This window comes from Geobacillus sp. LYN3 (genome assembly GCF_003064505.1).
GTDB lineage: Bacteria > Bacillota > Bacilli > Bacillales > Anoxybacillaceae > Parageobacillus_B > Parageobacillus_B toebii.
Genome location: NZ_QCWL01000001.1, coordinates 2,468,231 through 2,524,617 on the forward strand (window position 1 = coordinate 2,468,231; position 56,387 = coordinate 2,524,617).

Consider the following 56,387-nt stretch of genomic DNA (forward strand, 5'->3'; position numbering starts at 1 on the left):
AAAAAGTTATTCTGAAAAACTAAATAAAAAATCCTTTGTTTTGACCTTGTTAGGGTGCGAAATGTGAGATTTAATGAAATTTTCACGATATTTATGATGATAGTGCTAAATATCATTTCTTCTGAAAAAGCCGTTGTATTATAATGAACTTAGTAATTTATCCGTCTAGGAGTGATGGAATATGGAACAAACATTAAAAATTACAAACGTATTGGCAGATCCAACACGCTACCATATTTATGAATACATTACAAAAAAGCATAAGAAGGTATCTGTCCAAGAAATTGCAGAAGCGTTTAACATCCATCCAAATGTCGCCCGCCTTCATTTAACAAAGCTTGAGGATGTAAATATGATCGTTTCGGAAACACAAAAAACAGGAAAAGGAGGACGGCCGAGCCGGCTTTATCGTCTATCTGACAAAGTGATTCAACTTCATTTTCCATTTCGGGATTACCAACTTCTCTCAAAAATCGCCATTCAAACAATGGCAAAGCTTGGTGATGTTGGAAAGCAAGCGCTATATGAAACAGGAAAAAATTTCGGAAAAGAACTCGTTGCCCAGCGAATCCCTCATGACCAATCTGTGCAAGAATTAACGTTTGCGGAAAAAGCGGAAATCGTGAAAGAAGCAGCAGAAGCGGCGGGACTTTATCCAACGTTTGAATATAATGAAAAAGAAGGTAAAATATATTTACAAGTTTTCAATTGTCCATTTAAAGAAATTGCCTTTCAAGAACCAGAAATCATTTGCCAAATGCATTATGCATTTTTGCAAGGAATGTTTGAAGTTCTCTTTCCAAACGTTGAACTAGTCGAAATGGAAAACATGATAAAAGGCTGCGACTGTTGTTCATATCGGGCGAATTTAGTAAAGTAAGCGCTTATGCAGATTGATCATCGCTTTTCTGCCGAAATCGGCAGAAAAGCATTTTTATGACCACAGCGGTCCAGCTTGTTTTCAGTGTATCGACTTATTATTGAAAGCATTATTTACATTCTCATAAATTGTACATTATAATAATTAAAGATAGGGACTTGGTCATAAAAAGGAGGGATACATAATGGATCGAATGTTCCGCGTCTTAGCATTTTGGACCGGCATTTTTGCAGTCATGTTTTATCTTGGACATATGCATACGACCTCATTAATTTTCTTTGGTCAAACAGTGTTTTTCCTATTTCTCGGTTTTTTGAAATTGACGGAAAGAATGTACATTTATATTTTCGGAGCATACTTAACAATTTTCTTCGCTGCATTTACGTATTGGACAACATTTATGATGGTCCCTGGCATGGGAGAATAAGAAAAATGAGCGGGAGGATAATTTCTCCTGCTCATTTTTTGTGACCAATCAGGCAAATGATAAAAACTCTGGCTGTACCCATATATCATCCCAATGAATACGAACTCCTTTTTGTTGGATCATTACATGGAAATCCGTACTCATCCCTCCATCCATGATCAATGAACGAATCGCCCGATTTTGCCGGCTTTTTTCGGAAAATGGATTCGAGTCATTATGTTCTTCTAAATATAGCAATATTCCTGCAGCGAGCAAAAAGCGGTCTTGCCTTAGCATAGAAACATATTGCCATCCTGCTTGTTTGCCATACATTCGTAACGCATCCCACTGAATATGAGCAGTCAAATCCATTTCTCCAGGATACATAAGCGGATTTGTTATTAGATGATGGCGATAATACCCTCGCAAGCTTCCTTGCCGTCTTGCCGGCAATTGCAGCTCTTCATCCGTATAACCATAATCAATAGTAAACATCACGCAATGACGAAAAAATGGGGCTGTCTCCAAAAGAAATGTTTTCAGCGCAAGCGGCACTTCTAAACGTTGCCCGTCCGCTAAAGAAAGCTGTCTTTCGTGCAAATATTGAATAATATGTTCATTTTCTAACGGATATTTTTCCTCTACCAACTTGTGGTCATCAACAGTAACAAACAACTCATACACTGTTCCGTTCTCCTTTGTGATGACATGAACGGGAAAAGCATCAAAAAACTCGTTGCTAAAAACGATTCCCGAAAACGAGGATACATGCTGTTGGAATTCTTTTATATCTTTATATTGCTTCACTTTTTCAGCAACATCGCCAAGTGTTTCCAATTGTTTTACCCGATGGGCAGGACTTGTTTCAATCATCGTATATGTTAGCTGCCTGTATGTATTTGGACTTTTTGCTTTCCACTCGTTTAACACGGCACGAGCGAATCTGCCATCTCCACCCCCAAGTTCACAAATATGCGGCGGCACATTTTGCCTCTCTACTAGACGAAGAAAAAAAGAAGCAAACAGCTTGCCAAACACATCAGAAACATGGCTGTTTGTAAAAAAGTCCCCCTCTTTTCCTATTTTCGTTTTTTTGCGCATATAATAACCGCACCGTTCATCGTATAAAGTAAGTTGCATGTAATCTGCATACGATAATCGCCGCAGCTCCGAAGTTTTGATTGCTTCATAAATCGGGTTCACCACTCGCATATTTCCTTCTCCTATTTTTGTTTTCACTATTGACATAGTAAAAATACTGTTATATTGTTATAGATAGTAGCTTAACTATATCCCCTCCCATTATTATGGATAGAACATCCCCCAAAAACCCTTCTTCTTAAAGAAGGGTTTTTTGTTTTTAAAAAGCAAAACGTGCCGCTTTTGCAGTAGTTAAAGAGAATTCGACACGTTTGCTTTTTCATTCACCATCTTCTCCTCTTTTCCTATTGAAAAGTCAAAAATCTCCTCCCTTCAAAGAAAAGAAGGAGCGTTAAAATCCATGCAAAAATGGATTTGTATCCATTTCTGCTCCAATTGTCGTTTCGCGCCCATGCCCAGACAATACGACTGTTTCTTCCGGCAATGTAAGCAGCTTATTATGAATGCTGCGCAATAGCTGTTCATGATTTCCACCTGGTAAATCAGTGCGTCCAATGCTTCCTAGAAAAAGGACATCTCCCGAAAACACCGCTTCAATCTCTTTACAATAGTAAGAGATGCTTCCTGGAGAATGTCCAGGTGTTTCCAAAAGTTCAAAAGCAAAGTCTCCAATTTGCAATGTTTGTTCTCCTCGCAAACAAGTCGGTTCATGATGAACAACCACTTGACCGATGCCAAAATAAGCAGATCCGTTTAAAGCAGGATCAGTCAGCCACTCTTTTTCATTTTCATGAATATAAATTGGAAGCTCCCATTTCTTTCTCACTTCATTGATGCCGCCGATATGATCGAAATGTGCATGTGTCAGCAAAATCGCAAGTGGTGTTAATCCTTGTTCTTCAATATGGCGTACAATTTTATCCCCTTCGCCTCCCGGATCAAAAATAACACAAGTTCCATCATCATGCGATAAAATGTACGCATTTGCCTGAATCGGCCCGACTGGAATACGTTTCCATTCCATCATGATTCCTCCCTATAATTAGACATGATTACAATTGAAGGAAATCCATTGGAGAAGATAGCGGCAGATAAAGAAGCGGACCGTTTATCCACTTTTCCAGCTTCAACAAAAAAGCGCTTCGTACATTTACAAGTAAATTCCTATCGCATCATCATTTTTATTTTATCTTAACATTTATCGATTTGCCATTGGTTAGTGGATTCGCTTACATATTTTCAAAAGGCATGTTATAATGGTCATGTGATGATTCATATTTTCATCCTCGACAAATAAATAAAAAATGATTACAATGAAAAGGAATTAGTCGGTTTTCTACATAATCTTGTATACGGATTATTTCGAAAAGGAGGGGAAACATAATGGGTACAGTCATTATTTTTGCATTAGTTGCACTGTTAGCGCTTTACGGAGTTGTACGCTCATTGCGTGACAAAAATATACTCGGGGTTCTTTTCGGACTTGGGGCTGTTGCTGTATTTGGCTGGTTTACCATCATGACCGTATTGCACCATGGTATTCCAACAGGCACGCATTAAAACGCAAGAGGCATTTACAAGCCTCTTGCGTTTTTTATATGTTACGATTTTCCTCAAGCCATATACAGCGCTGCTAGAAAAATGCCAAGACTATCTTCATAAATCTCTGTAAACTGTTCAATTGGCAGCGGATTTACTCCTTCGCCTAATTCCACCGTATACCCTCTTCGCTTCCACGTTTGAATAAACCAATCGCGATATCCCGCATGGCTGTCAATATACTTTACTGCTTGATAACCGCTCGTTTTCGCAAATTCCTTTACCGTTTCTTCCGCCTCAGATGGCTCAAATCCTTCATATCCCCAGTATATCTCTTTTCCTTGCGTGTGAAACGCTAAAATCATGTCAAAATCACTTTCTTCCGCTAATGCAGCCATCGCCTTTGCCTCCGGTTCAGTAAGCGGTGCAAATCCCGGAAAATCACGGGGAGCAGGTGCTTTTGGAATTTTACGGGCTCGTTCGACTTCCCATTTCGCCGGAAATTGATTATTTAAATCAACGCCGCGAATGTTCGCTTTCCATTGTGAAAAGTCATCGGAGAATCCTCCATTCATTCGAATCACTTCGCTACGATACGGTTCTTGCTCAGGGGGACCGTGTAAAACGAGGTCGACGCCATCTGGATTCACCATCGGCACAACAGATAATGTCACTTTTTTATAATAATCAAGCATATGATGTCCTCGAAGCGGCTCACTGTTTGTCACTGCTAGCAAGTAATCGTTGAGAAACGTCATGATAATCGCCGTTGTAATCCATTCGTTCGCATGAAACGAACCGTTCAGATGAACGCGAATCGGCCCTTGACCAATTTTTATTTCGATTAATGGCAATCCGAGCACACTATATCCGATCGTTCTTGTTCGCGCGAATGGATAACAGCGGCAAAGTGCTTCAATATCTTGCTGTAGTGCGGAAAAATCATATGTTTTCTGCCCTTGAACAACGCGGGAAATCACTCTCTTTGGCAGCTGCACTGATCCGCTGATAATTTCAGGCGTTCCTTTCATCCGTTGCAATGCTTCTTCATGCACAGGGAAAAAACTAGCCAACTCTTCCCACGTATGAACGGTTTCATATCCTGGAATACGTACAACTTCACCTGGTTCTAGTTCATCCTTTTTTATATGTGGATTAGAGTCTGCCAACAATTCGTAAGGAACGGAAAACCATTTGCTATACATCGCTAGCGTATCACCTAGAGAAGCATATATATTCAAAGCGGTCTCTCCTTCCTAGATGTTCTACCTTCAACATATGAGCATATGGTGTAGAAAATGAAAAATAAAAAACGATTCATCGGCAGATGTCCTTTCGATGAATCGTTTACCTCTTGCATATTCACTTTGTAATCAAACAGACAGTGACATTTTTGCCAACCATGCACCGCCAATTACTCCCGCATCATTGCCAAGCGTCGCCAATACAATCGTGGCTCCCTCCGCGACACGCGGAAACGCAAAACGACGGAAATAAGTACTGACACGTTCTACTAATATATTACCTGCTTTTGACACACCGCCGCCAATAACGATTTTTTCCGGATTTGACACATTCGCTGCATTCGCCAATGCCAGTCCGAGGTAAAACATCACTTCATCCACAACCTCGAGCGCTAGTTCGTCATTCGCTCTCGCCGCGTCAAATACCGCTTTGGCAGTTACGGTTTCATCGCGAAGCAAAGTCGGTTTATCCCAATGTGATAATTTTTCTTTTGCGATTCTTACAATTCCCGTAGCAGAAGCAATCGTTTCCAAACAGCCGGTTTTACCGCAATTACACGGCGCACCGCCTTTTGGAAGCATTGTCATGTGGCCGATTTCTCCACCGGCACCGTTTACGCCGTGCACAATTTGACCATTGGCAATAACCCCACCTCCGACACCGGTACCAAGTGTGACGCAAATAAGGTCGCGCGCGCCACTTCCAGCTCCTTTCCACATTTCCCCGAGGGCGGCAATATTCGCATCATTGTCCACCGCTACAGGAAGGGATGTTTCTCGCTCAAGCCGATCTTTTAATGGGTAATTTTTCCACCCTAAATTCACCGCTTCATAAAGCATCCCTGTTTCCATATGCACCGGTCCCGGCGCGCCGATCCCAATGGCTAAAAGCCGATCTTTGCTTTCTCCAAGGTGATGTAACGTCTCCTCTAGCGATTGTGATATATGCTTTACAATGTTTTCCCCTTTGTTCGAAATATCGGTATCGATCTCCCATTTATGTACGATATCACCATCTGTTGTCACAAACGCCATTTTAGTCGTCGTTCCGCCTAAATCCACTCCAACAAGCCATTTTTCCGTCATGTTTCGTCATTCCTTTTCATTCGTTTTTCTCTTTCGAGTTGCGCCTCATGTCTTAATATAAAAAGCGCCATTTGATAATCTTTCACATCAATCAGCTGCGACTGGTATAGTTCTTTTAATTCTTCCTCCATCAGCTCTAAATCTGCTAAACGATCCCCTACATATATAATCGTTCCAAACTGTTTTAAAAGTTGCTGCACATCGTATACCGTTTTCATTGTTTCACCTGCACATTTTTTACTCAATATAAATGTATAAAGAAACGTCCATTTTCGTCAAGAAAGGAAAAAACTTGAACGCATCATGGACAATGGAAAACAAATTCATACATCTTTTCCCCTTTACGTGCATATATTGGTGACAAACTTGTCCGTGTAGGGGGCTATTATGAGAAAATTAGTTCCAATCACAATGATTATAGCAGCGTTTTTATGCATTATTTCATTGTTTCCATTTTCCTTCCATCGACCAACGAAAGAAACGATCATCTTTTTCCCGATTAATCCGCACGTAAAGTTTCATGATGCAAAAACAAAGCTTCAATTGCAGCCGCGAAAACGGGAAGGAAAGTATTCATTGCTTTGGTCAACATCGTCTTCATTAGACCGGAACGCTTACTTGCGTCAAGATATTTCCTTGCTTTTTGCAGATGGGCGTCTTGTTGATCGTCTGTCAAAATGGAAGAATAATGTCCAAACATTAGTGCAGGAAAAAAAAGTGACAGCAAAAGATAGCCATCTTTTTCAAACGATTTCTTTTCACCATGGAGAACTTCATGAAGGAAATGCAATAACAAGCATCCAAACAATGACAAGCGATTACTTGTACGTGATCGATTCTCCGTACAGCCCGCTTGCTTCCTTTCACCGTGCAACAACAAGGGATGAAAAAGAGTGGCAAAAAGTATTAAACAAAACGACAAACGAATTTCTTCAGCAGAAAGCACAATCGCTCTTATCTCACTTCTCTATAAACAGCCAACAATATTATTCATTCTATTTGCCTGATTTAATTATTTACAATGAACAACCTTTGCCTGACCTTTCTATGGAAAAAACGCAAGAAATACTTGGGAAACTTTGGGAAGGAATATATAAATCTTATTTTCTCGGCATAAAAAAAGAGGATGGATCCATCCTCTCGCCAATCGGCAGTACAATACCGCTTATTTTAATAAGCAAAGATTATTCCCACTTAATTGTTCTCACTGAGACAAAAGATGGAGAAAAAATTCAGCTGATCCAGCAAATTTCCAGTTAGAATCCGATATATAAACCTAAGGCGGCAGCGCTCACCGTCACTAGCAATGTTCGCACTTGCCGCTTCCAATCAAGATGGTTTGGCAAATGGACAATACCCGAAGCGAGAAATCCGCCAATTAATCCGCCAATATGCCCGGCATTATCAATTCCAGGCACCATTATCCCAAATAACAGGTTGATAATAATCAAACCGATAATATTGGTTCCGATCGTTTGGAAAAATAGATGCCGATATACAGTGCCAAAATAAAGAAGCGCTCCGAATAAACCAAAAATGGCGCCTGATGCTCCTGCGGAAAGAGAAGTAGTAAATAAAAAACTGCCCAGCGTCCCAAAAAACCCCGCAATAAGATAGATAAAGAAAAAGCGCCACGATCCGTAAAGACGTTCGACCGTCATACCCAAATAGTAAAGGGCGAACGTATTCATCAATAAATGCAAAAAGCCAATGTGCAAAAAAATCGGTGTAAAAAAGCGCCACCACTCCCCTTCTTGAATAAGGGGATTAAATTTTGCGCCATATTGGATCAAAACCGCCGGATTCGTGCTGCCTCCACTCCATTCCATTAACAGAAAGACGAGCACTTGCAATGCGATAAAAATATATGTAAAAACAGGCTTCCCGTATTCAAACAATCGTCTTTCTCTTTCATGCTGTTCTCTCGCTTCCCGTAAAATATCCTGCTTCAGCCGCTCCGCTTCAAAAAATGGATCAATATCATTCACTACTGTCGGAAGGACAATAGGTGTTTGGACAATTTCCGTTAACTGTTGCAATGACATATTTACGTTTCCGGAATGAATAAGAAATGTTCGAAAAACAGCATTTCGCTTTTGTGAAAGCGGCAGCGGCTTCTCGATAAGAAACTCCCAATCGTCAACAGGAGGGTATGTGGAAACATAAATATTGACAATTTCCCTGAATCTTCTTATCCGCCGTTTTTGAATTTGTTCGGCAATGCGCCAAGCATATTCCATATCCCGCTTCAACCATTGGCTCCAATCGATGTCATAACGCACAACCCGAACAATAGGAACGTGTTTATTTTCAAGCGACTCCAGCCAAATTTCATGTGAATGATTGGACATCTGAATTATACGATAACGCTGTTTTATAAAAAAATAAACAAGCTGCCAAAATAATAATTCCATTTTTCCATTCAAAGTCCCCTCTCCCTTCGTTCCACAAAATCAAACTCCCTATAATTCCTTTTGGCTACAAAACCATTGGAATGCACGAAACTATGACTTCGTTTCGAAAAAATATCGCAAAACAATGGGAAATGCAGCACGAAATGTCCGCACATAGCCAATATGTCTTGAGATTAAAACATCCCACTGTTTCATTGTACCACACTTATCGAAATACTTGAGAATTGATTGTATTGCGGACAAGCGGGATATTCATTGCAAAGCGTACAAGCCATTGTTGTAAAAGGCGAACACGCAATATAGTGTTCACAATCCGGTAGCGGCAGCGATACACCACTATACTACCTATAAACATCAACACGAAATAAACAAATTTGTTCATATTCTCTTTCTCCTTCCTTACCAAAATTCCTCTTTATTGTTTTTTCCCATTCGCTTGTAAATTATGAAATCACTATAAAATAGCAAAAAACGGACCATAAAATGGACCGTTTTTGATCATTTGCCAAGATAAATAACAAAAACATAAATAATCGTAGAACATGCAATCGATAAAACATTTACAACATCATTGTTTACAAAGCGGCTCCCTTTTATGTGCACGGTTTTTTGCCCGCAATGTTCCTTTCGTTCTGTTTTGAGACCGCATACCGGACATCGATAAACAGTCTGCCAAGCCGCGCCGAACAATGTATCAAAAAAACTGCCGAGCCATCCAAAAAACGCTACCGTCATAATGGAAATGTTGTCCCATTGAAAAGCACTTGCAAAGCCGATAAAAGCAGCTCCCAAAAAAGCGGCAATCGTACCTAATAACGTTACCGCGCCCGATGTTCCGACTTCCGCTTTTTTGAAATTCGGCAATAACCTCGGAGCTTGCCGGCTTAAACTGCCGATTTCCGATGCCCACGTATCCGCGTTTGCAGCGGCGATGGAAATAATAAAGAGGTTAAGCCAAAGCGGCGATGGATTCAAAATGGAAAGAAAACTGATCAGTGCGGGAACTCCCCCGTTTGCAAATACTTGTATATAGTCGCGACATTCTCCTTTTTCTACTTTCTCCATCAGTTGCTGTTTTCTCTTTTTGCCAATCTTACTCCAGATGCTAGAACTAACGAAAAATATACCTAATAATATCATTCCTTTCCAGGAAAACCCTTTTCCAACGATTGTTCCAACAAGCACTGCTGCTATTGCTCCGGAAATAGAAAGAGAACGAATAAACCAGCCGCCAATCGCCACAATAGCGGAAGCAAATACGTATAACCATTCATTCATTACATCTTATAACTCCTTCGTTTGTAATAATCAATTGAACAGGGATGTCATGTTCTTCTACAGGGAGAGAGTCCATCACTTGAAATGAATAAGCTAATGAAATCGTTGGAACGGATACATGCCGCAAATAGCGGTCATAATACCCCCCTCCATATCCAATGCGATAGCCATTTTTTGAAAAACATATTCCGGGAACGACCATTATATCCATATCATTTCCTTTGACTTCGTCCGTGATCTTTTCAATCGGCTCCCACAGGCCAAAATAAGCAGACTCTAATTGAGAAAAAGATTGAATTTTCCGAAATACCATCGTTTTGGTTGCCGGATCGCATTTCGGTACGCTCACCGTTTTGCCTTCACGCCATGCTCGTTCAATAATTGGTTTTGTGTCCACTTCTTTTTCCTTGGAAATAGTAATGCCGATTGTTTTTGCGCTTTTCCATAACGGAAGCCTATACAATCTATCCGCGATTTGTTTATCATATGCTTGTTTTTCTTCATCGGTTAATTGTTGCAATTTTGCTTTTATCATCTTGCGAATTTGCTTCTTTTCCTCCATCTCCTTTTCCTCCTTCACCGGCATCCATCCGCCTAGTAAATGAAACAGAAAAAGACAAAAAGCAGCAGGAATCAATTTCCTACTGCTTACTTCGTTTCACGATGAGGTACCGCCTTTTTGCATCTTGGGCAATATTTTTTTAATTCGAGACGGTCAGGATTATTGCGTTTATTTTTCGATGTAATATAGTTACGTTCACCGCATTCTGTGCAAGCTAGTGTAACGTTAACACGCATGTTTCTTCCCTCCAAACTATAATAACTTATAATCAGACTTTTCTATGATAGCATTTTTTTATGTCGATTTCCACATCTAATTTACGCTTTTTACAAATTATCAATTAAGTATTTATCGAAAAAACAAACCTATGATATAGTGAAATGGGGTGATGAGCATAATGGAATACATCATGATAGGCCTTATCGTCTTCTCTATTTTTCTTTTTTTTATTTCTTTTCTCGCAAAAGACAATATAAAACAAATGGAAGAACAGCTTGATCATCTTACACTATCATTCGCACAAGAATCATATCAATTGAAAAAACGATTGCAAGTATTAGAAGAAGAATTGTTAATTCATCATGAAAATCCGACGCACATCGCACCGGCTCATGACAGCGATCGATCCACTTTAACCAAAAATCGTGTATTTACGCTCTATAAGCAAGGTCTTTCTTATGAACAAATCGCCCGCGAAACCGCTCTTACAACAGAAGAAGTGCGCATGATTTTAAGGGGACTGGCACGATGATGACGAAGCAGACAATACGCGCGATTGCTCTTGGAATGTTATTTGCCACTTCCGTAATCGGCGCTGCTTACTACATGGAATTCGACACATTGACAGCGACAAAACTTCATGACGCACTGAAAAAAGAAGGGCTGATTGCAATCAGTGAATCAGAATATAAAAGGTTAAAAGAAGCAGCTAAACAGGATAATCCTGCTTCTGTTTCCGACCATCCACCTTCATCCAAAACCATATATGTTTACTTTCTTACGATTCAAAAAGGCGAAGTGCCAAACGACTTCGCACAAAAGTTAGAAGATGCTCATATTATTTCCGATGCTAACGCATTTGTAACCTATTTAGAAACACATGGGCTGACTCGCTACGTTCGCGCCGGCACTTACAAAGTACATAGCGGTATGAGTTACGAAGAAATAGGCGATCTAATCACGAACAAATCCAAATAAAAATGGGGTTACTCCCTAAAACAAGGGAATAACCCCATTTTCGATTTTTATCCAAATCGTCCTGTAATATAATCTTCTGTTCGTTTATCTCTCGGATTCGAAAACAATTGGTGCGTATCTCCAAATTCGATGACTTCCCCGTTTAGGAAAAATGCCGTTTTATCCGAAATACGCGCCGCTTGCTGCATATTATGTGTAACGATAATAATGCTATAGTTTTCTTTCAGCTGTTGCATCAATTCTTCAATTTTCGCCGTTGACACTGGGTCCAATGCGGAAGTAGGCTCATCCATCAAAATAACATCCGGCTCAACCGCTAAACAGCGAGCGATGCATAGCCGTTGTTGCTGTCCTCCCGAAAGCATATGCGCATGCTCATGAAGGCGATCTTTTACTTCATCCCAAAGCGCTGCGGCACGTAAACTTTTCTCGACAATGTCGTCTAACACGCTTTTATTTCGTATTCCATGAATGCGTGGACCGTAAGCAACATTATCATAAATGGATTTAGGGAACGGGTTTGGTTTTTGGAAAACCATTCCGACGCTCGCGCGCAATTCTTCAACATGGTAAGAACGATCAAAAATATTGCGGCCGCGATAGCTGATTTCCCCAGTAATGCGGACATTTGGCGATAATTCAATCATTCGGTTTAACGTTTTAATGTAAGTGGATTTGCCGCAACCAGATGGACCGATAATTGCCGTAATTTCGTTTTCATAAAAAGATAAGTTAATATTTTTTAAAGCGTGATGCTCTCCGTACCATACGTTTAGTTGGTTTGTATGATATACCATCTCCTTTTTCGCGGTTTCTCTTATATTCATATGAGGCCGTTCCATTATTACTGTTACACCCATAAATGTCTCCCCTTTTATTTTGCTATAAAAAGGTAAAACCCGCCTTTAATTCACTATCGTTTTCACTAAAAACGTTTCTATCGCTCACTTATTTTCACTAAGCCTCTAAACTTAGGATACACCGGAACTATTAACGGCATTTTAATTAAATGTTAAGCTTTTGTTAAGGAAAATTTAAAAAAAAGAAGGCACCATACGAAACAGTGCCTTCTTTTCCTATTCATTGTTGTTATTCATTTTCGTCCGTGTTTGTCTCTATATCTCCGCTTGTCGTATTGTTTGCAACATTTCCTTTTGCTCTCTCAGCCTTTAGCTTAAAATACGTATCTAAGATTCGTCTGCCGATTCTATTGTTAATGCCGTCGCTCTGTCCTTGCGTCGCCCAAGGAACGACAACAGCAAATGCAACTTCCGGATCGTTATAAGGAGCATATCCGACTAATGTCAAATTATATGTTGGATCATTTCGTCTGCTTTGGATCGGTCCGTCATAGAAAGCTTCCGCTGTTCCTGTTTTTCCGGCCGGCTTATATGGTGCATCGGCAAAAAACGCATACGCTGTTCCTTTCGGCTCCTGCATCACCCGGCGGAATCCTTCCTGCACCCGTTTAATATACTCCGTCTTCATATCGATCCGGTTCAATACAACCGGTTCAAAGTGTTGGACAATCGGCCCCAATTCCTTTGCGTTATCCGTCGGCTTGCGAATCTCTTTAACAATTTGCGGCTTCATCCGATAGCCGCCGTTGGCAATCGTTGATACATATTGCGCCATTTGCAGCGGGGTGTACATATCGTATTGGCCAATGGAAAGGTCTAGCAATAACCCGGCTCTCGTTTCTTTTCCCTGAAAACCGCTAAGCTCATTTGGCAAATCAATTCCTGTCTTCATTCCTAGCCCGAATTGGCTAAAATACTTGCGAATGGTCGTGAACGCTTCAGGATTAATGCTTAACGGCCGGTGTGGACGATACTTCCCGCCGCCGATGGCGATCACCGTTTTAAACATATATACGTTCGAGGAACGCTGCAGCGCGGTCAACTCATTGATCGTCCCCATCGTCTGCCACGATTTTTTAACGGGCGTGCCTTTGATATATAATGGTTCGTCATGGATGTAAGTATTTGGACGCAATACTCCTGTTTGAAAGCCCGTCAGCACCGTCGCACCCTTTACTGCCGATCCCATGGCATAAGCCGAGGTGATGTTGCCAATAGCAAAATCAACAAATTGCCTTTTTCCGCTTTCATCCTTTGCAAGCAGCTTTCCAGCCATGGATAAAACTTCTCCCGTTTTCGGGTCCATCATCACCACAAACGCCCGATCAAGCAAAGGGGAATTTCCCTTTCGCTTTGTAGCCATGATTTCTTCTTCAATGATGTTTTCCACTTGCTTCTGAAGTTCGATGTCGATCGTCAGTACAAGATCCTTCCCGCGCTCTCCGTCATATATTTGCTCTATCGAAGTCACATTGCCGGACTTGTCGACGACATTTTTGATTTTTGCCTTTTTGCCGTGCAATACACCTTCAAATTGCGCTTCAAGGTAGCTTTTCCCAACGCGTTCATTGCGGCTGTAGTCACGCGCCAAAAAATAGTCGAGCCGTTCGCGCGGAACTCCCTCATCATCTTTCGTCACATTGCCTAGTACAGAACGAAACGTATTGCCATACACATAATGTCGTTTCCAGTCAACCGTGGTATTTACCCCTGGAAGCTCCTCGAGGTGTTCGCTGACAACAGCGTACTCTCTATTCGTTACGCCCTCATTCTTCACCATTTGCGGAGTTAGCGCATATCCGCTGTCCATCTCATGTTTGATTGCGATAATTTCTAATTCTTTTTTTGTAATCTCGCGCAAATCATCTGGTGTAATTCGTTTTAATGTGAGCTCATATATTTTTTTATCGATTTCTTTTTGTGACAATCCTTGTTTTTCTAATCGTTCTCGTTCTTTTTTACTTACTTTTTTCTCTGCTTTTTCTTTTCGTGTTAAAATCCAATAATCTTTCATATCACGTTCCGTAACTTTGTCAACTGGTTTGTTGATATATTTAGCCAATTTGCGTGCAACTTCGAGCGTATCTTCCGGTTTCGTCGTTTTGGAACGCGTATATGTAATGGCATTTCTCGGAATATTATCCACAATGACGCGATGAAAACGGTCGTAAATTTTTCCGCGTGGCACTGGGGTGCTGACAATTTCATCCTCCGTACGCTCTGCCTCTTTCCGGTAATATTCCCCATAAACGATTTGTACGACACCAAGCCGTAAAATAAGTGCCGAAAACAGCAAAAACACAACAAAAAAAAGTATGTTCAATCGAAACGGCACTTGTGCTCTTTTTTTCTTTTTCAACTAGCCTCCTCCTCTTCTTTTAGCACTTACTTTTTATTGTAAAAGAAAGATGGCAACTTTTCTAGAAAAAAACCATGGGAAAAGAGGGCTGCCTACGCTGGAGAGCCCCCTTCTTCATTCGCCAACTTTGGTGAAATAAACGGATGCCTTTCTTCATTCGTTCCTCTGTCATCTAAATGAATATGTCGTACAAATAAATAAATGATGAAATGCCCTGCGCCAAGTATTAACATTAAAATCGATATTCCTGTTCTTTCGTCAAACAATGTAATCGCAGTTAAAAAAGCGAGAATGGATACGATACGCCCGCCGTTTAAAAACAACTCGCGGACAACGATATACTCAATTCGCATTTCTGCCGATTTCCAGCTTCTCCCTATCACATCAAACGTCAATGACGAATACGGAACGAGCAATAGAGGATAAGCGATGGCAATCGCAATCGCATATAAGATCAAGCGCGGATAGGAGACATGAAAAACGATAAGAAAAACAGCCCCATATAACAATAAGCCGCCACATAAAATCGCTTTTTTTCGATATTTCCGTTTCATCAACCTGGAAACAATATAGTAGGCAATAAATGATGTCAGCGAGTTCACGAAGCCAAATTTTCCTAATGCCATCTCACTTTTCGAAGTGATATACACTAATACGGAAATAACGAACATAAACGTTCCTTCGCGCAACCCTTGGAAAAAATGAGCGTTCGTAATCAACCGCCAATTTTTATTATAACGCCGTTCTTTTAAAATGCGAAGAAATAAATAATTTCCTTTCGCGGGGCGTCGTTTGAGAAAAAAACTGCAAATGACAGCAATAACAAACAATCCAAGTGAAATAGAAAAGATAAACGTATATCCTTTCGTATTTGCCAATGAAGAAATAATATATCCCGCAACGATCGGGCCAATCATTCCAGCCATAGAAGTAAGAATCCCGAAAAACCCGTTAAAAAAATCGCGAGTTTCCGGTTCGGTAATTTCAAATGTCAATACATTAAAAGCAAGCCAATAAAATCCATAGCCGATACCTAAAAGCGCACCCAGCACGATCAAGTAGTTATGGGCGCGACTTCCGGCAAGCAACACGGTAATAAAAAAAATCGCCAAAAACGATACGCCTAAACGCAATACAATAATGCGGTCCACTTTTTTGGCCAATTTTCCAGCGAAAATAAACGTCAGCGGCTGCAATGTAACAACGGACAAATTGTATAGCGCTAAATCACGAAACTCCCCAGACTGTTTCCATAAATACACATTGACAAACGTATTGGAAAGCGCAACACTCAATGCATAAAATCCGCCGATGCACAGCAGCAACACTAAGTCCCGAGTAATTTGTTCTTGACCAGTAATTTTTTTGATGATTGCCATGATAAACTCCCCTTTTTCGTCTAAAGGGTAGTGTTGCAAATTTTCGTTGTTCTATGCATCGGGGACGGAAAAAGCACTTATCCCTTGCAAAAACAAAAAAAACCGGGCTAAAAGCATCCTCTACTTTTAGCCCAGTCCGTACGCTTCAGCAGCTCATTATTTCGCTTTTGCTTCGCTGTAGCGTCTTGCTACTTCGTCCCAGTTGACAATGTTCCAGAATGCGGCAATGTATTCTGGACGACGGTTTTGATATTTTAAGTAATATGCATGCTCCCAAACGTCTAAACCAAGAATTGGCGTTTTTCCTTCCATTAATGGAGAGTCTTGGTTTGGAGTGCTTGTCACTTCAAGCTCACCGTTGTTGACAACAAGCCAAGCCCAACCAGAACCGAAGCGAGTCGCAGCCGCTTTTGTAAATTCTTCTTTAAACGCAGCAAAGCTACCAAATTTTTTGTTAATCGCATCTGCTAGTTCGCCTGTTGGCTCACCGCCGCCGTTTGGCGAAAGAATCGTCCAGAATAGAGAGTGGTTAGCATGTCCGCCGCCATTATTGCGAACTGCTGTGCGAATGCTTTCTGGAAGTGCTTCCAAATTGCTGAGCAGTTCCTCAATCGATTTGTTTTGTAAGTCCGCATGTCCTTCTAAAGCGGCATTTAAGTTTGTGACATAAGTGTTATGGTGTTTTGTGTGGTGAATGTTCATTGTTTCCTTGTCAATGTGTGGCTCTAACGCATCATAAGCATAAGGCAATTGCGGTAATTCGAAAGCCATATTAACTCCTCCTTTTTTGTTTTTATGTATCCGAACGCAAAATATAGTATAACCACTGTGCGTTCGTTTAAAATTAGCTTACCAAAATTGCCACAATGTTTCAATTTATTTGCTTGTAAACTTCAGCCGCTCGCTTAACACACTTTATACATTCCCTTAACAAAATATTAAAAATAATTAGTTACATTGGGGAATGATTAGATTCTATACGAACAAAGGAGCGTATAAAGAATGAAACGACAAAAGCTGACCTGGCCAAAGATATTCTCACTCCCATCTAAGAGAAACACCATACGTTTCACACCGTTTTCTTTAATCAGCAGCTGGAACTTACAGACCATCTTAGTATTTGTCATTGTTTTTATCACGTGCATCTCCTCTTCGATTATCGCTTATATCGGTTATGAAAAAAACAAGCAAGTCGCCATCCAATCCATAGAACAACAAATGCAACTGTCAACCGAGGTAATGATCGAAAAAATTTCTATGTTAAAATCTTCCGCAACCAATGAGGAATTTTATAAAAAACTATCTTATGCACTAACACTGAATCAGCGTAAGTTTAATACTCTTCATTTGCAACCGATGCAATTTATCATTACAAAAGAAAAAGGTGTTGAAAAGTTAGGGAATTTTCCTAGCCCATTACCGTCCTTGCCACGTTCTGTGATCAAGCAAATAGAAAAACAGAAGAAAGGAATTCTCCATTTTCGAGAATTGACTTTATCGTTTGCGCCTTCGATCGATTTAAACGGTCAAATCTATGTTTTAGCCCTTCAAAAAGAAGACTATTTGCAGTCCGTTTTTGAATATAGACGGGTTAGTATTCTCGTTTCATTGCTCACCATATTGTTCACAAGCTTTATTGGTTTTTTTATTATTCGCCGATTTACTCAACCGATTGCTTCGTTAAAGCAGGCGATGCATCAAGTAGGAAAAGGAAATTTACAAACAAGAGTTCAGCTGGCTTATTCTAGCAAAGATATCCGAGCATTGGCAGATGGATTTAACCAAATGGTTGACAGCCTTACTACACTAATTGAACATGTAGACGCAAGCTCGAAACATATCACAGCATCTTCGAAAACGTTGCGGCGCACCTCCTACGAAACGAAAAAAGCGTCAGAACAAATTGCCATCGCTATGCGCGAAGCAGCAATTGGCACAGAAAAACAAGCGAGTTCTTCCATAGCAATTTCGCAGTTTTTCCATGAAATCGCCAACGGAATGGAGCAGGCAGCTGCTTCCATCGCTGATGTAGAATCCTCAACAAGCAAAGCAAACGATCAAGCACACGCGGGAAATGAGCTGCTGGACCAAACAGTAAAGCAGATGAGTGTTGTACAAAAAACAGTAGGAGAAACGGCGGAAGCCATCTATATGTTAGGACAAAAATCAAACCGAATCGATCAAATCGTCTCCTTAATTAGCAATATCGCAGATCAAACCCATCTTCTTTCTCTCAATGCGGCGATCGAAGCAGCGCGTGCTGGGGAACATGGCAAAGGTTTTTCCGTAGTAGCAAATGAAATTAGAAAATTGGCTTCACAAACTAGCCAAGCTTCTAAACAAATTCAAACCATTATTAAAGAAATCCAGCAGGAAGTAGAACGAGCGGTACAATCAATGACCAATGGTTCGCAAGTGCTTGAACACGGAATGGAAATGGTCTATCAAACGGAAACTGCTTTTAAAGGAATCGTCCAAGCAGTAAACAACGTTTCGCAGCAGTCAAAAGAAGTGTCCGCCATTGTTCATGACGTCAGTGCACAAACAAAAAAAATGTCCATAAACATGGAAGAGATCGCTTCCATCGCCCAACAAATCGCTGGAAATATGGAACATGTTGCGGCCGTTACTCAGCGGCAAAGCGCTTCAATGGATGAGGTTTTACATGCTTCCCAATCGTTAACCGAACTCGTTGATCAATTAAATGGGCTTCTACAAATGTTTAAAGTATGACCACATTGGTCCTAGGAACCAAAACGTTCCTAGGAGATTTTTTTATTGCCTGCGTCTTTAGTTGAATTATAAACGCACACAATATACAATGGACAATGGAGAATAGGAAGGATGTGTCAAGGATGAATATGTTTGTGCAGCTATGGAAAAGTTTATACTCGCCGAAAGATATCGCACGTTTTCGCTTTCAAGGAATTGGAAAAACGATTGGATATGTATTTTTGTTAACCTTTCTTTCTATCTTACCGATGGCCTATTACTTAACCACTTCTTTTGTCGAAGGAATTCGCAGTACAAGTGCTCTTTTACAAAATGAACTCCCTTCGTTTACGATTGAAAACGGCCAATTGCATTCTTCTGCCAAAGAGCCCATTCATATTGATCAGCACGGCTTTACCATTATTTTTGACAGCACCGGCCAAGTAACAAAAGAAGATGTAGAGCGCTTTAACAACGCGATCGGGCTTTTAAAACACGAAGCTGTATTAGTTGCCAATCATCAACCACAATATTATAGCTATTCTACGTTTCCAGATATAAAAATAACAGACGAAGATGTCCATTCCTTTATCGAAACCATGCAGTCACTGCTGCCTGTTTTCATTCCGTTGTCGCTTCTTATTATTTATTTATTCGCAAGCGCGAGCAAATTTATTGGCATCTGTATTCTCGCCTTCTTCGGATTAATTTTGCGCAGCACTCTTGATAAAAAACTACAATATCGCCATACTTGGATTATGTCAGCATATGCCGTTACTTTATCAACAGTGTTTTTCACGGTTATGGAGGCGCTGCAAACAGTTGTGCCATATGCTCCATTTATTCATTGGTTCGTCTCGATTGCCGTGCTATTTTTGGCAATGAAAGAAGTTCCTTCCGCAAAACCGCAAAACGAATAGGCCGCTATCGGCAACGATAGTGGCCTTTTTATGCAGCGTTACTCATCTTTTTTTTGGTTCGGCGACTCCCCGAAAAATAGCGTTGCAATGCAGCGGAGGCAAAACGAGCGGTCATATTAAACAAAAGAACCATAATAACAAGTATCGCTGCGGATTTCGCCGCAATTATTTTCGCATCTGGAACAATTCCCTCTGAATTTAATTTCCAAATGTGTACGGTTAACGTTTCTGCCGGCCGAAAAACATTCAATGGGTGTGCTTTGCTCGATAAATCGGCAGCAAAGTTTAATAACGGTGTCGTTAATCCTGCGGTATAAATTAATGCGGCTGCCTCGCCAAAAATTCGCCCCGCTGCTAAAATGACCCCTGTCATGATTTGCGGAAGCGCAGCCGGAAGAATTACTTTCACTAACGTTTGCCACCGCGTCGCTCCTAACCCAAGACTAGCTTCCTTTATGCTCGAGGGAACATCTAAAATCGCATTCTCACATATACGCGTCAATCCTGGCAAGTTTAATATGGTAATCGCCAACGCGCCGCCAATTAACGTGTAGCCCCATCCTGTTAGCGTCACAAACGCCAATAATCCAAACAATCCAACGACAATCGATGGGAGAGATGCCATCGTTTCGATGCACAACCGAATAAAATTAAGCATTCTTCCTTGTTTGGCATATTCCGCCAAATAAATTCCCGCTCCTAATCCTAATGGAACAGAAATCAATAACGTAATAACAAGCATATAAAGCGAGTTAATAAGCTGAGGACCAACTCCTCCACCTGCTTGCGTATTGCTTGGTTTTCCAAACAGAAAATCTGGCTGCCAAAATCCCCAGCCTTTTGACAAAACCGTCACAAAAAAGAAGATAAGCAAACTAATGACGAAAGCAGCAATCACATAAAATATGCCCGTCCAAATTTTATCGACCACTCTCGATCTCATATTATCGTTCCCCTCTTTGTCCGATCATTCGTATAAGCACAATAAAGAAAAAGGAAATAAGCAGCAAAATCATCGCCAATGTCCACAACGCATTGTTCCAAGCAGTACCGTTTATCGTATTAGCCATATCCATCGTTAAAATTCCGGTTAATGTCGCTGTTGGGCTATATAATCCTGAAGGAAGTTTCACCGTGTTTCCGATCACCATTTGCACCGCTAATGCTTCGCCGAACGCTCTTGCCAGCCCAAGGACGATGCCAGTTAAAATTCCTGTTTTTGCTGCTGGAACGATCACCCGGCTAATCGCCTGCCATCTCGTTGACCCAAGTCCGTACGACGCTTCTAAGTAAGAAAACGGAACACTGTTCAGCGCATCTGACGTGATGCTTGTGATCGTCGGTAAAATCATTACACTTAATACGATAATTCCAGCTAACAAACTAAATCCCACGCCGCCAAACCATTCACGAAGAAGCGGAACAAGAATCGTAACACCTAACCAACCGTAAACGACGGACGGAATGCCGACAAGCAGCTCCAATACTGGTTTTAATACGGACGAACCGAATTTTGGAGAAATAAAATGCATGAAAATAGCAAGAGCGATCGCAATCGGCGTGCTTAACAACACCGCTCCAATCGATACAAGCGTTGACCCAACGATAAAAATAACGGCTCCATATTTCGGCTGCGAATCACTTGGCCTCCACTCTGTCGAGAACAGCATTTCCTTCAGAGAAATTCCGCTTTCCGTAAATGACTGGATTCCTTTGCCACAAATAAACGCAATAATAGAAAGAGTAGTAATAACGATCAAGAGACCACAAAAAGTTACTAGGATCCTTCCTATATATTCGTTTTTCCAATAATTGAGCTTTCTTTTCTCTTTCATTCTTCCATCACCTCATGAAGCACAAGACTGGCTAAACGATGTAGCCAGCCTTTAATGGAATTACTCTAATTCAGGCATAGGAATGTAGCCCATTTCTTTTACTTTCGGAGCAAATTCTTTGCTTTTCACGTATTCGATAAATCCGCGCACTGCATCTTTCGGCTCGCCTTTTGTAATCATGTATTCATAAGACCAGAAAGGATACTTTTCCGTTTTGATATTTTCGATCGTTGGTTCTACACCATCGATTTTTAACGTTTTTAAATCTTTCTTTTCACCGATTAAGTAGGACATCGCAATATAACTAATCGATCCCGGCGTTGAGTTAATCGCTTGTTCGACCGCACCATTGGAATCTTGAACAGTTCCAATCGCTTCGTTTATTTTTACGTCTTTCATCACCGTTTTTTCAAAAGTAGCACGTGTTCCAGAGGAAGCAGGACGATTAATGACGTTAATTTTTTCGTCTTTTCCGCCAACATCTTTCCAGTTTGTAATTTTTCCAGAGAAAATATCTTGAATTTGTTGTACTGTTAAAGAATCAACATTGACATCTTTATTCACTACAAGGGCAAAAGCAATTCCTGCTACTTTATGATCGATAAGCTCTCCAGCTTTTGATTTATCTTCCAGCTTTTCTGCAGATGGAACATCCGAGTTTCCGATTTGTACAGCACCAGCAGCAACTTGGTTAACGCCTGTTCCGCTTCCTCCCCCTTGTACAGTAATCGAAACATCAGGGTATTTTTCCATAAATTGATTTGCTGCTTCTTCAGCAAGCGGTTGAAGAGCGGTTGATCCAGCTAACGTAATCGTTCCAGAATACGATTCTTCTTGCTTTGTTTCTGTGTTTCCGGAATTTTCCCCTGTTGTGTTATCCGATTTTCCGCACCCCGCAAGCATCCCCGTTATTAACAATGCAGCAATTCCGAATCTGATTGGTTTTTTCCGCATCATCGATTGACCCTCCCAATTATTTTCTGTTGCCCATGTACATGTTCATTGTAACGAACGAGTTTTATGCCTTTATTAAGCAAATGTTAAGTTTACGTAAAGAAGACAAGCATATTTTACATATTTTTTTCGGGACGAGCATACATAGTTACTAACAACGTTCATTGGAGGAATAATAGGTGAAAAAAGCAATCAGCGCCTTCGTCCTATGTCTCGCCATCTATATCATTTATTACGATGTAACAACAGGGACATTGATCGCTTCAACGAAAGCAACAGCACCCCCGGAACATACTGCAGACGCAAAAACAAACGTTCATATCCCGTATCAAATGGTAGCCGTCAAACCGGGAGATACGCTATTGTCCATTATGGAAAAGCTGCAAAACGGGTCGATTCCCGTTCCTATTGACAAGGCGATCACCGACTTTGAAGCATTAAATCCAGGCGAAAAAGCACAAACATTACAAATTGGAAAAAAATATAAAATACCGGTATACAAACATTAAGCTGCGAATTTCTTGTCAAGTGACGATAAACATTGTTACAATAGTTCAGAAAGCGAAATGAACTTGTTTCTTAAAGGAGCGAATTTCTCGTGGGTGAAATTATTCATCGTTCAAAAACTCGTCCTGTTCGCGTTGGCAATTTAACGATTGGCGGAAATAACGAGGTTATTATCCAAAGCATGACAACAACAAAAACGCATGATGTAGAAGCAACGGTTGCTCAAATAAAGCGGCTTGAGGAAGCGGGATGCCAAATTGTCCGCGTTGCTTGTCCAGACGAGCGCGCGGCCAACGCTATTCCGGAAATCAAAAAGCGCATTAACATTCCGCTGGTGGCGGATATTCATTTTGACTATAAACTAGCCCTTAAAGCGATTGAAGGCGGAGCCGATAAAATTCGCATCAATCCTGGAAATATTGGACGCCGTGAAAAAGTGGAAGCGGTCGTGAAAGCAGCAAAAGAACGCGGCATACCGATCCGCATCGGCGTCAACGCTGGTTCCTTAGAAAAACGGATTTTAGAAAAATACGGCTATCCTACCGCTGACGGCATGGTCGAAAGCGCGTTATACCATATTCGCATTTTAGAAGAACTTGATTTCCACGATATTATCGTTTCGTTAAAAGCGTCCGATGTCCGTTTGGCGATTGAAGCATATGAAAAAGCTGCACGGACATTTGATTATCCGCTCCATCTCGGCATTACTGAATCGGGTACGCTATTTGCCGGAACAGTAAAAAGCGCAGCTGGGCTCGGTGCCATTTTAAGCAAAGGAATCGGCAATACAATTCGCGTATCGCTTAGCGCCGACCCGGTCGAAGAAGTAAAAGTCGCAAAAGAAATATTAAAGGCGTTCGGATTAGCGTCCAATGCGGCTACATTAATTTCCTGTCCAACGTGCGGACGCATTGAAATTGATTTAATCAGCATCGCTAACGAGATTGAAGAATATATTTCAAAAATTAAAGCACCAATTAAAGTCGCGGTGCTCGGGTGCGCCGTCAACGGGCCTGGCGAGGCGCGCGAAGCGGATATTGGCATCGCTGGAGCACGCGGCGAAGGCTTGCTATTCCGTCATGGCAAAATCGTCCGTAAAGTTCCAGAAGAAAAGATGGTTGAAGAATTGAAAAAAGAAGTCGACAAATTAGCGGAAGAATACTTCGCAAAACAAAAAGCTTGACGCTTCATGCGCCAAGCTTTTTACATTAATCATAAAACGGCATGATGAACAGACGGACGATAATCGCTACAACCCCAATACCGATGGCCCATGCACCTAGCGTTTCCGCACCACGCCGGCGTGCGATAAAACCGACAATAATGCCTGTTGCTCCTAATAAGACAGGCCAAATAAATAAGGAAATAATCGAAAGAGCAAGCGCTAACCAGCCTAATCCTGCTCCATTTACTGCTTTTTCGTCCCGTTCATCATAGCGGCGAACTGGTTCTGCTATTTCTGTCGCCGTTTCTTCCATAAAATCACGTTCTGGTTCTTCTTTTCCTATTGATTGCACGTAGCTTTCGTTATACGTGCGGTTGCGATCTTCAACCATGTGCTTCCCTCGCTTTCCTTAATTAAGGAGCATTAATTAGTATGAGACGGTTATGCGAAATTATAAATGTGAATATTTTCTATGGCAAAAAGCGAATAGGAAGCATTGGATTTGTCCCAAATCGCCATCCATATCTTTTATGACAATTACTGTGGGCTTTACTTCTGTACAACGGATCATGAACACAAAATAATGCATACTTGTCCTAATGGTGCTACAATATACATGGATGTTTGGATTAAAGGAGTGCAAAAATAAATATGAAAAAGCGGCTTGGTATTGATATTGATGGGACGGTTACTTGTCCGAGTACTTTTATTCCATATTTGAACCAATCTTTTCAGAAAAATTTAACACTGAATGACATTACCCAATATAATTTAGCTCCACTGTATGATACAACGGAAGAAGAAATGGATCGATGGATGGAAAAATACGAGGCAATGATTTACGAATGTGCTCCGCTGGCGGAACATGCGCTTGAAGTCATCAATAGCTGGAAAAACAAATATGAATTATTTTATATAAGCGCCCGAGGCAGACATTTATATGATCTGACTGAACGATGGTTTCAAATAAACGGCATTCATTATCATCATATTGAATTAATTGGTTCACACGACAAAATTGAAGCGGTAAAAACATATCATATTTCCGCCTTTTTCGAAGACAAATACGACAATGCCTGCGATATTGCCGAAGAATGCAATATTCCCGTCATTTTATTTGATACGCCATATAATCAAGGCCCCCTTCCTAAGCAAGTGATTCGTGTTAAAAACTGGCTCGAAGCAAAGCAACATATTGAACGGCTTCTATAAATGACCAAAGGGATATCTCCTTATGTGGAGATATCCCTTTGGCATTCCGGGCATTTCCCATATATTTCAAATTTATGATCGGATATTTCATATCCATGCAATTGCCCTGTTAAATCGTCCATCGGGCAAACCGAAATTTCTTTTGTTTTTCCACATTCTATACAAATAAAATGATGGTGATGATGAGGCGCGCTGCATGTAAAACGGAAGTGTTTTTCTCCTGATAACTCGGTCATTTCCAAAATACCAAGTCCTACAAATAGCGATAAATTGCGATAAATCGTATCAAAACTTAATCCCGGATAATCGTCCCGTAATGCTTCTAATACATCTTTGGCAGTTAAATATTTATCGGTGTTAGCAAATAGCTGCAGCATATCTTCCCGCTTGCCAGTGTGTTTAAATCCCTTTTTTTTCATTAAGCGAATTGCTTCCTCAACATTCATCGCTCCTCATCCCCTTTTCCAATTTTTCCACATGATTACGATAAGCAAAATGAAAACGGCAAGCATGACGATCGTTCCACCAGGTGCCAAATCAAGCTGATATGACAGCAGCAAACCAGCAATAACAGATAATTCACCAAACAAAATCGAATAACCAATCGCCTGCTTAAATCCTTTTGCAATCCGAATGCTCGCCGCCACAGGAAGCGTCATTAACGAAGAAATAAGCAATACGCCGACAATCCGCATTGATGCAGCAATCACGAGCGCTACTAAAACGATAAATATAAAATGAATAAGCTTCGCACGAATGCCAGAGATCGCCGCATACTCTTCATCAAATGAAAGGAGAAATAATTCTTTATATAACAATAAAATAATGCCAATGACAACACAAGCAATGATAAATACCGTCCATACGTCTTGACGGCTCACTGCACTTACACTGCCAAACAAATAGGAAAATAAATCCGTATTAAATCCATCGGCAAGTGAAATAAAAATTACACTAAGACCAATTCCACCAGAAAGAATGATCGGAATCGCTAATTCTTGATAATGTTTATATATTGCTCGCAATTTTTCAATAAACAGTGAACCTAAAACGGAAAACCCCATTCCCACATAAAGCGGATTCCAGTTTGTAAAATAAGCAAAGCTTTTGCCCAACAGCAAACTTGCCGCAATACCGGCAAGCGTCACATGGCTGAGCGCATCGGCAATTAACGACAGACGACGGACAACAATAAATACACCGAGGAGCGGAGCAGCCAAGCCGATTAATATTCCAGCTATAAACGCGTTGCGTAAAAATTCGTATTGCCATATTGCTTCAATCATCGTGCCATTCCTCCATCAATGTTGATGAGAAAGCACATGAAGTGAATGCCCGTAAAATTGCGACAATGCCTGCTCCTCGAGCTTCTCAAATTCTTCAGCTTTCCCATGAAAATATAAATGTTTATTTAGACATGCAACATGCGTCACTTTTTTGGTAATGGTCCCAATATCATGCGTGACGAGTACAAGCGTAATGCCAAGGCGCCGGTTTAGCACATCAAGCATGTTGTAAAAACTTTGTACGTGATGAATATCAACACCAACAGTCGGCTCATCTAAAATAAGCAATTCAGGTTTGCTGACAATCGCCCGGGCAATAAATACACGCTGCTGTTGCCCGCCGGATAATTCTCCGATGTTTTGGCGGGAAAAATCGCTCATCCCAACCGCTTCAATTGCCTCCAATACCGCCTGTCTATCTTTTTTTGTAAAAAAGCGAAACATTCCGCGTTTAGCCGTTAATCCGCTTGCGACAACTTCGTACACAGTGGCAGGGAATCCGGTATTAAAGCTGTTTGCCTTTTGTGATACAAAGCCGATGCGGTGCCAATCTTTAAACGACTCGATTGGCGTCCCAAACAAATAAATATTGCCTTGCTGCGGTTTTAATACGCCTAATACGCATTTTAAAAGCGTCGATTTCCCTGAACCATTCGGACCGACGATCCCTAAAAACGCACCTTTAGGCACGGCCAAATTGATATCTTCCAACACGTTCTCTCTTTCGTACCGAAATGAGACATGTTCGATTTTCAACACATATTCTGTTTTCATTCTGTTCTCCCCTGCTAATTCAGAATAATTACGATTTAACTACGAACGTAGTATAACCGATCGAACGGCATTTGTAAATGTTAATGAATCGCCGATTTAATCTGGAATTAAATAATCTAAAATAAGCGAACTCCCGATAACCCGACCATCAATAATTCGGTTTGGGATTAAAAGCTGCTCGATCGAAAATGACGCAAGGGAAGCTCCCAAAAAAATAAAGAAAAAATATGGCTGAGAGCCTCCTTTTTATGTTGTTTCTGTGCCAAAAAACACCCTTCCTTTTTTGTTTTTGTTTCATTACAATACACGTTTTGGCTCTTCATTTCATATGATGCCTATGGAAGAGGAGGAGTCGAAAATGAACCTTTATCAACAGCTCATTCAGCAAAAAATAAAAACGATCACCCCCGAGGAGCTTGTTTCATATAGTCATGATTACGACATTCCATTAACGGTGGAACAAGCGAAAAAAATTCTCCATATCGCCCGGACGAATAAAATTAATGTGTTTGATCCACAAGAACGAAAAAAATGGGTGAAAGAACTTGCCAAAATTACATCACCGCAAACCGCTAAAAAAGCAAATGAACTATTTTTAAAATTTATCAATAAAAAGGGCATCTGACTTTTGCCCTTTTTATTCATCATTCATAATTTTTGTCAACAACTCTTCATCAAATATTTGCGCGCGCAACATGGCAATTTCGTGCTTATATGGCGGTTTTTTATTGTTTTTATCCTCTCCGACATACGGTGTTTCTAAAATTTTCGGAATGTCGGCAAGCTGTGGATGATGAACGATATAGTTTAATGCGGCAAAACCGATATGTCCAAAACCGATGTTTTCGTGGCGGTCTTTCCGGCTTCCGCGCGGATTTTTGCTATCGTTAATATGGAGCACTTTAAGCCGGTCTAACCCGATAATTCGATCGAATTCTTCCAATACCCCATCAAAATCATCGACGATGTTATAACCGGCATCATGCGTATGGCACGTATCAAAGCAAACCGACAATTTTTCGTTATGGGTGACACCATCAATAATTTGGGCGAGTTCCTCAAAGCTGCGGCCGCATTCCGAACCTTTTCCCGCCATTGTTTCTAACGCGATTTGCACCGTTTGTTCACGCGTTAATACTTCATTTAACCCCTCAATAATTTTGCGGATTCCTGCTTCCGGGCCTGCCCCAACATGCGCTCCAGGATGAAGAACAATTTGTTTTGCGCCAATCGCCTCGGTCCGTTCGATTTCAGATCGCAAAAATTCTACACCGAGAGCAAACGTGTCCGGATTTTTTGTGTTGCCGATATTAATGATATATGGAGCGTGTACAACAATTTCTTCAATGCCATGCTCTTTCATATGGGCAAGCCCTGCTTCAATATTCAGCTCCTCAATTTTTTTACGCCGTGTATTTTGCGGAGCCCCCGTGTAAATCATAAACGTATTTGCTCCGTAGGAAACAGCTTCCTCACTTGCTGCAAGCAGCATCTTTTTTCCGCTCATTGACACATGTGATCCAATTTTTAACATTTCTCTTCTCCCTTTCCTGTTTAACATGTTATTGTTTCTTTAAACGCCGCAACCGCTTTTTTTGTTTTTCTATTTCGGCAAGCAACTTTTTCTTATAACCTGGCTTGATTTGTTTCGATTTTTTCATTTTCGCAAGAAGCTGCTCTATTTCCCCATCTTGCTTGGCCCGCTTGCTTCGCCGATTCCAAGGCGGCAAATCTACCCATTCTCCACGGATAAGATCGCGATGAAGAAACTCAATTCCCATTTTTTCTAATTTGGTTATTGCATCTTGATCCGATGGTTCATAAATCGTCGTCGCAATTCCTGTGTAACCAGCGCGCGCAGTGCGGCCGACACGATGAATGTAAAACTGTAAATCTTTTGGCAGTTCGTAGTTAATGACATGGCTTACTCCTTCAATATCAATGCCGCGGGCAGCTAGATCGGTAGCAACAATATATTGAAACTCCAAATCGCGAATTTGCCTCATCATTTTTTTACGTTCGCGCGGAGTTAGATCACCGTGTAAAATCCCGACTTTCATCCCTTTTTCGATCAGCCTATCTGCCACTTCATCCGCCATTTTTTTTGTATTGGTAAATACAATTGCTAAATACGGATTATACGCAACTAACATTTCGTGCAGCAGCTTCGCTTTATCACGGCTGCGAAGCGGCACAAGAACGTGCTCAATTTTTTCCGCTGTGACTTGCTTTGGTGCAACATGAACATATTTTGGATTTTCCATATATTTTTTCAAAAATGGTTTTAACTTTTCCGGGATTGTCGCAGAAAAGACGAGCATTTGCAGTTCTTTTGGCATGCGTGCTGCAATTTGATCGACATCGACAATAAATCCCATATCTAACATTAAGTCTGCTTCGTCAACGACAAGTGTAGTTGCTGTCCAAACATTCAGTGCTTGTTCGCGAATGAGGTCGTTAATTCTTCCTGGAGTTCCAACTACGATATGGGGCTGTGTTTTCAATTTTTCGATCGCTTTTTGCTTATCTGTTCCTCCAATAAAGCAACGTGCCGTAATTTGTCTATCACTCGGACAAAATTTTATAATTTTTAAAATTTCATGGTAAATTTGCGTTGCAAGCTCCCGCGTCGGTGCGGTAATAACCGCTTGTACCGCCTCGTGATCCGGGTCAATTTTTTCAATGATCGGCAATAAATAGGCGTGAGTCTTTCCTGTTCCTGTTTGCGACTGACCAATCACACTTTCGCCGCGAAGAATGCTCGGAATGATGCGCTCCTGAATTTCTGTTGGTTTATAAAAACGAAGCTCCTTAATCGCTTCAATAATAAATGGCTGAAATGAAAATCTCTCAAATAACGTTTCCTTCATTCGCCACTACTCCCTTCTGCTTCAATTTAACGACCAAATCCGAATAACTCGATTCATCATTATATCTGATTTTTGCACAAGGCTGCAACTTAGACCGTAAACGAAAAACATTTCCCATTTTTTCGCATACTTTATGAAAGAGATATTCTCTTACTTCAGCCTAGAAAGGAGGAAAATGCGATGATTTACAACCGGCCACCGATATTTCCTTTTTCCCCGATGCCACGCTCCTTTTCAGGAATGCCGCCTTCCTTTCCTATGATGAGAACACCCGGTCCCCGCCCGGGCTTTGGCGGTTTCTTATCGCAATTATTTTCAAGGGGACGGCCGATCGCTTCTCCATCTCCGTGGATAACACCTGCGATTCGTCACGCCGCTGCCACTACGGGCGCTGGCGCAAACACAGGCGGGGGCTTTATCGGCATGTTGACAAACATCCAAAAAATGTTAGGCGTCGCACAAAACGTCATGCCAATGGTGCAGCAATACGGACCGCTGATAAAAAACCTTCCAGCTATGGTAAAAATATTTAGAGAATTAAAAACAACCGAGCAAGAAGAGAACAAAACAGAAAAAAACATTCCGGAAAATAAGAAAAAAACATCATCTTCATCCAAAAAACGCACTGTACCGAAAGTGAAAACATCCGAAAATAAATCATCCCAATCTACAAAAACACCAAAGCCATCTACGCCAAAACTATATGTTTAAAATGTGTTATACTTTGTGTTCTTCCACTTTCTCCGATATAATGTAAAAGAAAGAGATAGTCTCTCCGTATGTCGGAGTTTAGGAGGAACCAATATGGAAGTGATTAAAATTACCCCTCGCGGTTACTGCTACGGGGTTGTTGATGCGATGGTAATCGCAAGAAATGTAGCATTAGATCCTACGTTGCCAAGACCGATTTATATTCTCGGAATGATCGTTCACAATAAACATGTTACCGACGCATTTGCCGAGGAAGGAATTATTACGCTCGATGGAGAAAACCGATTAGAGATTCTAGAAAAAATTGACAAAGGGACAGTGATCTTTACTGCGCACGGCGTATCGCCCGAAGTGAAAAGGCGCGCCCGCGAAAAAGGGCTTGTCACGATCGATGCGACATGTCCAGACGTGACAAAAACCCATAACTTAATTAAAGAAAAGCTGGCGGACGGATATGAAATTATTTATATTGGCAAAAAGGGCCATCCCGAACCAGAAGGAGCGGTCGGCATTGATCCGACGCGCATCCATCTTGTCGAAACGATGGAAGATGTGGAACGTCTAACGATTGAAAACGACCGCATCATGGTGACAAACCAAACAACGATGAGCCAATGGGATGTTGCCGATATTATGGCAAAAGTAAAAGAAAAATATCCACATGTCGAAATGCATAAAGAAATTTGCATGGCAACCCAGCTCCGCCAAGAGGCAGTGGCGGAACAGGCAAAAGACGCCGATGTCACAATCGTCGTTGGCGATCCAAGAAGCAACAACTCCAATCGCCTTGCGCAAGTATCGGAAGAAATTGCTGGCACGAAAGCGTACCGCGTTGCCGATGTAACAGAAATTGATATTAATTGGATTAAAGACGCAAAAAAAGTAGCCGTTACAGCAGGAGCTTCAACACCAACCCCAATTACAAAAGAAGTAATCGATTTTTTAGAGCAGTTTGATCCGAATGATCCTAATACATGGAAACGCGAGCGGAAAGTACCGCTGCAAAAAATTTTACCGAAAGTAAAAGCAAAAAAAGAATAAAGCAATGGCCGATATTCGTTTAGCGAATATCGGCTATATGTTTATACGAACGTAAATGGATCGGTATGCACTTTCGAAATGCAGACGGTCGTTGCAAACTGATGTTTAGCAAACGCATTTTCTAAAAAGCGAGCGACCCCTTGTTTCATTACTTTCTCCACATTATGTCCCGGATCCACGATATTTAGCCCAAGCATCATTGCATCGTGCGCAACATGATAATATACATCCCCCGTCACATAAACATCAGCGCCGGCTAATTTTGCTTGTGAGATATATTTATTTCCATCACCGCCAACCACTGCGACTTTTTGAACCATATCTTGCAAATGGCCAACAACACGCACCGCCGGAACGTCCAACGCTTTTTTCACATGCTCTGCAAACTCCCCAAGTGTCATCGCTTCCGGCAAGCGGCCAATTCTTCCTAATCCGAATACTTTTCCTTTATTTTCAAGCGGATATATGTCATACGCCACTTCTTCGTATGGATGTGCTTTTAACATCGCAGAAATAACCTTGTTTTGCAAGGAAGCCGGGACAATCGTTTCAATACGCACCTCTTCCACTTGCTCCAGTGTCCCGGATTTCCCGATAAACGGATTCGCCCCTTCTAGCGGTAAAAAAGTACCGATACCGCGGCCGTTGAACGTACAATGGCTGTAGTTGCCGATATGGCCTGCCCCCGCGTTACCGATCGCCTCACGAACAAGGTCGGCATGTGTCTCCGGAACATAAACGACTAGTTTTTTCAGCGGCTCTTCATACGTCGGAATCAATACATCTACATGCTCCAGCCCCAACGCCTCCGCTAACCAGTCATTTACCCCTCCATTGGCGATATCTAAATTCGTATGAGCAGCATAAATGGCAATATGATGTTTCATACATTTTTCAATGATACGTCCTTGCGCTTGATCAGTAATGATCTGCTTTAGCGGACGGTAAAGCGGTGGATGGTGCGCGATAATAAGATCTACCTCTTCCGCTACAGCCTCATCGATTACTTCTTCTAAAACATCCAAGGCAATCATTACCTTTTTGACTGGTTTATTTAACGTTCCAATTTGCAAACCGATTCTGTCGCCTTCCATCGCTAAATGTTTTGGTGCAAATTGCTCAAATAATTGAATGATTTCATGACCGCTTGGAATTCTGTTCACCGCAATGCCTCCTCAACCATCTTCATTTTTTTCTCTAGTTCTCGTTTTTTTGCGACGGCAGACTCTGTTTCTGCCTTTTCATTTAATTGGCGGTAAATCTGTTTCCAGTGAGCAAGTTCATGACGCCATTTTTTTAAAAACACATCATTTTTTTCTTTCAATAAAAACGGGCCTAACAATAATTCCGTCTCTATATTTTCATATGGCCTTTTTCCATCGCCTTTTTCAGCAACAAGCACTTCATAAATTTTCCCCTCTTCTTCCAATATGCGCTCCGCAATCAGTTCCCAGTCATGGTCCAGCATCCATTTGCGCACAATATGCGCGCCGACATTCGGCTGCAAAATCAGCCTCTTTACGCCGAGAAGCTTGTCTTTTCCAGCCTCTAAAATGTTAGCAATCAATGTGCCTCCCATACCGGCAATCGTAATACAGTCCACTTCGCCAGGTTTAATCACTTCCAATCCATCGCCTTTTCGCACAGAAATGACGTCTTTTAGTCCTGTCCTTTCGACTTGTTGTTTGGCGGAGCGAAGCGGACCATCTGCTACTTCGCCCGCTACCGCTTTTGTAATATATCCATGCAAATATGCATAACACGGCAAATATGCATGGTCTGAACCGATATCAGCTAGCTTTGCACCTTTTGGAATGAAAGAGGCAACTGTTTCAAGACGTTTGGACAGACGAAATTCATTCACCTTTTCTATTCACATCCCTTTCACTCTTCTGTATATTGTATCATAAACAAAAAATCCCTTCACCTAAGGCAAAGGGATTTTTTGTTTATTTCAGCTTAGAAAGCCATTTTGCCATTTCATCTGCTTTGTCCGGCGGAACGAGACCTCCAGGCATGGCGCCGCGACCGTTTTGGATCACGTTTTTAATTTCGTCTACCGAAAGCCGTTGGCCCACACCTTTTAATGCCGGACCAGCACCGCCTTCATAATTTTGTCCATGACAGCCGCTGCATGTTTGTTGATAAAATTCTTCTGGATTTGCCGCAGCCGTTTGCTCTGTTTTCTCGCCGCCTTTTTTCTCTTTTGCAAGTTCCTTTGCATCGCCGAGCCCCTTAAATGAAAGCCCAAGAGTAAGTCCGATCCCAATCAGCATAATGATGAAAAATGGGATTAACGGATTTCGATTCATTTTTTTACCTCCCTTATGTATAACCATTGTTCAGCAAATGTAACCGCTACAAACAATTTTATTTTACTGTAAATTACCGCAAAGGAAAAGCCCCTAATCTCATTCTACGACAAAATTGCCAAAAAGTTAAAATAAAAGAAAAACAATTAAAACCCCTATTCCGATTACACCGGATATAAACAAATAAAGAAAACGGAACCGCTTTCCTACGAAGATCCATAATAAACAATTTACGAAAACAATCGATGCAATAACCGCTTTTTGTTTCGGAAAATAATATTCGCCAACTTCGATCGATGCAATAAGAAAAATGAACGCACCACTAATAAGCGGGATATGAACAATATTTCCTTGTCCCTTCCACATCCATGCAGCTATGACGCATATAAAGAAAAAAAGAAATAAAAGGGGCATTTGCAAAACGAATGACAATTCAGTAAAATAAATGACAAGAGCATTTGCTGGCAACAATAGACAAATGAATGCCACTAAAAGGAAACGGATCATCCCCCGTTGACGAGTTCGGAGGATGTCGCTTGGGCATTTTTTATACTCGCCCTCCGTATATAATGCCAGCAAATAATCGCAATATTGCTCTGGAAGGAGGCGAGAACGTTTCCAATATTCAATTTCCCGTACAATAATTTCGCGCCTTTGTTTGTTCATAATTAATCGGCCTCTCGAAAAGGAAAGGAAAAATAGTTTACTTCTCAAATAGTACAAGAAGTAAACTATTTAGAAAGTGGCTACTCTAAAAAGTCTTTTAACCGTTTGCTGCGGCTTGGATGACGCAACTTGCGAAGCGCTTTTGCTTCAATTTGACGAATGCGTTCGCGGGTAACACCAAATACTTTTCCGACCTCTTCGAGCGTCCGCGTACGACCGTCGTCTAGCCCAAAACGCAAACGAAGCACGTTTTCTTCGCGGTCTGTAAGTGTATCTAATACATCTTCTAGCTGTTCCTTTAACAGCTCGTAGGCCGCATGCTCGGATGGCGATGTCGCTTCTTGGTCTTCAATGAAATCACCTAAATGTGAATCATCTTCTTCGCCAATTGGCGTTTCAAGAGAAACTGGTTCTTGGGCGATTTTTAAAATTTCGCGCACTTTTTCTGGAGTTAAATCCATCTCTTCAGCGATTTCTTCTGGAGTTGGTTCACGTCCAAGATCTTGAAGTAATTGCCGTTGCACGCGAATAAGTTTATTAATGGTTTCCACCATATGCACTGGTATACGAATGGTCCGTGCTTGATCAGCAATCGCACGCGTAATTGCTTGACGGATCCACCATGTTGCATAAGTGCTAAATTTATATCCTTTACGATAATCAAACTTTTCGACTGCTTTAATAAGCCCCATATTTCCTTCTTGAATTAAGTCAAGAAATAGCATGCCGCGACCGACGTAACGTTTAGCAATGCTAACAACAAGACGAAGGTTTGCTTCTGTTAAGCGGCGTTTTGCTTCTTCGTCGCCTTGTTCGATTCGTTTCGCTAGTTCAATTTCTTCTTCAGCAGACAGTAGTGGAACGCGCCCGATTTCCTTTAAGTACATGCGCACAGGATCGTTAATTTTTACGCCAGGAGGAACCGATAAATCATTTAAATCAAATTCTTCTTCTTTTGATAAATCATCGATATCAGGATCAGCGTCTAAATCAGATTCACTAATGACTTCGATCCCTTGATCAGCTAAGTATTCGTAAAATTCGTCCATTTGGTCAGAATCAAGATCAAAACCGGATAAACGTTCAGCAATTTCTTCATATGTTAAAATACCGCGTTTTTTACCAAGCTCTGTCAGCTGTTCTTTCGCTTGTTCAAATGTTACGTCTGCATCGGCTTGTTTTGAACGAGCTGGTTTTTCAGCCATTTCACTACCTCCTTTAACTTATAACATAATATTACGAAGATGATAACATCTTTTTCATTTCGATGATCTCTTTTGCAATGCGCGCAGCAGTTAAAAAGTCTTTTTTTCTCTCTGCTTCAATTTTTTCTTGTTCTTTTTCCTTTAGCTTTAACCATTTTGGGTAATTCAACACATGCCGCATATAATCGTTCAGTTCCTGATTGGAAATTTCATCAGTGATCAACAATAGCGACAGTTCTGTCACAAGAGGTTTCAAATCATCAGGAAGACGCGAAAGCAACAAACTGACATCAGGCTCATTCCCTTCTTCGTAAAATGCGTAAATATAAGCAGCAATCGCCCGATGTTCTTCGATATTGAATGCCCCTGCAATCGTCTGCTGAACAATCATAGCCACATCACGACTGCGAAGCATATGGGCAAGCAACATTCGTTCAGCATTTTGAAAGGCAGGAAGAAGCTTCTTTTGTAGCGGCGGTCTCGGCGCCTCTTTGCTTTGCGCATTGTTAGAATGTGTTTTATTATTTCGATGACGATTCAACTGCTCTTGCAAAGCAGATAACGAAAGGGAAAACTCGTCAGCCAACTGCCGTAAATAGTAATCCCACTCGATGGGATTCGATAATTTGCTAATTTCTTGAAGTACTTCTTCAATGTAGCGAATTTTATCATTTTCATTTTGCAAGTTTTTTCCCTTGCGAAAATACATCATTTTAAACGCCATCAGCGAACTGCTGGCATCAATAATATCACGGCGAAATCGATCTGAACCATATTTCTTTATATATTCATCTGGGTCAAGACCGTCGGGAATTGTTGCAATTTTCACATGACAGCCTGCATCTGCTAACAGCTCCGCTGCGCGGAATGTCGCTTCTATTCCTGAAGCATCACCGTCATAGCAAATAATAACGGTATCGACATTGCGTCGAAGAATACGCGCGTGCTCTTCCGTTAACGCTGTTCCCATCGTTGCTACTGAATGGGCAATGCCTGCTTGCACAGCGGAAACGACATCAGCAAATCCCTCTAATAAAATGGCTTCTTGATGTTTTCGAATATGTAAACGCGCTTGATGAAAATTGTATAAAATTTTTCCTTTATGGAAAATGGGTGTTTCCGGGCTGTTCAAATATTTCGGCTGACCTTCTCCAAGAAGTCTGCCCGAAAAACCAACAGCATCTCCATGATGATTATGAATCGGAAACATAATTCGATGACGAAAACGGTCAAAATAGCCACCGCCGTTTTCTTTTCGAATAATTAACCCGGCTTTTTCCATCAGCTCGAGCGAAAAACCGCGCCCTGATAAAAGTTTGACGGCAAAATCCCATGAATCAGGGGCATAGCCGATTTCAAATTGATCAATAATTTCCCTTGTCCATCCACGCGCCTGTAAATAATCAAAAGCTTCCTGTCCTTCCTTTGTATTTACAAGCAAATGATGGTAAAATTTTTTCAGAAGCTCATGCGCTTCTACCATTATTTTTGTTTCGCCCGTATCAGCACGGCTTTGTTTATTCGCATCGTCCAGCTCTAAATCCGCTAAATCGACGTTTGCCTTTATCGCTAATCGTTTTACTGCTTCAATAAAGGAAATTCCTTCAATATCCATTAGAAACGAAAATACATTTCCACCGGCCCCACAGCCGAAACAATGAAAAATTTGCTTTTCTGGGGAAACCGAAAACGATGGCGTCTTTTCCCCATGAAATGGGCATAATCCAAAATAGTTACGTCCTTGTTTTTTCAATTGGACATAATCGCTAATTACATCGACAATATCAACAGCACGACGAATCGCTTCAATCGTTTCCTCGGGAATACGGTATCCCATATAAACAACTCCGTATCTTATTATTCTCGACCTATGTCTATTTTCCTTCGAGTTTCGACAAAATTTTTTCGAAATTTTGCAGAAAAAGGCAACGATCGCGATCAGAAAACCGCTTCATTCCCTTTGGGTATACACCTTGCCTTCGCTGTTTTGCTTGAAGATAACGATGATAAAGAGCGCTATCCATCTCTCCTTCTTCGTACACATTTCCACGCGGAGAAATCACATGTACACCACGGTTAACAAGCATGCTTGCCAACCCGATGTCTTGAGTAACAACTACATCTCCTCTTGCGGCATGATTCAAAATATATAAATCCACCGCTTCTTTTTCTGTATCGACATATACCCATTTCATTTTCTGGAAGGGAGAAAAATGATTGTACGAAGAAATAAACACACTTGGTATATTATATTTACAAGCAAGCGAGAAAATTTCACTTTTTATTGGGCAAGCATCCGCGTCCACAAAAACGGTCGGTCTCAATGTCCAGATCTGATTGCTGTCATCATATTGCCAGCTCCGCTTCGGATCAAAGTCAATCGAGCAATCAGATTCACACCTCCTATTATTCTACACCGTTCTCGAAAATCCTTCTTTTTCTCCTATATAATAAACGAATTTTGTCGAAAAAGATTTCTCCTTTCCTATTGACAAGTTGGCTATAAATAGTTTACTCGTTCTTTATGCACTCTAAACCTGCATTGTTCATTTTTCTCGCAATTTTTTATTATAATACAAATGGCGAAAATATGCTATAAAAAAGTAAAAGCACAGTTCACATTATCGTGAATGTGCTATAATCTTCTTTTTTTCATAATAATGTTTGCTGTCTCTTCGACTGCTTTATTGGTTACATCGATAACATCACAGCCAATTTTTTTCACTATCCCATCAAAATAAGCAAGTTCTTCTTTAATGCGATCCATGTTCGCATAAATAGCCTGGTCGTTCAATCCGAGCGATTTTAGGCGCTCACGGCGAATCGAAAGCAGTTTTTCCGGGCTGATTTTTAATCCGAAACATTTTTCGGGAGGTACTTTAAAAAGTTGTTCTGGCGGCTCGACTTCTGGTACGATCGGCACGTTTGCCACCTTCAATCGCTTATGCGCTAAATATTGGGATAACGGTGTTTTAGAGGTGCGCGATACACCGATTAACACAATGTCAGCACGCAAAATTCCCCGCGGATCACGTCCGTCATCATATTTCACGGCAAATTCAATCGCTTCAATCTTCTTGAAATAATCCTCATCAAGCACACGCACTTGTCCCGGCTCATATCGTGGCGTCAACTTAAATAAATCGCTCATTTTTTCAATAAGCGGTCCAATAATATCGTACGCCACTACTCCTTCGCGTGCAGCTTCCTCAATAAGAAACTGGCGCATTTCCGGAACAACTAGCGTAAACGCAATAATTGCTTGATTCATTTTTGCTAATGCAACCACTTCCGCTAGCATCGTCTTATCTTCCACATACGGCACGCGCTTTAATTGAATGTGAGAATTATAAAACTGGCTTGCCGCTGCTCTCACTACGAGTTCCGCCGTTTCCCCTCCTGAATCGGAAACAACATAAACAAGGCGCTGATTCATCTTCCTCCTCCTTTTTTGTCCTATAACAAATCGTCTTTCGCTAGCGCAACGAGCGCTTTTGTCATATTTGTTTTCGTTATTCTCCCAATGACTTCATATCCTTTTTCTGTTTTTCGCACTACCGGCATCGCATCAATCTGTTTTTCAATTAATTGTTCCGCTACTTCAATAAGCGGGTCGTCTTTATAACAAACCGCTATATTCGGCATTCTCGTCATAATAATATTGACAGGAATCGTTGTTAACTCCTGTTTGCCAATACTTGCACGCAATAAATCTTTTCTCGATAAAACACCAACTAAAAGCGATTCATCATCGATGACAAATAATGTGCCGACATCTTCAAGAAACATGGTGACAATCGCATCATATACACTGACATTTTCATTAACAACGACCGGGATAGATTGATAGTCACCTACTTTTATCTTTTTTATTTTATCGGCAAGCAGTTGAGATCCGGTTTTTCCTGTATAAAAATACCCTACTCGAGGTCGTGCTTCTAAATAACCAGCCATTGTTAATATCGCTAAATCCGGGCGTAATGTCGCTCTTGTTAAATTCAACTTTTCAGCGATACTTTCACCTGTAATCGGACCATGATCCTTGACAATTTGCAAAATTTGTTCTTGGCGTTTATTCAGTTCGATCGCTGCTCACCACCTTATGAAAAGCTGGATCATATTATCTTCTCATCCATTTATTATTTTATTATACTACACTCTGTTTTAAAGAAGGAAACTTTGTCTTTATAAAGACAACTAATGACCGCTTTTTCATCCGCCGCTTCCATTTTCCGTTTGATTTTGATAAGGATAGCCAATCTTTTTTAGTTCATCTATTTGCATTAAAAATCGCTTTGTTTTTAACGACAATCCCGAATATTCATCATAATAGGACGAAAGAACGGCGCGAAGCTCTTTTTTTGTTTCCTCTTTTACAGAAATTGTACCAAGCCTTGATAAATCTATATAGTAAAATAAGCGCAATAGCCTTACAGAAGCTGCGGAAAGCGGAATTCGGTACGGGTCGGTTTTCTCGCAGCGGTGGCAAAGAAATCCAGCTTCTTTTATGGAAAAAGAAAACTTTCCTTCTGTCCGGCCGCATACAGCGCAATGGTCTAATTTAGGAGGAATCCCCATTACAGATAACATTTTCATTTCATAAATACAAGCAAGAATCTCTAAATCGAGCCCTTCATTCATATATTGTAATGTCTGCAAAAGCAGCTCGAACAAATACGGATTGCGCTGCTGTTCTTCTGTTACTTTATCTGTCATCTCCACAATATAAGAGGCATATGCTGCAGTGAAAATGTCTTCGCGGATCGTTCGCATCGAATCGATAATATCTCCTTGATGTAAAACACCGACACCGCGGCTTCTTTGAATTAAGTAATAGCCATGCGTAAACGGTTGTGTAACGGCAGAAAGGCGGCTACTTGGCTTTTTTGCTCCGCGTGCCATCGTAGCCACCTTTCCCCATTCTCTCGTGAAGAATGTGACAATTTTATTTGTTTCGCCATAATCGATTGCGCGAATGACAATTGCTTCACATTTTTCAAACAATCGTATCACCACCGACCCTAAAACACAAATCAAAAAATAGGTTGATCGACTTCCTTTAGTTCCGTTTCTTGCTCATCGCCACTAGGTTGCTGTTCTTTTTCTAGCTCTTTAAAAAGAAGATAGGTGTCGATGTTGCCGGTTTGACTAAATAACTTCCAAGTAAATTCAAGCATGTAACCACACCTCTTTCCGCCCGCAGCATTGCTTGTTTTCCCGTCTAATTATAGGTTGACCACGCTAGGAAACGTTTATGTTGCATAAAATTTTCTAATTAATACTCTTCTTCCCGGAATCCGAAATCACGCAGCTGTGCTAACCGATTGCGCCAATCTTTTTGTACTTTTACCCATAGTTCTAAAAATACTTTTGACCCAAGAAGCGCTTCAATATCCATACGTGCTCGCTGCCCGATCTCTTTTAACATTCGTCCTTGTTTTCCAATAATAATTCCTTTTTGCGAATCTCGTTCTACAATAATCACCGCGCCGACATACACTGTATCGCTATCTTCGCGCCGCTCAATCGTTTCTACCACGACAGCAATGGAATGCGGAACTTCTTCACGCGTTAAATGAAGCGCTTTCTCGCGAATCAACTCGGCAATGATAAACCGTTCCGGATGATCTGTTATTTGGTCAGGTGGATAATATTGCGGACCTTCTGGCAAATATTTTTTGATTTGTTCCACTAATGTTTCGATATTGTTTCCTTGCAATGCTGAAATCGGAATGATCTCAGCGAATGGGTAAAGGTTTTTATACTGATCGATGAGTGGCAGTAAATCATTCGGATGAACTTTGTCAATTTTATTGATGACTAAAAACACTGGCGTATTTACTTCTTTAAGCTGTTCAATAATAAATGCGTCACCGCGTCCAAATCCTTCTTCTGCATTAATCATAAATAAAATGAGATCCACTTCTCTTAACGCATTTAGCGCTACTTTCATCATAAAATCGCCAAGTTTATGTTTTGGTTTATGCATTCCTGGCGTATCAATAAAAATAATTTGTGCATCATCTGTCGTGTAAACACCTTGAATTTTATTGCGCGTCGTTTGCGGCTTATCGCTCATAATAGCGATTTTTTGACCGATGACGCGATTTAAAAATGTCGATTTTCCAACGTTCGGTCTACCAACAATAGAAACGAATCCTGATTTATATCCTTCCTTATTCATGCAAATCCTCCGCTGAAAAAGCATTTGGTAGTAGTTCTTTCACTGTTAGTTCGGTGATATCCCCGTTTAAATTTGCCAATATTATTTTCATATCACTTGGACATAGCTCAGAAATAACCTGGCGACATGCACCACACGGCGGTACCGGACGGGGCGTATCAGCAATAACAGCAAGTGCAGCAAATTCTTTATCCCCTTCCGAATACGCCTTAAAAAGCGCAGTTCGTTCCGCACAATTACACATGCTATAAGCAGCATTTTCAATGTTGCAGCCGCGATACACTTTGCCGTCTTTTGTTAACAAAGCGGCGCCAACTTTAAATTTTGAATAAGGAACATAAGCGTATCCTCTTGCTTTTTTTGCTTCTTCTATGAGTTCGTTTATTTTCAATGTTTCTCTTCCTTTCACAACTTGGGAAGCAATAAGCTTCCTTACTTTTATTTTACAAAAAATCTTTGTAAATTTCATCATTCTTGATGAAAATATAACAGAAAAATTAGAATTTTCCCACTCATTGATTATACGAGATATGGCAGAAAGATGGTGATTCCAACAATAACAGCAACAATCGCAGCGACCAAAACGGCGCCTGCAGCGATATCTTTTGCTGCTTTTGCTAAAGGATGGAAGTCGGCCGTCACTAAATCAACTACACGTTCAATTGCCGTATTGATTAATTCCAAAGCAATGACACTTCCGATCGTTAACAAAAGAATAAGCCATTCCATCCTAGAAATGTGAAAGATTGCTGCAGCAATAATCGCAACAACAGCCAGCGCAATATGGATGCGCATATGCACTTCTTCCTTTACCGCAGCCATCACTCCTGCCCATGCGCAAGCAAACCGCTTTTTTTCGTCCTTCCAGTTCATATTTTATCTCGTTAACCCATATCGTTCTAGAATATCTTTTTGTTTTGAAAACATTATTTTTTCTTCTTCTTCTGTTTTATGATCATATCCTAACAAATGCAAAAAACCGTGCACCGCCAAAAATCCAAGCTCGCGCATGAACGAATGCCCATATTCCTTCGCCTGTTCTTTTGCTTTCGGAATTGAAATAATAATATCGCCAAGCAGCGGGGGAATATCCGCATCGACAATCTCCACCTCTCCTTCGCCTTTTTCCTCGAGAGCGAAGGAAATAACATCGGTCGGCTGATCCTTTCCCCGATAGTCGCGATTGATGATGCGAATCCGCTCGTTATCTACAAACGAAATGCCCACTTCCGCTCCGCTAGGGACATGTTCGATTTCTGCCGCGTAGTTTAACAACTGTTCGATGATATTCATTTGCTCTTTTGTAACTTCGTTCGTTTCATCGATAAAATCGATGTTGAGAATCATGCGTGTTTCACCTTTTCCTTTCGAATTTCTGGATATTCAATCCGTGAATGGAATACGCCATTTAGTGTTTCACAAAGCGATCTTGCAACCATTTCAAGTTCTTTTAACGTAATATCACACTCGTTCAATTGATTATCTTGCAATCGCTCCGCAATAATACTGCGGACAATTTTTCCAATTTCCTCCTGAGACGGATTAGAAAGCGATCGTACCGCTGCCTCCACGCTATCCGCAATGCTAATAATCGCCGCTTCCTTCGTTTGCGGCTTCGGGCCAGGATAGCGAAATTCTTCCTCTAACACATAGCCCGTCTGCTCAAGTGCTTTATGATAAAAATATTTTAATAATGTTGTACCATGATGTTGTTCAGCAATGTCAACAATTTCTTTCGGCATGCGGTGTTTTTTTAAAATGGCCACCCCATCAGACACGTGGGCAAGAATAATATTTTTGCTTAACTGTGGCGATAAGTGATCATGTGGATTACCGCCTATTTGGTTTTCAATAAAATACTGCGGCCGTTTCGTTTTCCCGATGTCATGATAATAGCAAGCAACACGCGCTAATAAACCGTTTGCTCCAATCGCTTCACAAGCCGCTTCCGCTAAATTAGCAACCATGATGCTGTGATGGTACGTCCCAGGAGCTTCCGTTAAAATTTTGCGAAGCAATGGATGATTTGGATTCGATAATTCAATTAATTTCATCGATGACAAAATACCGAAGCACGCCTCAAAAACCGGCAAAAGCCCAATAGTTAAAATCGCTGAGAAAATGCCAGAAGCAAACGCCATCAGCAGAAACATGCCGATCTCTGTTAACGAATAATGGCCATTTTTAAGCAAGGTTAATGCTAGCATAACAACCATATTAATGAAAGCGACAAATACTCCTGCCTGCCAAATTTTCGCTCTTCGAAGCTGTTTATGTAAAAAGAAACTTCCTGCTAACCCGCTTGTCACCAAATAAATCGCTAACGAAACTTGAATAGTGCCATTTACGCCCATTCCCTCGTTAAACATTAAGCTTCCGCATATGGCATAAAGAATACTTGTCATAATTGCGATTCGTTCCCCGATGAAAATACGGACGAGCATGGTGCCGAAAGCAACCGGCACAAGATACCCAGTGGAGAACACATCACTTTCCGGAATGAGACGAACGAGTTTCATCACAAGAAGCATAATCGTAAAAATGGCCGTATATACAAACAAATTCTTGTTCGCCTGCTCTCGTCCAAAGTAATAAACAACAGGCGATAGCAATAATAACACGAAAAGAAAAAGACCGATAAGAGGCTGAAAAGAGCGATCATTTTGCAATAAGCCGACAAGCTGCAGCTGATGATAAATTTCATTTGTAATAAATTGTCCTTCCTCGACAATGACTTGTCCTTGCAAAATTTTTACCGGCTTTACTTCATCCATCGCCTGTCTTCGCTTTTCTTCTGTAGCGGTTCGATCGTAAATAACGTTTGGAATGATTGCTTGTTTTGTCAGCTTGACAACAATTTCTTTTAATGAAGGCGAAAGCATGACATACTTCAATTCATCTTGTACTTTTGCCCTTGCCTTCTCCAATTCTGATTGCGTAATGCGCTCGGCCATAATGGAATGGACAGCCGTTACCGCCGCTTCTTTTGCCGTTTCGATGTCTTCTGGAGCTGCATGAAGCAACTTTTCCCATTCATCTGCGGACAAATAAGAAAACCATTCTTGCGGCAGACGTTCCTTTAGCGCATCCATCATTTTCGTCGGCTCTTTTTTTTCTTCCTTGATTTCATTTTGAATTTCAACAATGGTTGTAAATAGCGACGAAATTAAATCAACACGATTTTCGGCATATTCTTTTTTTAATGTATAAATATCCGTTACTTTATCTGCCGCTTCCTTTTTTAGCCTTTCTGTCGTCTCCTTATCTTCAATCGTAATTGGCGAACGAATCGTTTCGGTGGCAATATCGAACAGGCGCAGTTCATATTGATGCGGTTTTGCTTGATCATATAACACCGCAAATAGAAAAAGCCCTAAAAACAGAAACAAAAGATAACGAACAAAACGAACATGGTTAACATGCTCCAGAAAAAAACGAATCCTTTCCAACGGTTTTTCCCCTCACTTTAAAGAAAAGACCCTTTGAAAACGGGTCTTTTCTCTCTATATGCCAGCTTCATCATACGCTTCAATAATTTTAGCCACTAGCGGATGACGCACAACATCTGTTTGTTCTAGAAAGACAAAGGATACACCGCTGACCGCCGTCAATATTTCTTTTGCGACGGCAAGTCCTGATTTCACGCCTTTTGGCAAATCGACTTGCGAAATATCACCGGTAATGACCATTTTGGAGCCAAAGCCTAATCTTGTTAGAAACATTTTCATCTGTGCCGGTGTCGTATTTTGTGCTTCATCTAAAATGACGAAAGCATCTTCGAGCGTTCTCCCCCGCATATATGCTAGCGGCGCGATTTCAATCGTTCCTCGTTCAATTAACCGCTGCGTATGGTCTACTCCCAATACATCATGCAGCGCATCGTAAAGAGGGCGCAAATATGGATCCACCTTTTCTTTTAAATCTCCCGGTAAAAATCCTAAACTTTCTCCTGCTTCTACCGCCGGGCGAGTTAAAATAATACGCTTCACTTGACCGTTTTTTAACGCACGGACAGCCATCACCACCGCCAAATACGTTTTTCCTGTTCCGGCAGGTCCTATTCCGAAAACAAGATCATGCTGTTTAATGGCGGTAACATAATGGCGCTGTCCTAACGTTTTTACACGAATGGATTTTCCTTTGGCGTTTTTTGTGATTTCTTCCTCGTACAAATTAATTAAATAGTCGAGCGCTCCTTTTTTCGCTAATTGAATCGCATACATCACATCTCGTTCACTAATGGAAATGCCTTTCCGGACAATGATCAACAAGTGGCGCAGCAGGTCATCAACAAGCTGTACTTGTTCGGGGGTACCAGAAACGCTCACCGATTCTCCTCGTGTTACAATGGACACTCCCAGTTCTTGTTCCATCCGTTTTAGATGGGCATCATGAATGCCGAAAAGTGCAATCGCTTCGTTCGCATTTTCTAATTGCTGACTGATTGTTACAAACTCCTCTGACATTCTCAATCTCCTTGAACTATTGGTTGTGGTATTGCGATATTTTCAATCACTTGATAATGCAATTCTACCCTTACTTTACCATTCTCTTTCGTCTGATGCAAAACTTTTTCTCCTTTAATCGATGCATCTTCCGGCAATTTTGCCTTTAATTCCTCGCGAGCAAGTTCCTTTGCTTTTGCGAACGCTTCTTCCCATGTATAGTTGCGCTCTACTTCCTCCTTTTCCCGAAAGATGACGCGTTCATAATAAATAGGCAAGTCCCATTTCCAAAAGCGGAGCGGCCTTTTCTGTTGATCTATTTCATAATAGTGAAATGCAGGCTTTTGAAATCCCCATATCGGAATGGAAATATTTTTCATCGCTATATAATGTTTTTCCATATATTTTCCCGTTAATACTCCGAACTTTGCATGAAGCGGTAGAACAACGGTAGACTTGTACCATGTTTCGCCAAAAATTTTTCCTCGCGCTGGCACAAGTTTTGTTTGCCCTTCCTTCCCAATGATTCCAGATACTAATAACTGCCCTTTTGTCACATGATCGTTCACCGAAACAAGTGATTGGCCTTCTTCAACAAACATGTCCGTAATAACCGCCTTTTTTTTCGCCACTAAATGGCGAACACCAATTTTTTCAGGCTCTTTCGGTTGATTTTTCTCCACAACTTGAAAATAAAGCGTCGTCCCTTTAAGTTCCACACCGATCCATGTAACGACATCCATACGATCGGTCAATTTCTTTTGAATCGTTTCCGGATCATCGATGAGAAATTGCAATGCTCCTTTTTCCACTCCCATTTGTTTTAGTTCTTTCAATATGCGGTATTCCGTCTCCGGTTTTGCGCCTTTAATTTCTATTCCCCATACCATATTTGAAAGGAAAAAAACGATAACAAAAAAGAAGCATACTCCGACTAAAAATCCTGAGTTCGTTAGCATTTTTTTTAGAAAAAACGGAAATCCCGCTTTTCCAACAAAATAAAGTTTACAATCACTTTTGCGGGCGACAACGCGCAATCGTCTGACATCCTTTAGTAAAATAAAAAACGTCGCAATATGATCGCCATGCTTTTTTACATTCCAAATCGCAATATCGTTGCGCACACACGCATTAATCAATCGTTCTACCCCTTTTCCTTGCGCTTTCACCCTTACGCTACCTACCAATAAGTTCATCCATTGGTTTTTCATCGTATTTCCTCCTATGAAACGTTATTCATCTATATAAATCACTTGGTTTATTTTTCCTTCGAGTAAAATTTCTTCTGGCAAAATCATCTTAATAACAAAATTTTCACCGCGAACAAGAAGCTGCCCTTGCTCTAAGAGCAGGCGCAGTTCTTTATCACTAAACGTCAGTAAACCACGATGATTTTCGATATAAATATGTATTTGCCCAACCATCGTAATTCGGGGAAGGTCCATCACTATGTCGGCGGGAAGCTCCAATTTATCTGTAAGCCATCTTCTCATATGCTGTCGCCATTTTTTCACCATAAAAAGAACCCCCTTTCATCTCATATGTATGAGAAGAAAGGGGGTTCTAGCACCACTTGTTGTTCCCAAACGGCAAAAACAACGGGTGCCCGATTGAATCGGAACACCCGTTTGTCATTATTGTGAAAGTTGCTGTTGAACAAGCCTATTGACGAGAGAGCCATCCGCTTTTCCTTTTACTTTTGGCATGATCGCTCCCATCACTTTACCCATATCTGCTTTGGAAGAAGCTCCTACTTCTGCAATCGTCTGTTTGACAATTTCTAGAAGTTCTTCCTCTGTCAATGGTTTCGGCATATATAATTGAACAATTTCGATTTCTGCCTTTGTTTTTTCAACAAGGTCCGCACGACCAGCGTTTTCAAATTCCTGGAGGGAGTCTTTACGCTGTTTTAATTCACGAGAAAGAACGGTTAGCTCTTCGTCTTCTGATAATTCGCTTTTTCCTAGTTTAATCGCTTCATTTTGCAACGCCGCTTTTAACATCCGAAGAACGGAGAGTTTATCTTTTTCTTTGTTTTTCATTGCCTGCTTCATATCGTCATTTAAACGATTAAGAAGACTCATATATACACCCTCTTTTAATACTTGCGCTTTCTAGCCGCCTCAGACTTTTTCTTCCGTCTGACGCTTGGCTTTTCATAAAATTCACGCTTTCTTACTTCTTGCAATGTACCCGTTTTCGAAACGGCACGTTTGAAGCGACGAAGAGCGTCGTCAATGGATTCGTTTTTACGAACGATTGTTTTTGACATCCTACTTCCCTCCCTCCGAGCAACAACCATTACATTTTATACTATGCGTGTACTCGTCAATTATAATACATGGCTGCCTAACAGGTCAATAAAAAAACTGTCATCGTCTTCCTTTCCTTCCCATACACATATGATGAAAGGGGGAAAGGACAAGTGGTACAGCTAATAATTTGGTTTTCCGTTTATACCGGCATTTTCCTTCTCGGTATGTTCATGATGAAAGCAGGGCTTTATGCTTTATCCGGTCACCGCTTGAAACAATGGTTACTGCGCTTTACAAACACTCCTTTACAAGGATTTCTTACCGGAACGATTATTACCGCATTGTTGCAAAGCAGTACCGCAGTGATGGTCATTACAGTTGGCCTCGTCTCTACCGGCTATTTTACATTTCGACAATCCATCGGTATTATTTTAGGGAGCAACATCGGCTCTACGATCACAACAGAAATTATGACTCTTGACCTTGGAGACAACGTTATTCCGATGCTTTTCATTGGGGCAATTCTCGTGTTTTTCGGGCATTACCGACCTGCTTATAGCATCGGCATGATCTTCGTTGGACTCGCTTCTTTATTTTTTGCCATGAATGGATTTAGTCAACTCGCAAAACCGCTATCTACATATCCCATTGTTGACGAATGGCTGCAAAAAACGAATCATTCTCCTTTCATCGGAATCATGATCGGCATGATCCTTACAGCCATTATTCATTCAAGCGCAGCAACAATTGGGATTTCGATGGGATTTCTGAATGAACATATTCTCACACTTCCAGCTGGCATTGCGATTTTGCTTGGCGCGAATATCGGCACATGTGTAACCGGTCTTCTGGCAAGCATCGGTTCAACGTATGAAGCGAAATTAACCGCTTATACTCACTTATGGTTTAATGTTATCGGAGTCGTGATCTTTTATTTCCTGATCGATCCACTTGCCTTTGCTGCTGTAAAGCTTAGCTCTGCTCCGGACGTACAGTTAGCCCATGTCAGCGTGCTATTTAATGTCATTTGTTCTGTTGCCGCACTGCCATTTGTTCGTTGGATAGAGTCAGCTATATTATTTTTCCATGGCAAACATACTTAATAATTGGAGTTTGCCGTTTTTCCTTCGACGATCGATACGCCGGAGCTTGTCCCAATGCGCGTCGCTCCCGCTTGAATCATCGCCTCTGCGCTTTGTATATCACGGACGCCGCCGGAAGCTTTCACACCGATGTTTGGTCCGACCGTTTTCCTCATAAGTGCGACATCTTCCGGCGTAGCACCACCTGTTGAAAATCCAGTCGATGTTTTCACATAATCCGCACCTGCTTTAACGGCGAGCTGGCAAGCGCGCACTTTTTCTTCTTCGGTAAGCAGACACGCCTCAATAATCACTTTCACAAGCGCTTTCCCTTTTGCCACATCGACGACGGCGCGAATATCGCGTTCGACAAGGTCGTCATTTCCATCTTTAAGCGCGCCGACATTGATAACGATATCGACTTCCGCCGCCCCGTTTTCAATTGCATTTTTTGTTTCAAATGCTTTCGTTTCCGGTGTGTTCGCTCCGAGCGGGAAGCCGATCACCGTACATACTTTCACGTCCGTGCCTTTTAATAGTTCAGCAGCGGTTGCCACCCATGTCGGATTGACACAAACAGAAGCAAACCCGTATTGTTTTGCCTCCTCGCATAGCTTCACAATTTGCGCTTTTGTTGCATCCGCTTTCAATAACGTATGATCAATCATTTTTGCAATGTTATTTTCCATTTTAACAAATCTCCTTTCATTAGCAGCATAGAAGTCTGACATCTATCATCATACCATTATTTTAACAAAAAAACTAGTTTACACAATTTTCTTATTGTAAACAAAAACCCAGCTGCACGAGCTGGGTTATGAGCTTAATTTTACGGATTGTGGGATGTCATCGGTAACAACGCGGACAAATTCCCCTTCATTATACGGATATCCGGCTTTTGTAATTTTCACTTTTACGATTTCCCCAACCATTTCTTCCGTAGCCGGGAATTTCACTTTCAGATAGTTGTCCGTATACCCGATGTACAACCCGCTTTCAGGGTTTTCTTTATCTCGTTCTTCCGGAATGACTTCGAGCACTTGTCCTTCAAACTGCGATGCATATTCTTTTGCAAGCTGGTCGGACAATGCAATTAAACGGTGTACGCGTTCATTTTTTACTTCTTCATCCACTTGGTTTGGCATACGCGCTGCCGGTGTGCCTGTCCGTTTTGAATACGGGAAGACATGAAGTTCGGAAAAACGTTGTTCGCGAATAAAATGGTATGTTTCCATAAATTCTTCTTCCGTCTCGCCAGGAAAACCAACGATCACGTCTGATGTGATCGCAAGTTCCGGGAAGACTTCGCGCAAACGTTGAAGCCGCTCTGCAAAAAATTCGACTGTATATTTGCGGCGCATCCGTTTTAACACCGTATTCGAACCGGATTGAAGCGGAATATGCAAATGACGGACAATTTTATCTGAACGTTGCAACACCTCGATAATTTCGTCTGTAATTTGGCTTGCTTCAATGGACGAAATGCGGAGCCGTTTTAAACCGACAACTTGCTCATCCAAATCGCGGAGCAGCGCGGCGAAGCTATAGTCTTTCAAATCGGTGCCGTAACCGCCTGTATGAATGCCCGTTAACACAATTTCTTTATAACCGGCATCGACTAGCTGCTGTGCCTGGCGAATAACTTCTTTCGGATCACGGGAACGCATTAACCCGCGCGCCCATGGAATGATGCAAAATGTACAGAAGTTATTGCAGCCTTCTTGAATTTTTAACGATGCACGTGTTCTATCCGTAAATTCCGGAACGTCCATTTCTTCAAATACGCGCGTTTTCATAATGTTGCTGACCCCGTTAATCGGCTGGCGTTCGCGTTGGAACCGTTCGATATATTCCAAAATTTTTCCACGATCTTGCGTACCGATCACAATGTCCACACCCGGAATTGCCATCACTTCCGCCGGGGATGTTTGAGCGTAACATCCTGTTACACAAACAACGGCGTCTGGATTTCTTCGAATCGCGCGGCGAATGACTTGCCGGCTTTTTTTATCGCCTGTGTTCGTCACTGTACATGTATTGATAACATATACATCCGCACGGCTGTCAAAATCCTTACGTTCGTAACCGGCTTTTTTAAACAACTGCCAAATTGCTTCTGTCTCATAATGGTTTACTTTACATCCAAGCGTATGAAATGCAACTGTTGGCATTCGTTTTCACCTCACTGTAGTTCAAATTGATACGAAGCAACTGCCAAAAGATAAAGCGGCGCCGTTTCTGTCCGTAAAATCCGCGGCCCAAGGCTACACGAAAAAAAGCCATGATGTTTAAATAGCTCAACTTCTTCATCGGAAAATCCTCCTTCCGGGCCAAACACGGCAAGAAGAGAATGTCCGCGCTTCATTTGCTGAAAAACAGCAGCGAGCGTTTGATGGTTTCCTTGCTTCGCTTCTTCCTCATAAGCAAAAACCCGGTAATCGACCGTCTTTGCAAATTCTATAAGTTCGTGTATCGTCATCGGCGCGTGCACATCAGGAATTTTTCCACGATGTGATTGTTCCGCCGCTTCTTTTGCAATCTTTTTCCAACGCTCCAGCTTTTTATTTGCTTTCTTTGCGTCCCATTTAACAATAGAGCGAGCCGCCACAAAAGGGATAAACGATGAAGCGCCAAGCTCCGTTCCTTTCTGAATAACAAACTCCAGTTTATCCCCTTTCGGCAGCCCGTGAGCAATATAAATTTGAATCGGCAGTTCTGTTTGTTCATCTATCCATTTTACTACACGAACGATCACATGCTCATTGGTAATTTGTTCAATTTTGCACAATACTGCCTTATTGCTAGGAAGAACACAGATCAATTCGCTTCCTTTTTCCATACGCATGACACGGACAATATGATGATAATCATCCCCTTGAATAATAAGACGGTCGTTTTTCACTTGGTCGTCCGAAACAAAATACCGTTGCAAAGCGACACCTTCTTTTCATGCTTTTCTTGCAATAAATGCAATCCAGTCTTCCATCACTAACGTTTCCTCAATAGCAAACCCTGCTTTCATTAACCCTTCTTTTACCTCTTGCTTTTTCGCCTGAATAATTCCCGAGGTGATAAAATATCCGTTCTTTTCAAGAAGACGATACGCATCATCGACAAAGCGCAATATAATTTCTGCTAAAATATTCGCAACAATTACGTTCGCTTGTTCCTCAATATGATCGAGTAAATTATTTTGAGAAACGGTAACAATATGCTGCACTTTATTTAATTTTACATTTAGTCTCGCGCTATCGACAGCAACCGGATCTAAATCAAGTGCACGGACGGATTTTGCTCCGAGCATCGCCGCAGCAATGCTTAAAATTCCCGAACCTGTGCCGACATCAATGACTGTATCACCAGGTTTCATATATTTTTCAAGCGCTTGGATACACATCACTGTCGTTGGATGTGTTCCTGTGCCAAACGCCATGCCTGGGTCCAGCTCAATAATTAACTCATCGCTTGACACCGGTTCATATGTTTCCCATGTTGGAACGATCGTAAATTTCTCTGATATTTTGACAGGATTATAATATTTTTTCCAAGCGGTTGCCCATTCTTCCTCATTCACTTCGCTAATGGTGATTTTATTTTTTCCAATATCAATATCATACAATAATAAATTATTGATCGCCTGTTTAATCGCCTCAACTGTTTCACCAAGAAAGCTATTAACCGGTAAATATGCTTTAATAATTACTCCTTCTTCCGGATAATCGTCTGGATTTAATTCATAAACTTCGCCGAAAGAAGCATCTCGTTCCTTTATTAAATCATTAGGGTCTTCAATGACTACCCCGCCAGCACCTGCTTCGTGCAAAATATTCGAAATCGCCTCCACTGCCTCGTGCGTCGTATGGATACTAATTTCTGACCATTTCATAAAATTCATGATTCCCCTTTAAACGCTTTTTTTACCTTGTCAAAAAAGCGGACGTATGGTCCTTGATGCATGCTTGAACCGCCTAATTGATCAAATTCGCGCAATAATTGCTTTTGTTTTTCTGTCAGTTTTGTCGGCGTCACAACGCGGACAATCACATGTTGGTCGCCATAGCCATAGCCTCGTACATTCGGCACCCCTTTCCCTTTTAAGCGGAATTTTGTTCCTGTTTGAGTGCCTGCTGGTATTTTCAGCTTCACTTTGCCATGAAGCGTCGGCACTTCGATCTCATCACCGAGCGCAGCCTGAGCAAATGTAAGCGGTATTTCACAGTAAATATCATCGCCATCACGCTCAAAAAACTCATGTGGCTCCACATGGAAAACGATATATAAATCTCCCGGAGGTCCGCCGTTAATTCCCGGTTCTCCTTGGCCAGCGACCCGCAATTGTTGTCCATCATCAATTCCAGCTGGGATTTTGACATGGATTTTCTTCCGTTTTTTCACGCGGCCAGTCCCGCCGCATGTTGTGCATTTTTCTTTGATATATTGCCCTGTCCCGCCGCAATATGGGCATGTGCGGCGATTAACGATGCGGCCAAACGGTGTGGACTGCTCTGTGCTGATTTGACCTGTTCCATGACAATATGAACATGTTTCTTTTTTCGTTCCCGGTTTTGCTCCCGTGCCATGGCATGTGTCACACGTTTCTTCCCGTGGAATTTCAATATCCGTTTCTTTTCCAAATGCCGCCTCTTCAAATGTTAATGTCATCGTATATTGTAAATCGGCACCAGCTCTTGGCGCATTTGGATCGCGCCGGCGGCCGCCGCCAAAAAAGGTGCTGAAAATATCCTCGAAACCACCGAAGCCGCTGAAACCGCCAAAGTCAAAATCATCGCTGCGGAACCCGCCGAACCCTTGATTTGGATCCGCATGCCCAAACTGATCGTAATGCGCACGTTTTTGATCATCGCTTAATACTTCATACGCTTCTTTAATTTCTTTGAATTTTTCTGCCGCATCTGGTTCTTTGTTAATATCTGGATGATACTTTTTCGAAAGTTTTCGGTACGCTTTTTTAATCTCTTCTTTTGTCGCGTTTTTGCTCACTCCGAGAATTTCGTAATAATCTCGTTTCGCCATGATGATCATCCACTCCCGATTCACTCACATAAGGGTTATTTTACATTTATCTCTTTTTTATTGCAATAGATTTAACCGGCATCTCCTTATTAGCAAAAAAGTCAAAGCCAAGACAGGCCTGACTTTGACTTTTTTAGATTTATTATTTGTCGTCTTTTACTTCTTCGAATTCTGCATCGACAACATTTTCGTCTTTTTTCTCAGCGCCGCCGGCTCCTGCCTGCTGCTGAGCTTGTGCTTGTTTTGCCGCTTGTTCGTATAGCTTGATGGAAAGCTGCTGTACGATTTCTTGAAGCGCTTCTTTCTTTTTGCGAATGTCATCGATGTCGTTTTTCTCAAGCGCAGCTTTTAACGCGTCTTTTGCTTCTTGCGCTTTTTTCACTTCTGCTTCGTCTACTTTTCCTTCTACCTCTTTTAATGTTTTTTCGGTCGTGAATACTAATTGGTCGGCTTCGTTGCGAAGTTCGGCCGCTTCTTTACGTTTTCTGTCCGCTTCCGCGTTTTCTTCTGCTTCTTTAATCATTCGTTGAATCTCTTCTTCCGAAAGACCGGATGAAGATTTAATCGTAATGGATTGTTCTTTGTTTGTGCCCAAATCTTTCGCGCGAACATGGACAATACCGTTGGCGTCGATGTCAAACGTTACTTCGATTTGCGGTACGCCGCGTGGTGCAGGTGGGATATCTGTTAATTGGAAACGGCCGAGCGTTTTGTTGTCAGCAGCCATCGGACGTTCGCCTTGCAGCACATGAATGTCAACCGTTGTTTGGTTATCGGCTGCCGTAGTGAAAATTTGTGATTTACTTGTTGGAATCGTTGTGTTGCGTTCAATTAATTTTGTAAACACGCCACCCATTGTTTCAATTCCAAGCGATAGCGGCGTTACGTCAAGAAGAACGACGTCTTTTACTT

Annotated in this window: 66 protein-coding genes (1 of these 66 cut by a window edge); 15 read left to right on the forward strand and 51 right to left on the reverse strand. The window is 41.3% G+C overall.

What is annotated here, in order from left to right:
• Positions 1-181: 181 nt before the first annotated feature.
• Together DCC82_RS12950 and DCC82_RS12955 are read left to right on the forward strand one after the other, a co-directional pair.
• Complete coding sequence (locus DCC82_RS12950; RefSeq protein ID WP_062678740.1) at positions 182-880, forward strand: helix-turn-helix transcriptional regulator; 699 nt, start codon at positions 182-184, stop codon at positions 878-880.
• Between the two features lie 184 nt (positions 881-1,064).
• The gene (locus DCC82_RS12955) at positions 1,065-1,307 is read left to right on the forward strand and encodes a DUF2626 family protein (RefSeq protein ID WP_008879854.1); all 243 of its coding nucleotides are present in this window, start codon (positions 1,065-1,067) and stop codon (positions 1,305-1,307) included.
• Between the two features lie 48 nt (positions 1,308-1,355).
• On the opposite strand, the gene DCC82_RS12960 is transcribed toward DCC82_RS12955, so the two are convergent.
• On the reverse strand, positions 1,356-2,489 hold the full coding sequence (locus DCC82_RS12960) for a class I SAM-dependent methyltransferase (RefSeq protein ID WP_097354962.1): 1,134 nt from the start codon (positions 2,487-2,489) through the stop codon (positions 1,356-1,358).
• Between the two features lie 289 nt (positions 2,490-2,778).
• A complete protein-coding gene (locus DCC82_RS12965; RefSeq protein WP_097354746.1) occupies positions 2,779-3,411 on the reverse strand; it encodes an MBL fold metallo-hydrolase in 633 nt (210 codons plus the stop codon).
• 359 nt (positions 3,412-3,770) lie between these two features.
• On the opposite strand from DCC82_RS12965, the gene DCC82_RS12970 reads away from it, so the two are divergent.
• Positions 3,771-3,947, forward strand: a complete 177-nt coding sequence (locus DCC82_RS12970) for a DUF2759 domain-containing protein (RefSeq protein ID WP_015864488.1) — start codon at positions 3,771-3,773, stop codon at positions 3,945-3,947.
• Positions 3,948-4,000: 53 nt separating this feature from the next.
• Here the strand turns inward: DCC82_RS12970 and DCC82_RS12975 are convergent, their stop codons facing one another.
• The 3 genes from DCC82_RS12975 to DCC82_RS12985 form a co-directional block, all read right to left on the reverse strand.
• A complete protein-coding gene (locus DCC82_RS12975; protein WP_015864489.1) occupies positions 4,001-5,167 on the reverse strand; it encodes a M14 family metallopeptidase in 1,167 nt (388 codons plus the stop codon).
• 132 nt (positions 5,168-5,299) lie between these two features.
• On the reverse strand, positions 5,300-6,256 hold the full coding sequence (locus DCC82_RS12980; protein ID WP_015864490.1) for an ROK family glucokinase: 957 nt from the start codon (positions 6,254-6,256) through the stop codon (positions 5,300-5,302).
• Positions 6,253-6,474, reverse strand: coding sequence for a YqgQ family protein (locus DCC82_RS12985; RefSeq protein WP_015864491.1), 222 nt, complete (start codon positions 6,472-6,474; stop codon positions 6,253-6,255). The genes DCC82_RS12980 and DCC82_RS12985 overlap by 4 nt, the downstream gene beginning before the upstream one ends.
• A 169-nt stretch (positions 6,475-6,643) precedes the next feature.
• Here DCC82_RS12985 and DCC82_RS12990 point away from each other — a divergent pair, with 169 nt between their 5' ends.
• A complete protein-coding gene (locus DCC82_RS12990; protein WP_097354747.1) occupies positions 6,644-7,516 on the forward strand; it encodes a hypothetical protein in 873 nt (290 codons plus the stop codon).
• Here the strand turns inward: DCC82_RS12990 and DCC82_RS12995 are convergent.
• The 5 genes from DCC82_RS12995 to rpmG all read right to left on the reverse strand — a co-directional run bounded on the left by DCC82_RS12995 (position 7,513) and on the right by rpmG (position 10,746).
• Positions 7,513-8,682, reverse strand: coding sequence for a rhomboid family intramembrane serine protease (locus DCC82_RS12995; RefSeq protein WP_097354748.1), 1,170 nt, complete (start codon positions 8,680-8,682; stop codon positions 7,513-7,515). The genes DCC82_RS12990 and DCC82_RS12995 overlap by 4 nt on opposite strands.
• Before the next feature lie 193 nt (positions 8,683-8,875).
• Positions 8,876-9,052 (reverse strand): hypothetical protein, encoded by a 177-nt coding sequence (locus DCC82_RS17700; protein WP_162839698.1) that lies wholly within the window; start codon positions 9,050-9,052, stop codon positions 8,876-8,878.
• A 116-nt stretch (positions 9,053-9,168) separates the two neighbouring features.
• Positions 9,169-9,948, reverse strand: coding sequence for a DUF92 domain-containing protein (locus DCC82_RS13000; RefSeq protein ID WP_015864495.1), 780 nt, complete (start codon positions 9,946-9,948; stop codon positions 9,169-9,171).
• Complete coding sequence (locus DCC82_RS13005) at positions 9,941-10,510, reverse strand: 5-formyltetrahydrofolate cyclo-ligase (protein WP_015864496.1); 570 nt, start codon at positions 10,508-10,510, stop codon at positions 9,941-9,943. The genes DCC82_RS13000 and DCC82_RS13005 overlap by 8 nt, the downstream gene beginning before the upstream one ends.
• Before the next feature lie 86 nt (positions 10,511-10,596).
• A complete protein-coding gene (rpmG, locus tag DCC82_RS13010; RefSeq protein WP_015864497.1) occupies positions 10,597-10,746 on the reverse strand; it encodes a 50S ribosomal protein L33 in 150 nt (49 codons plus the stop codon).
• 161 nt (positions 10,747-10,907) lie between these two features.
• Between rpmG and DCC82_RS13015 the strand changes: the two genes are divergently transcribed.
• Together DCC82_RS13015 and DCC82_RS13020 are read left to right on the forward strand one after the other, a co-directional pair.
• On the forward strand, positions 10,908-11,261 hold the full coding sequence (locus tag DCC82_RS13015; RefSeq protein WP_407719568.1) for a hypothetical protein: 354 nt from the start codon (positions 10,908-10,910) through the stop codon (positions 11,259-11,261).
• Positions 11,258-11,707 carry an endolytic transglycosylase MltG gene (locus tag DCC82_RS13020; protein WP_015864499.1) on the forward strand — a complete coding sequence of 150 codons (450 nt, stop codon included), beginning with the start codon at positions 11,258-11,260 and terminating at the stop codon, positions 11,705-11,707. The genes DCC82_RS13015 and DCC82_RS13020 overlap by 4 nt, the downstream gene beginning before the upstream one ends.
• Positions 11,708-11,754: 47 nt before the next feature.
• Here DCC82_RS13020 and pstB read toward each other — a convergent pair whose 3' ends face one another.
• The 4 genes from pstB to sodA form a co-directional block, all read right to left on the reverse strand.
• The gene (gene pstB, locus DCC82_RS13025; RefSeq protein WP_062678747.1) at positions 11,755-12,567 is read right to left on the reverse strand and encodes a phosphate ABC transporter ATP-binding protein PstB; all 813 of its coding nucleotides are present in this window, start codon (positions 12,565-12,567) and stop codon (positions 11,755-11,757) included.
• A gap of 229 nt (positions 12,568-12,796) precedes the next feature.
• A complete protein-coding gene (locus tag DCC82_RS13030) occupies positions 12,797-14,926 on the reverse strand; it encodes a peptidoglycan D,D-transpeptidase FtsI family protein (protein WP_097354749.1) in 2,130 nt (709 codons plus the stop codon).
• A 92-nt stretch (positions 14,927-15,018) separates the two neighbouring features.
• The gene (locus tag DCC82_RS13035; RefSeq protein ID WP_015864502.1) at positions 15,019-16,305 is read right to left on the reverse strand and encodes an MFS transporter; all 1,287 of its coding nucleotides are present in this window, start codon (positions 16,303-16,305) and stop codon (positions 15,019-15,021) included.
• Between the two features lie 156 nt (positions 16,306-16,461).
• On the reverse strand, positions 16,462-17,076 hold the full coding sequence (gene sodA / locus DCC82_RS13040; protein WP_015864503.1) for a superoxide dismutase SodA: 615 nt from the start codon (positions 17,074-17,076) through the stop codon (positions 16,462-16,464).
• A gap of 231 nt (positions 17,077-17,307) precedes the next feature.
• Here sodA and DCC82_RS13045 point away from each other — a divergent pair, with 231 nt between their 5' ends.
• Complete coding sequence (locus DCC82_RS13045) at positions 17,308-19,038, forward strand: methyl-accepting chemotaxis protein (protein ID WP_062678750.1); 1,731 nt, start codon at positions 17,308-17,310, stop codon at positions 19,036-19,038.
• Positions 19,039-19,160: 122 nt separating this feature from the next.
• A complete protein-coding gene (locus DCC82_RS13050) occupies positions 19,161-19,937 on the forward strand; it encodes a DUF1189 domain-containing protein (protein WP_015864504.1) in 777 nt (258 codons plus the stop codon).
• A 28-nt stretch (positions 19,938-19,965) separates the two neighbouring features.
• On the opposite strand, the gene pstA is transcribed toward DCC82_RS13050, so the two are convergent.
• The 3 genes from pstA to DCC82_RS13065 are packed head-to-tail and all read right to left on the reverse strand — an operon-like array spanning position 19,966 to position 22,729.
• Complete coding sequence (gene pstA / locus DCC82_RS13055; protein WP_097354750.1) at positions 19,966-20,880, reverse strand: phosphate ABC transporter permease PstA; 915 nt, start codon at positions 20,878-20,880, stop codon at positions 19,966-19,968.
• Position 20,881: 1 nt separating this feature from the next.
• The gene (pstC, locus tag DCC82_RS13060) at positions 20,882-21,772 is read right to left on the reverse strand and encodes a phosphate ABC transporter permease subunit PstC (protein ID WP_015864506.1); all 891 of its coding nucleotides are present in this window, start codon (positions 21,770-21,772) and stop codon (positions 20,882-20,884) included.
• A 60-nt stretch (positions 21,773-21,832) separates the two neighbouring features.
• Positions 21,833-22,729, reverse strand: coding sequence for a phosphate ABC transporter substrate-binding protein PstS family protein (locus DCC82_RS13065; RefSeq protein WP_171698599.1), 897 nt, complete (start codon positions 22,727-22,729; stop codon positions 21,833-21,835).
• A 176-nt stretch (positions 22,730-22,905) separates the two neighbouring features.
• Here DCC82_RS13065 and DCC82_RS13070 point away from each other — a divergent pair, with 176 nt between their 5' ends.
• On the forward strand, positions 22,906-23,235 hold the full coding sequence (locus DCC82_RS13070) for a LysM peptidoglycan-binding domain-containing protein (RefSeq protein WP_015864508.1): 330 nt from the start codon (positions 22,906-22,908) through the stop codon (positions 23,233-23,235).
• Between the two features lie 89 nt (positions 23,236-23,324).
• A complete protein-coding gene (gene ispG, locus DCC82_RS13075) occupies positions 23,325-24,416 on the forward strand; it encodes a flavodoxin-dependent (E)-4-hydroxy-3-methylbut-2-enyl-diphosphate synthase (RefSeq protein ID WP_015864509.1) in 1,092 nt (363 codons plus the stop codon).
• 25 nt (positions 24,417-24,441) lie between these two features.
• Here ispG and DCC82_RS13080 read toward each other — a convergent pair whose 3' ends face one another.
• Positions 24,442-24,789: a hypothetical protein gene (locus tag DCC82_RS13080; protein ID WP_097354751.1), complete on the reverse strand. Its 348-nt coding sequence runs from the start codon at positions 24,787-24,789 to the stop codon at positions 24,442-24,444.
• 260 nt (positions 24,790-25,049) lie between these two features.
• Here DCC82_RS13080 and DCC82_RS13085 point away from each other — a divergent pair, with 260 nt between their 5' ends.
• Entirely contained in the window at positions 25,050-25,610 is a 561-nt protein-coding gene (locus tag DCC82_RS13085; RefSeq protein ID WP_097354752.1) for a hypothetical protein, read from the forward strand.
• 20 nt (positions 25,611-25,630) lie between these two features.
• Here the strand turns inward: DCC82_RS13085 and zur are convergent, their stop codons facing one another.
• The 4 genes from zur to DCC82_RS13105 form a co-directional block, all read right to left on the reverse strand.
• Positions 25,631-26,056 (reverse strand): zinc uptake transcriptional repressor Zur, encoded by a 426-nt coding sequence (gene zur / locus DCC82_RS13090; RefSeq protein WP_062752930.1) that lies wholly within the window; start codon positions 26,054-26,056, stop codon positions 25,631-25,633.
• Positions 26,057-26,062: 6 nt separating this feature from the next.
• Positions 26,063-26,896: a metal ABC transporter permease gene (locus tag DCC82_RS13095; RefSeq protein WP_015864513.1), complete on the reverse strand. Its 834-nt coding sequence runs from the start codon at positions 26,894-26,896 to the stop codon at positions 26,063-26,065.
• Between the two features lie 15 nt (positions 26,897-26,911).
• Positions 26,912-27,670, reverse strand: coding sequence for a metal ABC transporter ATP-binding protein (locus tag DCC82_RS13100; RefSeq protein ID WP_062752932.1), 759 nt, complete (start codon positions 27,668-27,670; stop codon positions 26,912-26,914).
• A 96-nt stretch (positions 27,671-27,766) separates the two neighbouring features.
• Complete coding sequence (locus DCC82_RS13105; protein WP_373467249.1) at positions 27,767-27,880, reverse strand: hypothetical protein; 114 nt, start codon at positions 27,878-27,880, stop codon at positions 27,767-27,769.
• A gap of 148 nt (positions 27,881-28,028) precedes the next feature.
• Between DCC82_RS13105 and DCC82_RS13110 the strand changes: the two genes are divergently transcribed.
• Positions 28,029-28,295, forward strand: coding sequence for a DUF2624 domain-containing protein (locus DCC82_RS13110; RefSeq protein WP_015864515.1), 267 nt, complete (start codon positions 28,029-28,031; stop codon positions 28,293-28,295).
• Positions 28,296-28,307: 12 nt separating this feature from the next.
• On the opposite strand, the gene DCC82_RS13115 is transcribed toward DCC82_RS13110, so the two are convergent.
• Positions 28,308-29,204, reverse strand: coding sequence for a deoxyribonuclease IV (locus DCC82_RS13115; protein WP_062678755.1), 897 nt, complete (start codon positions 29,202-29,204; stop codon positions 28,308-28,310).
• A gap of 28 nt (positions 29,205-29,232) precedes the next feature.
• Positions 29,233-30,540 carry a DEAD/DEAH box helicase gene (locus tag DCC82_RS13120; RefSeq protein WP_015864517.1) on the reverse strand — a complete coding sequence of 436 codons (1,308 nt, stop codon included), beginning with the start codon at positions 30,538-30,540 and terminating at the stop codon, positions 29,233-29,235.
• Between the two features lie 180 nt (positions 30,541-30,720).
• Here DCC82_RS13120 and vrrA point away from each other — a divergent pair, with 180 nt between their 5' ends.
• Together vrrA and DCC82_RS13130 are read left to right on the forward strand one after the other, a co-directional pair.
• On the forward strand, positions 30,721-31,251 hold the full coding sequence (gene vrrA, locus DCC82_RS13125) for a VrrA/YqfQ family protein (RefSeq protein WP_097354753.1): 531 nt from the start codon (positions 30,721-30,723) through the stop codon (positions 31,249-31,251).
• Positions 31,252-31,344: 93 nt separating this feature from the next.
• Positions 31,345-32,292, forward strand: coding sequence for a 4-hydroxy-3-methylbut-2-enyl diphosphate reductase (locus DCC82_RS13130; protein ID WP_015864519.1), 948 nt, complete (start codon positions 31,345-31,347; stop codon positions 32,290-32,292).
• A gap of 41 nt (positions 32,293-32,333) precedes the next feature.
• On the opposite strand, the gene DCC82_RS13135 is transcribed toward DCC82_RS13130, so the two are convergent.
• The 21 genes from DCC82_RS13135 to rpsU all read right to left on the reverse strand — a co-directional run bounded on the left by DCC82_RS13135 (position 32,334) and on the right by rpsU (position 49,376).
• Positions 32,334-33,455, reverse strand: coding sequence for a Nif3-like dinuclear metal center hexameric protein (locus DCC82_RS13135; RefSeq protein WP_015864520.1), 1,122 nt, complete (start codon positions 33,453-33,455; stop codon positions 32,334-32,336).
• Positions 33,452-34,156 carry a tRNA (adenine(22)-N(1))-methyltransferase gene (locus tag DCC82_RS13140; protein ID WP_015864521.1) on the reverse strand — a complete coding sequence of 235 codons (705 nt, stop codon included), beginning with the start codon at positions 34,154-34,156 and terminating at the stop codon, positions 33,452-33,454. The genes DCC82_RS13135 and DCC82_RS13140 overlap by 4 nt, the downstream gene beginning before the upstream one ends.
• Positions 34,157-34,241: 85 nt before the next feature.
• Entirely contained in the window at positions 34,242-34,604 is a 363-nt protein-coding gene (cccA, locus tag DCC82_RS13145; RefSeq protein WP_097354754.1) for a cytochrome c550, read from the reverse strand.
• Positions 34,605-34,730: 126 nt separating this feature from the next.
• Positions 34,731-35,270: a hypothetical protein gene (locus tag DCC82_RS13150; protein WP_015864523.1), complete on the reverse strand. Its 540-nt coding sequence runs from the start codon at positions 35,268-35,270 to the stop codon at positions 34,731-34,733.
• 80 nt (positions 35,271-35,350) lie between these two features.
• The gene (gene rpoD, locus DCC82_RS13155) at positions 35,351-36,475 is read right to left on the reverse strand and encodes an RNA polymerase sigma factor RpoD (protein WP_015864524.1); all 1,125 of its coding nucleotides are present in this window, start codon (positions 36,473-36,475) and stop codon (positions 35,351-35,353) included.
• 31 nt (positions 36,476-36,506) lie between these two features.
• Positions 36,507-38,312 (reverse strand): DNA primase, encoded by a 1,806-nt coding sequence (gene dnaG / locus DCC82_RS13160; protein WP_015864525.1) that lies wholly within the window; start codon positions 38,310-38,312, stop codon positions 36,507-36,509.
• 37 nt (positions 38,313-38,349) lie between these two features.
• Positions 38,350-38,799, reverse strand: a complete 450-nt coding sequence (locus tag DCC82_RS13165; protein ID WP_062677207.1) for a YaiI/YqxD family protein — start codon at positions 38,797-38,799, stop codon at positions 38,350-38,352.
• A 311-nt stretch (positions 38,800-39,110) separates the two neighbouring features.
• Entirely contained in the window at positions 39,111-39,911 is an 801-nt protein-coding gene (locus DCC82_RS13170) for a pyruvate, water dikinase regulatory protein (protein WP_015864527.1), read from the reverse strand.
• A 20-nt stretch (positions 39,912-39,931) separates the two neighbouring features.
• The gene (gene ccpN / locus DCC82_RS13175) at positions 39,932-40,561 is read right to left on the reverse strand and encodes a transcriptional regulator CcpN (RefSeq protein ID WP_015864528.1); all 630 of its coding nucleotides are present in this window, start codon (positions 40,559-40,561) and stop codon (positions 39,932-39,934) included.
• 126 nt (positions 40,562-40,687) lie between these two features.
• Entirely contained in the window at positions 40,688-41,479 is a 792-nt protein-coding gene (recO, locus tag DCC82_RS13180; protein ID WP_015864529.1) for a DNA repair protein RecO, read from the reverse strand.
• Positions 41,480-41,508: 29 nt separating this feature from the next.
• Positions 41,509-41,652: a YqzL family protein gene (locus DCC82_RS13185; RefSeq protein ID WP_015864530.1), complete on the reverse strand. Its 144-nt coding sequence runs from the start codon at positions 41,650-41,652 to the stop codon at positions 41,509-41,511.
• Between the two features lie 98 nt (positions 41,653-41,750).
• Complete coding sequence (gene era, locus DCC82_RS13190) at positions 41,751-42,659, reverse strand: GTPase Era (protein WP_097354755.1); 909 nt, start codon at positions 42,657-42,659, stop codon at positions 41,751-41,753.
• The gene (locus DCC82_RS13195; protein WP_015864532.1) at positions 42,652-43,131 is read right to left on the reverse strand and encodes a cytidine deaminase; all 480 of its coding nucleotides are present in this window, start codon (positions 43,129-43,131) and stop codon (positions 42,652-42,654) included. The genes era and DCC82_RS13195 overlap by 8 nt, the downstream gene beginning before the upstream one ends.
• 47 nt (positions 43,132-43,178) lie before the next feature.
• Positions 43,179-43,532, reverse strand: a complete 354-nt coding sequence (locus DCC82_RS13200; protein ID WP_015864533.1) for a diacylglycerol kinase family protein — start codon at positions 43,530-43,532, stop codon at positions 43,179-43,181.
• A gap of 3 nt (positions 43,533-43,535) precedes the next feature.
• Positions 43,536-44,006, reverse strand: coding sequence for an rRNA maturation RNase YbeY (gene ybeY, locus DCC82_RS13205; RefSeq protein WP_015864534.1), 471 nt, complete (start codon positions 44,004-44,006; stop codon positions 43,536-43,538).
• Complete coding sequence (locus DCC82_RS13210; RefSeq protein ID WP_015864535.1) at positions 44,003-46,108, reverse strand: HD family phosphohydrolase; 2,106 nt, start codon at positions 46,106-46,108, stop codon at positions 44,003-44,005. Before DCC82_RS13210 ends, ybeY begins: the two co-directional genes overlap by 4 nt.
• Positions 46,109-46,162: 54 nt before the next feature.
• Positions 46,163-47,125 (reverse strand): PhoH family protein, encoded by a 963-nt coding sequence (locus tag DCC82_RS13215; protein WP_015864536.1) that lies wholly within the window; start codon positions 47,123-47,125, stop codon positions 46,163-46,165.
• 2 nt (positions 47,126-47,127) lie between these two features.
• Positions 47,128-48,315, reverse strand: a complete 1,188-nt coding sequence (yqfD, locus tag DCC82_RS13220; protein ID WP_015864537.1) for a sporulation protein YqfD — start codon at positions 48,313-48,315, stop codon at positions 47,128-47,130.
• Between the two features lie 21 nt (positions 48,316-48,336).
• A complete protein-coding gene (yqfC, locus tag DCC82_RS13225) occupies positions 48,337-48,621 on the reverse strand; it encodes a sporulation protein YqfC (protein WP_015864538.1) in 285 nt (94 codons plus the stop codon).
• Between the two features lie 117 nt (positions 48,622-48,738).
• Complete coding sequence (locus DCC82_RS13230; protein WP_015864539.1) at positions 48,739-49,188, reverse strand: GatB/YqeY domain-containing protein; 450 nt, start codon at positions 49,186-49,188, stop codon at positions 48,739-48,741.
• Between the two features lie 14 nt (positions 49,189-49,202).
• Positions 49,203-49,376, reverse strand: coding sequence for a 30S ribosomal protein S21 (rpsU, locus tag DCC82_RS13235; protein WP_015864540.1), 174 nt, complete (start codon positions 49,374-49,376; stop codon positions 49,203-49,205).
• Positions 49,377-49,529: 153 nt separating this feature from the next.
• Between rpsU and DCC82_RS13240 the strand changes: the two genes are divergently transcribed.
• The gene (locus tag DCC82_RS13240; protein ID WP_097354756.1) at positions 49,530-50,462 is read left to right on the forward strand and encodes a Na/Pi symporter; all 933 of its coding nucleotides are present in this window, start codon (positions 49,530-49,532) and stop codon (positions 50,460-50,462) included.
• Here DCC82_RS13240 and deoC read toward each other — a convergent pair.
• The 6 genes from deoC to dnaK all read right to left on the reverse strand — a co-directional run.
• Positions 50,459-51,130: a deoxyribose-phosphate aldolase gene (deoC, locus tag DCC82_RS13245; protein WP_097354757.1), complete on the reverse strand. Its 672-nt coding sequence runs from the start codon at positions 51,128-51,130 to the stop codon at positions 50,459-50,461. The genes DCC82_RS13240 and deoC overlap by 4 nt on opposite strands.
• Before the next feature lie 126 nt (positions 51,131-51,256).
• Positions 51,257-52,612, reverse strand: coding sequence for a tRNA (N(6)-L-threonylcarbamoyladenosine(37)-C(2))-methylthiotransferase MtaB (gene mtaB, locus DCC82_RS13250; RefSeq protein WP_015864543.1), 1,356 nt, complete (start codon positions 52,610-52,612; stop codon positions 51,257-51,259).
• An 11-nt stretch (positions 52,613-52,623) separates the two neighbouring features.
• The gene (locus DCC82_RS13255) at positions 52,624-53,373 is read right to left on the reverse strand and encodes a 16S rRNA (uracil(1498)-N(3))-methyltransferase (protein ID WP_015864544.1); all 750 of its coding nucleotides are present in this window, start codon (positions 53,371-53,373) and stop codon (positions 52,624-52,626) included.
• Positions 53,374-53,388: 15 nt separating this feature from the next.
• Positions 53,389-54,327 carry a 50S ribosomal protein L11 methyltransferase gene (prmA, locus tag DCC82_RS13260; protein ID WP_041269945.1) on the reverse strand — a complete coding sequence of 313 codons (939 nt, stop codon included), beginning with the start codon at positions 54,325-54,327 and terminating at the stop codon, positions 53,389-53,391.
• A gap of 5 nt (positions 54,328-54,332) precedes the next feature.
• Positions 54,333-55,475: a molecular chaperone DnaJ gene (gene dnaJ, locus DCC82_RS13265; RefSeq protein ID WP_097354758.1), complete on the reverse strand. Its 1,143-nt coding sequence runs from the start codon at positions 55,473-55,475 to the stop codon at positions 54,333-54,335.
• 142 nt (positions 55,476-55,617) lie between these two features.
• Positions 55,618-56,387 carry the 3' end of a molecular chaperone DnaK gene (gene dnaK, locus DCC82_RS13270; protein ID WP_097354759.1) on the reverse strand. It continues 1,060 nt past the right edge of the window, so only the last 770 of its 1,830 coding nucleotides appear in the window; the start codon falls outside the window, past its right edge — the gene reads right to left on this strand; it ends in the stop codon at positions 55,618-55,620.

What these genes read in the sequence shown, in the direction of transcription:
- DCC82_RS13080 (WP_097354751.1), bottom strand. Translation starts at nt 24,789, where the DNA reads ATGGTTGAAGATCGCAACCGCACGTATAACGAAAGCTACGTGCAATCA.
- DCC82_RS13200 (WP_015864533.1), bottom strand. Translation starts at nt 43,532, where the DNA reads ATGAACTGGAAGGACGAAAAAAAGCGGTTTGCTTGCGCATGGGCAGGA.
- mtaB (WP_015864543.1), bottom strand. Translation starts at nt 52,612, where the DNA reads ATGCCAACAGTTGCATTTCATACGCTTGGATGTAAAGTAAACCATTAT.
- DCC82_RS13100 (WP_062752932.1), bottom strand. Translation starts at nt 27,670, where the DNA reads ATGAAAACAGAATATGTGTTGAAAATCGAACATGTCTCATTTCGGTAC.
- DCC82_RS13185 (WP_015864530.1), bottom strand. Translation starts at nt 41,652, where the DNA reads ATGCTTGAATTTACTTGGAAGTTATTTAGTCAAACCGGCAACATCGAC.
- DCC82_RS13120 (WP_015864517.1), bottom strand. Translation starts at nt 30,540, where the DNA reads ATGAAGGAAACGTTATTTGAGAGATTTTCATTTCAGCCATTTATTATT.
- pstB (WP_062678747.1), bottom strand. Translation starts at nt 12,567, where the DNA reads ATGGGTGTAACAGTAATAATGGAACGGCCTCATATGAATATAAGAGAA.
- DCC82_RS13020 (WP_015864499.1), top strand. Translation starts at nt 11,258, where the DNA reads ATGATGACGAAGCAGACAATACGCGCGATTGCTCTTGGAATGTTATTT.
- DCC82_RS13170 (WP_015864527.1), bottom strand. Translation starts at nt 39,911, where the DNA reads ATGAATCAGCGCCTTGTTTATGTTGTTTCCGATTCAGGAGGGGAAACG.
- DCC82_RS12990 (WP_097354747.1), top strand. Translation starts at nt 6,644, where the DNA reads ATGAGAAAATTAGTTCCAATCACAATGATTATAGCAGCGTTTTTATGC.
- zur (WP_062752930.1), bottom strand. Translation starts at nt 26,056, where the DNA reads ATGAATGTTGAGGAAGCAATTCGCTTAATGAAAAAAAAGGGATTTAAA.
- rpsU (WP_015864540.1), bottom strand. Translation starts at nt 49,376, where the DNA reads ATGTCAAAAACAATCGTTCGTAAAAACGAATCCATTGACGACGCTCTT.
- DCC82_RS13015 (WP_407719568.1), top strand. Translation starts at nt 10,908, where the DNA reads ATGGAATACATCATGATAGGCCTTATCGTCTTCTCTATTTTTCTTTTT.
- DCC82_RS13035 (WP_015864502.1), bottom strand. Translation starts at nt 16,305, where the DNA reads ATGGCAATCATCAAAAAAATTACTGGTCAAGAACAAATTACTCGGGAC.
- yqfD (WP_015864537.1), bottom strand. Translation starts at nt 48,315, where the DNA reads ATGAAAAACCAATGGATGAACTTATTGGTAGGTAGCGTAAGGGTGAAA.
- rpoD (WP_015864524.1), bottom strand. Translation starts at nt 36,475, where the DNA reads ATGGCTGAAAAACCAGCTCGTTCAAAACAAGCCGATGCAGACGTAACA.
- DCC82_RS12965 (WP_097354746.1), bottom strand. Translation starts at nt 3,411, where the DNA reads ATGGAATGGAAACGTATTCCAGTCGGGCCGATTCAGGCAAATGCGTAC.
- dnaJ (WP_097354758.1), bottom strand. Translation starts at nt 55,475, where the DNA reads ATGGCGAAACGAGATTATTACGAAATTCTCGGAGTGAGCAAAAACGCG.
- cccA (WP_097354754.1), bottom strand. Translation starts at nt 34,604, where the DNA reads ATGAATCGAAATCCGTTAATCCCATTTTTCATCATTATGCTGATTGGG.
- DCC82_RS12955 (WP_008879854.1), top strand. Translation starts at nt 1,065, where the DNA reads ATGGATCGAATGTTCCGCGTCTTAGCATTTTGGACCGGCATTTTTGCA.
- deoC (WP_097354757.1), bottom strand. Translation starts at nt 51,130, where the DNA reads ATGGAAAATAACATTGCAAAAATGATTGATCATACGTTATTGAAAGCG.
- DCC82_RS13130 (WP_015864519.1), top strand. Translation starts at nt 31,345, where the DNA reads ATGGAAGTGATTAAAATTACCCCTCGCGGTTACTGCTACGGGGTTGTT.
- dnaG (WP_015864525.1), bottom strand. Translation starts at nt 38,312, where the DNA reads ATGGGATACCGTATTCCCGAGGAAACGATTGAAGCGATTCGTCGTGCT.
- DCC82_RS17700 (WP_162839698.1), bottom strand. Translation starts at nt 9,052, where the DNA reads ATGAACAAATTTGTTTATTTCGTGTTGATGTTTATAGGTAGTATAGTG.
- DCC82_RS13045 (WP_062678750.1), top strand. Translation starts at nt 17,308, where the DNA reads ATGAAACGACAAAAGCTGACCTGGCCAAAGATATTCTCACTCCCATCT.
- DCC82_RS13215 (WP_015864536.1), bottom strand. Translation starts at nt 47,125, where the DNA reads ATGTCAGAGGAGTTTGTAACAATCAGTCAGCAATTAGAAAATGCGAAC.
- DCC82_RS13050 (WP_015864504.1), top strand. Translation starts at nt 19,161, where the DNA reads ATGAATATGTTTGTGCAGCTATGGAAAAGTTTATACTCGCCGAAAGAT.
- DCC82_RS12970 (WP_015864488.1), top strand. Translation starts at nt 3,771, where the DNA reads ATGGGTACAGTCATTATTTTTGCATTAGTTGCACTGTTAGCGCTTTAC.
- DCC82_RS13150 (WP_015864523.1), bottom strand. Translation starts at nt 35,270, where the DNA reads ATGAACAAACAAAGGCGCGAAATTATTGTACGGGAAATTGAATATTGG.
- prmA (WP_041269945.1), bottom strand. Translation starts at nt 54,327, where the DNA reads ATGAAATGGTCAGAAATTAGTATCCATACGACGCACGAGGCAGTGGAG.
- rpmG (WP_015864497.1), bottom strand. Translation starts at nt 10,746, where the DNA reads ATGCGTGTTAACGTTACACTAGCTTGCACAGAATGCGGTGAACGTAAC.
- DCC82_RS12950 (WP_062678740.1), top strand. Translation starts at nt 182, where the DNA reads ATGGAACAAACATTAAAAATTACAAACGTATTGGCAGATCCAACACGC.
- DCC82_RS13005 (WP_015864496.1), bottom strand. Translation starts at nt 10,510, where the DNA reads ATGGAGGAAAAGAAGCAAATTCGCAAGATGATAAAAGCAAAATTGCAA.
- DCC82_RS13095 (WP_015864513.1), bottom strand. Translation starts at nt 26,896, where the DNA reads ATGATTGAAGCAATATGGCAATACGAATTTTTACGCAACGCGTTTATA.
- DCC82_RS13230 (WP_015864539.1), bottom strand. Translation starts at nt 49,188, where the DNA reads ATGAGTCTTCTTAATCGTTTAAATGACGATATGAAGCAGGCAATGAAA.
- pstC (WP_015864506.1), bottom strand. Translation starts at nt 21,772, where the DNA reads ATGAAAGAGAAAAGAAAGCTCAATTATTGGAAAAACGAATATATAGGA.
- DCC82_RS13065 (WP_171698599.1), bottom strand. Translation starts at nt 22,729, where the DNA reads ATGATGCGGAAAAAACCAATCAGATTCGGAATTGCTGCATTGTTAATA.
- yqfC (WP_015864538.1), bottom strand. Translation starts at nt 48,621, where the DNA reads ATGGTGAAAAAATGGCGACAGCATATGAGAAGATGGCTTACAGATAAA.
- ybeY (WP_015864534.1), bottom strand. Translation starts at nt 44,006, where the DNA reads ATGATTCTCAACATCGATTTTATCGATGAAACGAACGAAGTTACAAAA.
- DCC82_RS13110 (WP_015864515.1), top strand. Translation starts at nt 28,029, where the DNA reads ATGAACCTTTATCAACAGCTCATTCAGCAAAAAATAAAAACGATCACC.
- DCC82_RS12985 (WP_015864491.1), bottom strand. Translation starts at nt 6,474, where the DNA reads ATGAAAACGGTATACGATGTGCAGCAACTTTTAAAACAGTTTGGAACG.
- DCC82_RS13085 (WP_097354752.1), top strand. Translation starts at nt 25,050, where the DNA reads ATGAAAAAGCGGCTTGGTATTGATATTGATGGGACGGTTACTTGTCCG.
- DCC82_RS13115 (WP_062678755.1), bottom strand. Translation starts at nt 29,204, where the DNA reads ATGTTAAAAATTGGATCACATGTGTCAATGAGCGGAAAAAAGATGCTG.
- DCC82_RS13000 (WP_015864495.1), bottom strand. Translation starts at nt 9,948, where the DNA reads ATGAATGAATGGTTATACGTATTTGCTTCCGCTATTGTGGCGATTGGC.
- DCC82_RS13195 (WP_015864532.1), bottom strand. Translation starts at nt 43,131, where the DNA reads ATGATGAAATTTACAAAGATTTTTTGTAAAATAAAAGTAAGGAAGCTT.
- pstA (WP_097354750.1), bottom strand. Translation starts at nt 20,880, where the DNA reads ATGAGATCGAGAGTGGTCGATAAAATTTGGACGGGCATATTTTATGTG.
- DCC82_RS12980 (WP_015864490.1), bottom strand. Translation starts at nt 6,256, where the DNA reads ATGACGGAAAAATGGCTTGTTGGAGTGGATTTAGGCGGAACGACGACT.
- sodA (WP_015864503.1), bottom strand. Translation starts at nt 17,076, where the DNA reads ATGGCTTTCGAATTACCGCAATTGCCTTATGCTTATGATGCGTTAGAG.
- vrrA (WP_097354753.1), top strand. Translation starts at nt 30,721, where the DNA reads ATGATTTACAACCGGCCACCGATATTTCCTTTTTCCCCGATGCCACGC.
- era (WP_097354755.1), bottom strand. Translation starts at nt 42,659, where the DNA reads ATGAATAAGGAAGGATATAAATCAGGATTCGTTTCTATTGTTGGTAGA.